Source organism: Bradyrhizobium manausense (assembly GCF_001440035.1).
GTDB classification, from domain to species: Bacteria; Pseudomonadota; Alphaproteobacteria; order Rhizobiales; family Xanthobacteraceae; genus Bradyrhizobium; species Bradyrhizobium manausense.
The window spans coordinates 38,151-78,601 of sequence record NZ_LJYG01000110.1 but is presented as its reverse complement, the minus strand read 5'-3'; the positions used below and the strand labels follow the sequence as shown (position 1 = coordinate 78,601).

The following is a 40,451-nucleotide window of genomic DNA, read 5'->3' as shown; positions in this document are numbered from 1 at the left end:
CCCGACGAGACCGGCAGTGTGGCGCACGATCTTCACTCCGCCAATTGAAACCGCTCGAACCGGTCGAGTTCTTCCTCGATCTTCCGCTTCAGCTCCTTGCGCCCTGCCGTCTTCTTGCCCTGCCCGACCCAGGTCCATTTCTGCATCAACACCTTCTTCGCCTGCCGGTCGGTCTTGAGATCGAGCGCGGCGACGATCTCGTCGCCGACCAGCACCGGCAGCGCGAAATAGCCGAGCTTGCGCTTGGCCTTCGGCACATAGGCCTCGAACAGATGGTTGTAGCCGAAGATAAGATTGGTGCGCTTGCGCTGGATGATCAGCGGATCGAACGGCGAGAGGATGTGGACGAGATCCGGCGGCACCTCGGCAGGCTCGAGCGCCGCGGGCGTCGCCCAATGCTCCTGCTTGCCGGCGCCTTCAATTGCGACAGGCACGAGTTCGCCGCGCCGAACGCGCGAAGCGACCAGGGCGCCCACCGCCTTCTTGCTCGGCGCATCGAGATGGCAGATCGAATCGAGACTGACGATGCCCTGCGAGCGCAGCGCGCGGTCGAGCAGATAGGCCGTGATCTCCTTCGGCGATGCCGGCTTCGGCAATTTGTCCCAGCCGAAATGCCGCGTCATCAGATCATAGGTCTTGAGCATGCCCTGGCGCGCGCCGATGGTCGCGACGCCGGTATAGAAGGCCAGCTGAAGCGCCCGCTTCGAAGGTTTTCGGCTCTGCCAGAGATGCTCCTTCTCGGTGAGCACATCGTCCTCGATGTCGCGGATGGTCAGGGGACCGGCGCGTAGCAGCCGCATCACCTTGCGGGTGTCGGCCGGCGTTACCGACGCGTACCATTTGTGCCCCTCGCGCTTGTGCTCGCGCATGGCCGGCAGGAAAAAGCGAAAATCATCCGACGGTACGTAGGACAGTGCATGAGTCCAGTATTCGAACACGCTCTTGTCGACGCTCTGGGCATGACGCAGATCGGCGCGGCGATAGGACGGGATACGGCTGAACAGGATGTGGTGGTGGCAGCGCTCGATCACGTTGATAGTGTCGATCTGCACATAGCCGAGATGGGCGACCGCGTCTTTGACCGCCTGCGGCCCTTCCCCGAATGGTTCACGCGTGTCGAGCCGCTGGGCCCGCAGCCAGATCTGGCGGGCCTGTGTCGTCGGGATTGGGAGGGGTCTTGGGGCGCGGGGCATTGCGCGAGGCAATGTAGCGGGATTCGCGCCAAGAAAAAGGACAAGAGAAAGAACGACGCGGCATAGAAAAGCCGCGCTGCCATCTGTTGACAGCGCGGCCGGGATGGGTGCGGCCGAGGCCTACTTCATCGACATGGCCTTCTGCGCCTTCATGTAATGCATGCAGGCGCCCTTCATCTTGCCCATGCTCATGTCCGTATTGGCCATGGCCATTTCCTTGTTCATGGCCATCTTGGCGGGCGTGTCGGCGGTGCCGGTCATCGTGGCCGCCGACTTCATCATATTGGCGCTGGTGCACGCCATCATGGCGGCGGATGCGGGCGAAACGGAAAGAGCGAACGCGACAAGGGCTGCGGCGCTGAGCAAGGTCTTCATCGAAAAGTCTCCTTAAGTAAAACGAAACCGGCGTCATGCCGGCATTCGCAATTACGTATTTTCTGGCGAGAACGTTTCGTGGAGAAGACAATTTTCTTGCTGCAATGCAAAGCGAGCCGACGTTAACGGCCGTTCTTCGGTGCCTTGGTCCGGTCGTTGGGCCGGTCACCGAGGCTGCCGGTGGCGATGTCGGGCTCGCAGGAGGCCCTGCCCCGCCCCTCCGCCCCGCAGCGAAAGACGCTGCCGGTCAGGCGATCGACCAGCCACATGTTCTCGTCGGTCGGAGCTTCGAGACCGACATAGCGGGAGGTCAAGCCCGTGATCAGCGTCGAAAGCAGGATCGACACCGCGATCATCGCCGCGCCGACGTAGATCGGCATGGCGCTCAGAGACACAGTCCGATCCGGCGGGCCGCTGCGATGGAATTGATAGTCACTGGGCCTCGGCACTGGATGGAACTCGGCTCCCTTCGGCTTGCGGTGACGGCTCGTCGAGGTCTGCTAGGCGCGTATCTGGCCAAATTCTTGTTCGCACGCAGGCCATGCCGCGACAGCTTTGCGACGATCGGTAAGCGCTGGTTCCGGAACGATGGGCGGCCCAGAGCGGGCCGCCTTTTGCTTACTCCCCTGCCCCTCAGCGGCGGCCGAACAACCCGCCCATCATACCGCCGAGTAGACCACCGGGACCTGCCGGAGCGCCACCACCGCCGCTATAATGGCNCCGCCACCGCCCGAGTAGCGGCGGTGCGCCGGCTCATCGTCTGCCTGTTCCGAGGAAGCCGCGCGGGTCGAGACAATCTCCGACAGCAGAGCCTTATGCTGGAGCTTGTTGAGATAGCCCGTAGCGGGATAACCGCGCGCAGCCTGCCACCGCCTGATCACGGAACGCGCCTCGTCGTCGAACTGGCCTGTCGCCTTGACGTCGAAACCGAGCCCGGTGAGGCGACGCTGCACGTCACGACGCTGGCTCTTGTCCAGACCAATTTGGTCTTCAGATACTTGGTTGGCCTCTTCCGTGAAGGTCGCGGGATCGATCCCAACCGACAGGTTGCGGCTGGCATTGGATGGACCATCCTGCAACGCCGCAATGCGGGCGAGTGCGATCGATTTGAACGTGCCGTTGGGATAGCTGGTGAGATAGGCGTTGAGCTCCTCGACCTTGTTGGAGTCCTTGATCGAGCGCCAGAACTCGAGCTCGACGTCGGAGCCTTGCTTGCTCGCGGCCAACACCGACGCGCTCGACGTGTCAGTCGCGCCCGCAGCCGGCCCGCCAACCGGATTGAGGTAGACGTTGCCCGTCAGGTTGGTGTGCCCCCAAGGTAATTGCCCTTTGCCGGTCTCGTCACTGACCTGGGCGCGGACCTTGGTCATCGCCTGCTGGATCTCGATCCCAGGCTGGGCAATGTTGGCGACAAGCGCGCGCGTGAACGGGCTGTTGGTCCCGGCTTCGCCGTCGAGCGCGGTTTGACCTGGGCCGGTGGCAAAGGCAATCAGCGTGCCCTCGCCCGACTTCATCTCTGCCAGACCGGCCTGGACGTTGACCGACCGGGTGGCTTTCGCCGAGCGGATCTTTGCCGCGAAAGGATTGTCACGACAGGCATCCAGGAACACGAGCTTCACCTTCGCGTCCGACATGGTTTGATCGAGCGTGAGGTCGACATTGATCGCCGCGCCCAGCTTGACGTCCATCTCGGATTTCAGGTCTGCATCTATCGGCAACAGGTAGTTGATGCCGTTCACGGCAATGCCGTGGCCGGCATAGAAGAACACCGCGACATCGGCACCCTCGCTCTTCTTGCCGAACTCCAGGAGTTTTGCAGTCATGACGTCGCGCGTGAGGTTGGCTCCCTCGACGACATCGAAGCCGACATTGCGCAGCACCCTGGCCATCGCCTTGGAATCGATCGCGGGGTTGGGAAGCTGCGGGACGTTCTTGTAGGCGGCATTGCCGACCACGAAGGCGACGCGCTTGTCAGCGAGGGCCGTATTGCCGCTGACGATGAATGCTGCGAGTGAAATTGCTGCGATCAAGAAGCGCATGATCATTCTCCCCTGATCCAAACTTCTTCGCTGCTCTCGCATCGGCTTTGGCCGATCCGATGAGAGCAATCTGATCCAACTCACAAGGACGCACTGTGATTTGGATCACTCGGGGATTTCTGCTGCCCGAACCGAGCTGGTAGTCGCCGCGACGATCGCTCTTCGGGCTGCTGACGCAGCGGGCAATCCGGCAGGTGACGAGCAATGGCAAAAGATTGTACCCGCTGGAGCTGCAAGTCCAGCAGCTATTGAAACCTCGTCCGAGAATGCGTGACGGATCAGGATTCTGCTCGATGCCGAATGAGACAGCGCGCCTTCCTGATGGTAGCGAGGTGCCAGTGGCGCGAGCATGCCATGGATGCCGACTGGCTCCGGCGCTAGGACGCAGAGGACGTTTCGGCCCTTTGGAATGTGACCCGCATCACATCGGAGCCTTTGAACCTTCCCTATGCTCGCAGCATCAAATCGCCATCAGGCGTTACAGCGAGGATACGACAATGACCCATTTCAATAAGTCTTTTGGACTGAAGGCGATCACGCTCACGGCCGCGCTGTCGCTGACGGCGGGCCTGGCTTTCGCCGGCGACAGCAACGTCTCATCCAGCCAGATCCTGGACGCGTTGAAGCCGAAGCCGATCACCCGCGGCCTCTCCGTCGGTCCGCAGGCCGATCCGACCGCGCAGGCCAAGGAAGCGACTTTCCTGAATTCCGTGCGCAACCGGCAGACCCGTTCGCTCTCGATGGGCGAACGTGACCAGATCGCCGAGCTTGCTTCGACCAAGCCGAACATCGATCTGGAGATCCAGTTCGACTACAACTCGGCCGACATCGCCAAGACCTCGGTGGCATCGGTGCAAGCCCTCGGCAAGGCGCTGTCCGACCCGTCGCTGAAAGGCTCGACCTTCGTGGTCGCCGGCCATACCGATGCGATCGGCACGGAGGAGTACAATCAGGGCCTGTCGGAGCGTCGCGCCGACACCATCAAGAAGTACCTGGTGCAGAACTACGGTCTCAACGGCAGTGACCTCGTCACCGTCGGCTATGGCAAGACCAAGCTGAAGGACGCCGCCAACGGCGCCGACCCGATCAACCGCCGCGTCCAGGTCGTGAACATGGACACCAAGACCGCGTCCAAATGATCTGAACAAGTGAGACCTGAGACGCTATTGCAACAATAGACAAACCGCCTGCCGCGAGACTGGCAGGCGGTTTTCTGTCGTCAGATCCAGCTCTGAAACAGCATCAGCCGGTTGAACGTCTGCATCGATGTGCCGATGAAGGCCGCCGAAATCGGCAGCATCACCGCGAAGCCGGCGGCAGCCATGCCGACATAGGCCCACAGCAGCCAGCGCGGCAGTCCCTCTCGGCGCAGCGCATAGACCAGCGCAAGCGACGCAACGGTTGCGGCCGGCAGATAATAGTAGATGAAGCCCAGCGTGCGCGGGAGCAAAGCCCAGGCGAGCCAGCAGCCGAAATAGAACGCCGCGATCAGAAACGCATCCCAACGACGCGCGACGATGACGTCGCGCAACACAACGGCAAGTGCGAGCAGCGCCGGCCAGGCGACCAGCGGGTTGCCGAGGAAGACGATCGCCGCGACGTTGTCGTCTGATGTCTTGTCGAACAGGAACCACACCGGCCGCGCCAGCAACGGCCAGGATGGCCACGAGCTCATATAGGTGTGGCCGGCGATCGCAGTGGTGGTGTTGTCGGCGAAGATCCGGCGCTGCGCCTCGATCAGATCCGGCAGCGACAGGCCGTAGAGCGGAACGAAGGCGGCGATATACGTCACTGCCGGCAACACCGCGAAGCAGAGCGCGGCATGATGCGCCCTGAATGTGGGCCAGAGATCGGGCCGGTACCAGTCGGTTGGCCTCGCATCGGCAAACAGAGTATGCCAGCCCTGCATCAGGCGGATCACCGCAACGATTGCGATGCAGACAGCGAGCGGAAACAAGCCGCTCCATTTGCAGGCAGCTGCGAGACCGAACAACGCACCCGCGATCGCGAACAGCGCCTGCGGCCGCTCTCGCCGAAAGCCGTGCATGAAAGCAGCGATGGCGAGCAAGCCGAGGCTAAGTGCAAAGATGTCGAGCATCGCGATGCGCGCCTGCACATAAAGCATCTGGTTGAAGGCCGCGATCAGCGCCGTCGCAATCGCGGGTGCTTGCGAGCCGAACAGCGCGAGCCCGCAGAGATAGATCGCGACGACAGCGAGCGCGCCGAACAAGGTCGCCGGATAGCGCCAGCCCAGTGCGTTGTCGCCGAATGCCGCGATCGATGCCGCGATCAGCTCTTTCGCCAGCGGCGGATGCATCGGATTGAGCATCGGCTGCGGCGCAGTGAAGCCCAGCATCTGCCGTGCTGCCGGCACGTAATGCACCTCGTCGAACACGAACTTGTCCGGCGTCATCAGCCCGATCAGCAGCGCAAAATGCGCGGCTAGGAAGATCGCGACAGCGATCACTGCGCTTCGCGACGTCATCGGCACCGCATGTGCTTCAAGCGACTGCTGTAGGGCTATTTTGCGTGGCAAATCTGCGTCACCGCGAATAAAAAATCACTCAGCCGATGCATTGAACGCATTCTGCCGCAACTGTCACTAAGCTAACGCTCGTCTCGCGCCGCCTGTGATAATTCTGCCACAACACGAGCGTGCGCGATCCAGCACGATCAGGGGCATCGATCGGTTACGACATGAATCTGCGTTTTCTGCTTTTCCAAACATTGCTGTCGGCTGCATTGTGCGCTGCGCCTTCTGTGCAGGCCCAGACGCGTGTCGGCGAAGCCGTCCTCGTCCAGAACGAAGTGGTGCGTGTCGCCGCGAGCACGACGCCGATCAATGTCGGCGACAGCATGCTGCGCGACGAGACCGTGCGCACCGGTGCCGACAGTGCGGCGCGTTTCGTCATGGCCGACAGCACCAATCTTTCGCTCGGGCCGAGTGCGACGCTGAAGCTCGATCGCACCGTCTTCAACGACGAGCACAGCTATCGCGACGTCGCCATCCGAATGGCGACCGGCGCATTCCGCTTCGTGACCGGACATTCGGAGAAGACCGCCTACAAGATCACGACGCCGCTGGCGACCATCGGCGTTCGCGGCACAATCCTCGACATCCTCTCGCAGCGCAGCCGCTCGGTCGTCGTGCTTCAGGAGGGAGCGGCGAGCGTCTGCACGTTGAGCTTCCAGTGCATCCAGCTCACCCAGCCGGGCGACACCGCGATCATCACCTCGACCGGCGGCAAAGTCACGATCACCAAGACCAACTCGCCGCCCTGGACGTTCGCAGCCAACTGCGCCGCCAATGCCGGTCTGTGCGCCGTCAACCAATATGCCGATGCCTCGCCGACCACGCCCGCCGTCCATGACGACGGCATGCTGTGTGGACGCTGACGATGGCAAAGCCCGGCTTCAAACGCCTCGCACTGGCCTGCACACTCGCTGCAGCCGCCGCGCTCACGCTGTTCGCGCTCGACGCCCGTCCAGCGACAGCCGCGACCTTTTGCGAATCCGAGTGCGGCAATCCGGCGCCCTCCCCTTCACCGACCTATTCGCCGTCACCGACACCAGGCACATCGCCCTCCCCGAGCCCATCGCCGTCGCCGGGCCCGACCCCGCTGCCGAGCCCAACGCCGACCGGCTCCGATTCCAGCGGCAATTCGGTCAATGGCCTCGCAGGCCAGCGCTTCAATCAGATGATTACCAACCGTGTGCTCGGCACGGTGCTGCTTGGCGTCAACGAGCAGATCAATTGCAGCGACTGCATCAGCGCGTTCGGGTCGGCCGGCTCGTTCTCGGCGGGCATCCACGGCCGCAAGGAGCTGACGCCCAACCTGTCGTTGCTTGCCGGTATCGCCTACACGCAATACAGCGAGGGCGGCTATCACATCACCAGCGCGCCGATCGGCGCCTTTGCGCTGCGCTATGACTTCACCGATTGGGGCTCATCGCGTCCGTTCTTCGACGTCGGCACGATCCTGACGCCGTGGGAAAAGGCGCGCTACACCCGCAGCTACACCTCCAGCCTCGGTCCGGTCAGCGTGACGAGTTTAACCGACGCTTCGAATTATGCGGTCTATGGCCGCGCCGGCTGGATCAGTCGCCTGTCACCGCGCGATGAGGTCGCAGCTTCCATCGAACTCTGGCAGCTCTGGCAGCGCGTGTCAGGCTATGCCGACAACACGGTCGCGTTCAATCCGTTCAACGCCACCATTGCAACGGGCACCGACCGCACCAGCCTCGTCAAGATCGGCGGCCAGTGGACCCATCTCTTCGCCGATAATGTCGAGACCAATATCAACGGCGGCTGGGTGCAGTCCTTCGCCAGCCACAGCGGCATCGTTGCCACCGTGACCGGCGACGGCATGGTGGTGCCGACGATGGGCAACCAGGGCTGGTTCGAGTATGGTGGCCGTCTCGGCTTCCGTATGCAGAAGGGCTGGGTCGTGGACCTCTTCGCCAACGGCACCCTGGGCCCGCAGCCTGTCGGCAACACGATCCACGGCGGCGTCGGGCTGAGGATCAATTATTAGCGCCGGGCGTGGCCTCGTAGGGTGGGTTTAGCCCTGCGATTGCGCTAAGCGCAATCGCTCGGCGTAACCCACCTCTTTCGTCTCCGCGGTCACAGAAGTGGTGGGTTACGCCTTCGGCCAACCCACCCTACAGGACCTGTGTTAGCCGCACGCCGCCGACTTGCCCTCGAACGCTCGCTGCAGCACCTCCACGTCCGGTTTCACCATCTTCATCATAGCCTGCCATGCGCGGGCGGCGGCCGCCTTATCGGGGCTGGTGAGGAACTCGAACATCACTTTCGGCACGATCTGCCAGGCCACGCCCCAGCGATCCCTAAGCCAGCCGCACTGTTCTTCCTTGCCGCCATGGGCGAGGAACGCATTCCAGACGCTGTCGACCTGGGCCTGGTCGTCGCAATGGATCATCAGCGAGATCGCATGCGTGTATTCCATCTTCATGCCGCCGTTGAGCGCCACCATGGGCTGCCCGGCCACCGTGAACTCGACGACCAGCACCGAGCCTTCCTTGCCGGACGGGCTATCCGAGACGTTGTGCTGAACGTGCGTGATCTCCGAGTTCGGAACGAGCGAGACGTAGAACTTGGCGGCTTCCACGGCATCGCCGTTGAACCACATGCAGGGCACGAGCTTGGACATTGCGAATGCTCCTTTTCAGGTTTCGATCAGGCGTTCGCCATGGCGGGCTTCGGCGGGACGGCTGTCATGTCCAGCCAGTTCACGCCCCACATATGGCCATCCGGATCCTCAAAGCTGCGGCCATACATGAAATCGTATTCGTCAACCGGGCTGGGATCGGCCACGCCGCCCGCAGCCTTGGCCCTGCCAACGATATCGTCGACCTCCTTGCGGCTGTCGGCGGACAGGCAGAACAGCGCCTGGTTCGAGGTTTTTGCGTCGGCAATCGGCTTCGGCGTGAATTGACGGAATTTGTCGTGAGTCGTCAGCATCACGTAGATGGTCTCGGAAAAGACCATGCAGCTTGCCGTGTCATCGCTGAATTGCGGGTTCCTGGTCGCGCCGACCGCCTCGTAAAAGGCGGTCGCGCGCGTGAGATCGGTGACGGGCAGATTGACGAAAATCATCCTGGGCATGGGAGCTCCTTGGGCGGGGTTCTGCCCAAGGACGGACGACTGGGGCCGCCATCCGACAGCGCATGCCGAATTATTTTTGCCGAGACGGCTGCGGGGTTTGGTCGCACCGACCCCGCGAGCCTCGCTGTTACTTCTTCTCGTTCGGATCCCGATGCACGGGGTCGATCCACAGCACGGTCTCGGGCTTCTCGACCGGCTCGATGTCGAGATTGATCGCAACCGCCTCGCCGTCACTGCGCACCAGCACGCATTCCAGCACCTCGTCGGGGCTGGCGTTGATCTCCTGGTGCGGCACGTAGGGCGGCACGAAGATGAAATCGCCGGGACCAGCCTCGGCGGTGAATTGCAGGCTCTCGCCCCAGCGCATCCGCGCCTTGCCCTTGACCACGTAAATGACGCTCTCGAGATGGCCGTGGTGATGCGCGCCGGTCTTGGCGTCGGGCTTGATGCTGACGGTGCCCGCCCACAATTTCTGCGCGCCGACGCGGGCGAAATTGATCGCGGCCGCGCGGTCCATGCCTGGCGTCGAGGGCACATTGGTATCGAGTTGATTGCCGGGAATGACGCGCACGCCGTCATGCTTCCATCGATCATCCTGGTGCTCGTGGTCATGGTGGGAATGGCTGTGGTCATGGCCGGTCATTGACTTTGCTTTCTGCTGGTTCCGTGCGCGAAACTACCCAAAGGCGACCTATCAAGCCATACCAAATCGGAACCCTCATAGCTGCCCAGCGTTGTCATCGCGAGCAATCTGGAAGGAGATAGTTTCATGGGTAGCACCAGCGACAAGATCAAAGGCAACGCCAACGAAGCCATCGGCAAGGCCAAGCAGGGCATCGGCGAAGCCACCGGTTCCGAACGCCTCTGCAGGGCGAAGGCGCCGTCCAGGAAGTGAAGGGCAAGGGCCAAAAGGCCATGGGCGATGCCAAGGACGCAGCGAAGGAAGCGATCGATCGCGCCGCTGCGGCCGCACGTCGCGCGGCAGAGTAGAGCGTGCTGGCATTGAAAGCGAAAAGACCGGCCGAAGGGCCGGTCTTTTTGTTTGTCTTGTTTGTCGATTCGCGCCGTCATTCCGGGGCGCGAAGCGAACCCGGAATCTCGAGATTCCGGGTCTGGTCCTTCGGACCATCCCGGAATGACGGCTGGCCACAGTCACTTCACGCCGAGCAATTCCACGTCGAACATAAGCGTGGCGTTCGGCGGGATCACGCCGCCGGCGCCGCGCGCGCCATAGCCGAGCTGCGGCGGGATGATCAGCGTGCGCTTGCCGCCGACCTTCATGGTGGCAACGCCCTCGTCCCAGCCGGCGATGACGCGGCCCTTGCCGATGGGAAATTCGAAAGGCTCGTTGCGATCGACGGACGAGTCGAATTTCTTGCCCTTCTGGCCGTTCTCATAGAGCCAGCCGGTATAGTGCATCACGCAAATCTGGCCGGGCTTCGGCGAGGCGCCGGTGCCGACGACGCTATCGGTGATCTGCAATCCTGAAGCTGTGGTCATGGTCTTTCCTGCGGTCTGGGCCGAGGCCGTGGTGGAAACAAACGTCGGCACACCGCCGATCGACGTGATCGCGAATGCCGACATGATGGCGAGGAGCACGCGCTGGACACGCTGCATAAGACACCTTCCCTTTGAGGCCGAAGGTGTCTAGCGCAAGGCCGACGCCGTTTCCACCCCCCTTTAGACCTCGATATTTTCCAGCCGCACGGGGAGCTTGCGGATGCGCTGGCCGGTGGCGTGATAGATCGCATTGCAGATGGCGGCGTTGGTGCCGACGTTGGCGAGTTCGCCGAGCCCCTTGGCGCCGGCCGGGTTAATGTGATCATCCTGCTCGGAGAGCAGGATCACCTCGACGCCGGGGACGTCGGCATTCACGGGAATGAGATAGTCGGCAAAATTGTCGTTGACATAGCGTGCGGTGCGCGCGTCGATCTCCGTGGCCTCCAGCAGCGCCGAGGACATGCCCCAGATCAGGCCGCCCATCAGCTGACTGCGAGCCGTGCGCGGATTCATGATGCGGCCCGCCGCAAACGCTCCAACCAGGCGCGGCGCGCGGATCTCGTGGGTGAAGCGATTGATCCGGACTTCCACGAACTCCGCGCCGAAGGCATAGGCGATCTTGTCCTTCATGGCCGCACCGCCGACGAGCCGCGGGTGGCCGCTGTGCATCGCCTTGAAGGAATCTTGCGGCGCACCTTCCGGCTTCCACTCGCCATATTCCTCGACCACGCCGACGCCGAGTGCGTCGAAAGCCTTCTCCAGATCGATCGGGCGATCGCCCTTGGCCGCCTGGGTCGACGGGGTCTGCCCCATGCCAACGGTTTCCTTGGCCTTGTCCGTGAGGCTCTCGTTCGGCATCAGCGCCTTGAACAGGCGCTGACGAACCTGATCGCACACCATCATCACAGCGGAGCAGGTGCTGGCCGTCGAATTCGATCCGCCAGCAACGGGCCCCGGCGGCAGGTCGCTGTCACCAATGAAGACTGCGACCTTCTCCAGCGGCACGCCGAGCCGCTCGGCGGCTGTCTGCGCAAGGATGGTGTAGGCACCGGTGCCGATCTCGTGGCCGGCGATCTCGACGCGGGTACGGCCGTCGCGCTGCAGGCGAACGCGCGCCGCCGACGGAGCCATCTGCGTCGGATAGCAGGTGGCCGCGCAGCCATAGCCGATGAGCCAGTCGCCGTCGGACATCGATTTCGGCGCCGCCGAGCGCTGTGCCCATCCGAAGGCTTTGGCAGCTTCGTCGAAACACGCCATCAGCGAGCGCGACGTGTAAGGCTTGCCGCCGATCGGCTCATTGGTGGTATCGTTGATGCGGCGGAGCTCGATCGGATCCATGTTGAGCTTCACAGCCAGCTCGTCCATCGCACTCTCCAGCGCAAACAAATACGGCACCTCAGGCGGCGAGCGCATGAAGCCCGGCGTGTTGCGGTCGGCGCGCACGATCGACACCAGACTGTCGACATTTGGGCAGGCATAGAGCCGCGTCGTGGTCTTGGTGCCGCCGACGCAATAGGGATCGGCGCGCGAAGAGACCTCGGCGCCTTCATGCCTCAGCGCGACCAGCTTGCCGTCGCGGCTCGCGCCGAGCTTGACCTCGTGGCGGGTTTCGGCGCGATAGGTCGCAATCGTAAAGCCCTGGTCGCGGGTCGGAACCAGCTTGATCGGCCGGTTCAGCCGCCTCGCGATGCCGGCAATGACCGCGGTTCTCGGCGTCGTCGAACCACGCGAGCCAAAGCCGCCGCCGACATAGGGATTGACCACCCTCACCTTGTCGGCGTCGATGCCGAGCTGTTCGGCAACGCCGTTCTTCAGGCCGTGGACATATTGGCTGGGCTCATAGATGACGAGAGTGTCGCCCATCCAGGCGCAGCTCGTCGAAAAAAGCTCCATCGGATTATGATGCTGCGTCGGCGTCTCGTAGGAGGCATCGACCTTCACCTCGGCCTCGTCAAACGCCTTGGCAAAGTCGCCGACCTTGGGGTCTTCCTTGAATTGCGCGTTCTGGCCTTTTGCGGCGGCTTCCGTCGTTCCCGGCGAGTCGAAGCTCGCACTCGGGGTTGCGGCTGTGTAGCTCACCTTGACGCGGTTGGCGGCTTCGCGCGCGGCCTCGTAGCTCTCGGCGATGACCACCGCGATGATCTGGCCGTCATGGGCAATGTCGGTCGATTTCAGCGGCTGGATCGTGGTGCCAGCATAACCGCCATTGCTGAACAGCTTTGACTCGTTCAGGTTGGGCGCGTTCTCGTGCGTGACAATGTCGATCACGCCTCGCACGCGTTTAGCATCGTCGAGATCGAAGCTGTTGATGCGGCCTTTGGCGATCGCACTGGTGACCAGGAACGCATAGGCGGGATTGTCCAGCGGCATGTCGGACCCGTAGGTTGCACGCCCTGTGACCTTCGCAGCCGCATCGTAACGCGGCACGGGCTTGCCCATATTCGCCTTCGGCTCGGGAGCGGCAGCGGTCATGGTCATATCTCCATCATTACGGCCTGTTGGAGCGCACGCGCCACCACGCGCTTGCCGAGCGCAATCTTGAAGCTGTTGTGCTGGCGCCCCTTGGCCTCAGCGAATGCAGCATCGGCGGCGCGCTGCGCCAGACCGTCGTCGAATTTTTGTCCCTTCAGCTGCGCCTCCGCTTCGCGAGCGCGCCAGGGCACGGTCGCGACGCCGCCAAGCGCCACGCGCGCGTCCCGGATCGTCCCATCCTGCACGTCCAGCGCAACCGCAGTCGAGGACAGCGCAAACTCATAGGATTGCCGGTCGCGCGCCTTCAGGTAAACCGAGCGTGGCCAGCGGCCGGAAATAAGAAAGGCCGAAATCAACTCGCCTGGCTGCAGCGTCGTCTCGATCTCGGGCGTGTTGCCGGGAGCCTTGTGGAGCTCCGCAAATGGCATGCTGCGGGTGCCGGACTTGCCGGTAACCTCGACCGTGGCATCCAGCGCGATCAGCGCCTGGGCGAAATCGCCGGGGTAGGTCGCGATGCACTGATCGGAGATCCCGAGCACCGCATGCATGCGGTTGATGCCGTCCATCGCGGCACAGCCGGAGCCGGGATTGCGCTTGTTGCAATTTTCATAGGAGACATCGCGAAAATAGCTGCAACGCGTCCGCTGCATTACGTTGCCGCCGAGTGTCGCCATGTTGCGGAGCTGGGCGCTGGCGGCGAGCTTCAGGGAATTGGCGATCACGGGATAATTGCGCTGGATTTCGTCATGCGCGGCGACGTCGGACATCTTTGCGAGCGCGCCGAGCCGCAGGTTCTCGCGACCGGGCGAGATCTCCGACCACCCTTGCGCGAGCGGATTAATGTCGACGATCGCGGCGGGCCGCATCACGTCGAGCTTCATCAGGTCGATCAGCGTCGTGCCGCCGGCGAGCGGCTGGGCCGAGGCCTGCGTCAACGGTTTGTTGGCCGCCGCAGCGGCACTGAGCGCCTGCACGGCCATGTCGGGGTCTGTCGCCCTCTGGTAAGAAAATGGTCGCATTCGCCTAGCCTTTCATGATCTCGGGCGCGGCCTGCTTCACCGCGGCGACGATGTTGGGATAGGCGGCGCAGCGACAGATGTTGCCGCTCATATATTCGCGGATGTCGGCATCGGTGCCGGCATGTCCCTCCTTCACGCAGGCAATCGCCGACATGATCTGGCCTGGCGTGCAATAGCCGCATTGGAACGCATCGTTGTCGATGAAGGCCTGCTGCATCGGGTGCAGGCGGTCGTCGGTGGCGAGGCCTTCGATGGTCGTGATCTCCTGCCCTTCAGCGGCCAGTGCGAGCGTCAGGCACGACACCACGCGGCGATCGCCGATCAGCACCGTGCAGGCACCGCACTGGCCGTGATCGCAACCCTTCTTGCTGCCGGTGAGCTTGAGATGCTCGCGCAGTGCGTCCAGCACCGTGGTGCGCGCATCGAGACTCAGACGCTTTTCCTGACCATTCACCCGCAGCGTGACGTCGACGGGAAGCGCCGGATCCTGCGCCACTGCCGCTCGTGCCTCGTGCACGGTCGCGCGCGCGGTCAGCGGAACAAGCGCGCTGCCGGCAGCACCTGCCATGAAGGAACGCCTATCGTATCCGGATGATTGGGAACTTGGATGATCGGACATGGACGGCCTCCGCCGCTTCGACAACAAGGCAGCGCACGCCTGCACCGCTCATCGCCCACCAACTTTGCGCCATGAGCTCCGTTCCGAACGGAAAGGGCGGCGCTGTCGATGCCGCGCCGCCCTCCGTCAACTTTTCCTGATCTTGTTGCGAGGAACCTCGCGCGACGATCAATAGCCGAGCGCGCAACCGTCCTTGCGCGGATCGGAACCGCCGGTCAGCGTGCCCTTGTCCCAATCGATCCAGATCGCCTGGGCGCCGCCGAGCGGGCCGACCACGCTGGTGGTCTTGTGGCCAAGCTTCTTCAAGCCTTCGGCGACCGCCGCCGGCACGCTGTCCTCGAGCTGGTACTGGCCCTCGTAGTGCAGGCCTCGCGGCATGTCGATTGCCTCCTGCACGTCACAGCCATAGTCGAGGACGTTGGTCAGCAGATGGGTCTGCCCGGTCGGCTGGTACTGGCCGCCCATCACCGCGAACGACATCGTGGAACGGCCGCCCTTGGTGAGCAGGCCCGGCATGATCGTGTGCAGCGGGCGCTTGCCGCCTTCGATACAGTTCGGATGGCCCGGCTGGATGCGGAAGCCGCCGGCGCGATTCTGGAACAGCACACCGGTCTTGTTGGAAACAATGGCCGAGCCGAAGGAATGCGCGACCGAATTGATGAACGAGCAGACGTTGCGATCCTTGTCCACCACCGTGATGTAGATGGTCGAGGGATTCATCGGCGGCGCGACATTGGGCAGGTCGAGCATGCCATCCATGCGGATCTTGCTGATATACTCGTCGGCAAAGCCCTTCTCGAGCATCTCGGCAACGTTGATCTTCATATGGTCGGGAGAGGCGACATGCATCTCCCGGTTCATGTAGGCGATGCGCGCAGCTTCCGCCTCGAGATGGAAGCGCTCGACGCTGACGGGTGCGTATTTGGTGAGGTCGAAGCGCGACAGGATGTTGAGCATCAGAAGTGCGGTCACGCCCGGACCGTTGGGCGGGCACTGCCAGACGTCGTAACCCTTGTACATGGTGCCGATCGGCGTCGTGACTTCGGTGGTGTGCGCGGCGAAATCGTCGAGCGTATGCAGGCCGCCGATGCCGCGCAGGGTCTCGACCATGTCCTCCGCGATCTCGCCCTTGTAGAAGGCGTCGCGGCCGTCCTTGGCGATCGCGCGCAGCGTCTTGCCGAGCTCGGCCTGGCGGATGACATCGCCGGCGACCGGCGGCTTGCCGCCCGGCAGCAGGTAACGCACGGTGTTGGTACCGTTCTTCAGCTTCTCGAACTGGTTCTTCCAGTCGAAGGCGATGCGAGGGGCGACGACATAGCCTTCCTCCGCAGCCTTGATCGCGGGCTGGAGCAGACGGTCGAAACCGAACTTGCCGTGGTCGCGCAGCACGGTCGCAAACGCATCGATCACGCCGGGGATCGAGACCGCATGGGCCGAGGTCAGCGGCACGGAATTGATCTTGCGCTCGAGATACCAGTCGGCGTTGGCGGCCTTTGGCGCCCGGCCGGAGCCATTATAGGCGATGATCTTGCCCTCGCCGCGCGGCTGGATCAGCGCAAAACAATCGCCGCCAATGCCGGTCGATTGCGGCTCGATCACGCCGAGCAGCGCTGAACCCGCCACCGCCGCGTCCACCGCCGTGCCGCCCTCGCGCAGCACCTCGATCGCAGCAAGAGAAGCCAGCGGATGCGAGGTCGCCACCATCGCATTGGTGGCGTGGACCGTGGACCTGCCGGGGAAATGGAAATTTCTCATCGAAGTTTTGCTCTCTCAGAACCGTGGGGCGCGCGCCGCGCCGTCTCGGAAAAACCGGGCCTTCATGACACATTCCAGGCGGTCCGGGCAATGCTGGCATGCCAGGGAAATGGCTGCTATTCGCTGAGAATAGAGCTGCTCCTTGCGGGTTTTCTGGGCGCCGGCCGCCTGCTAAACGGGCGCATGATTTACAAGGTCTGCGCCTTCTACCAATTCGCTGCCCTGCCCGATTTCCGCGAGCTGCGCGAGCCGCTGCGGGCGTTCTGTGCCGGCCTGTCCCTCAAGGGCAGCGTGCTGCTGGCTCAGGAGGGCATCAACGGTACTATCGCCGGGTCGGCCGACGCGATTGACGCCTTCGCCCATGAGCTCGCACATGGAGCTATGTTTGGCGGCCGGCTGAACAATCTCGAACTGAAATGTTCGACAGCCGAGGCGATGCCGTTTGGCCGGCTCAAGGTGCGGCTGAAGAAGGAGATCGTCACGCTTGGCGATGCCGCCGCCGATCCGACCCGGCAGGTCGGCATCTATGTCGACGCGCGCGAATGGAACGCGCTGATCACCTCGCCCGACACGCTGGTGCTCGACACCCGCAACGCTTTCGAGGTGGCGATGGGGACGTTCGAGGGTGCGGTCGACCCCGACATCAAGAGTTTTGGCCAGTTCAAGGACTTTGCCGCGCAAAAGCTCGATCCGGCCAAGCATCGCAAGATCGCAATGTTCTGCACCGGCGGCATCCGCTGCGAGAAGGCAAGTTCGCATCTGCTGGCGCGTGGCTTTGCCGAGGTCTACCACCTCAAGGGCGGCATCTTGAAATATCTGGAAGTGGTGCCGGAGGCGCAGAGCCGCTGGCGCGGCGAATGTTTTGTGTTCGACGAACGTGTCGCGCTTGGCCATGGTCTGCAAGAAATTGGTCTCCGCGAACGGGATAAGGGGCACGCCGGTGACGAATGACATCAAGACGCTTGCCGAACGCATCGACGCGCTGGAGATGCGCCTTGCCTATCAGGACGACACCATCGAGACGCTGAACCAGACCATCACCGCGCAGTGGAAGCAGATCGATGCGTTGACCCGGAAGGTCGCAGAGCTCGGCGAGCGGCTGCAGGACGCCGAGACCAACGCGCCGGGCCCCTCCAACGAGCGCCCGCCGCATTATTGAGTGCGATTACTGACCTGACGCTCTGGGCAACAGGTTCATGACCTCGCCGGACATCATCAGCCGGTCGCGGCCGGCATCCTTGGCGGCGTAGAGTGCGCGGTCGGCGGCCTCCACCAGCGAGCTCGTGCCCGCGGTCCGCTCCACCGCCGGCCGGCAAGTCGCGCCGCCGACCGAGACGGTGACGCAAGGCCCTGCCGGATTGGAGGCATGAACCAGGCCGGCATCGCGGATGGCGTTGCGGATCCGCTCACCGAGCCGGGCGCAACCGGCGGCATCGGTGTTCGGCAGCAGCATGGCGAATTCCTCGCCGCCATAACGGGCCGCGAGATCGCCGCCCCTCTGCACCTCGGCCGCAATGGTCTTTGCCACCACGCGCAGACAGGCATCACCCGCGGGATGGCCGTATTCGTCGTTGTAGGCCTTGAAGTGATCGACGTCGATCATCAAGAGGCCAAGGCTGGAGCGGTCGCGATACGCGCGCGCCCATTCCTCCTTCAGCCGCTCGTCGAAGCGGCGGCGGTTCGCAAGCCCGGTGAGGCTGTCCTCGATCGCCAGCGTCTCGAGCCTTGTCTCCAGATTCTTCTGCTCGGTGATATCGCGCGAGATCGCGACCACGCCGTCGACAGTGCCGTTCTCCTTGCGCGTCACGCGCATGGTCGATTCCAGCCAGACCTCGGACTTCTGCCGGTGCACGTTGCGGTAGGTGACGCGCGCTTCCTCCATGTCGCCACGCTTCATGGCATCGATGATGGTCTGGACGTGCGGGCGGTCCTCCGGATGAATGCCGGCGAGCGCTTCCGTGCCGATCAGCTGATTGGGCCGCCAGCCAACGACGCGGTTGGACGACGGCGAAACATAGCGTAGCCGCTCGTCGAGCCCGATGCGGGTGACCATGTCGCTGGAGCCTTCGGCGAGCAGGCGGAAATACGCCTCCTTCTCGATCAGGGCCGCCGCCATGCGCTGGCCGCGCTGCAACTGCCGCACCAGCACCGCGCCGATGATCGCGATCAGCATCACCAGCGCGAGCACATGCAGCATGCGCGAGATCGCCGCGGCGCGCCACGGCGCCAGGAGCTCGTCCTTGTCGACGGTCGCGAGCACAACGAGCGGGTAGCTGCTGCTGCGCTTGAAGAAACTGACTCGTTGGACGCCATCCAGCGGCGACTTGAAATGATAGGCGCCGCTCGGCCGCTGCAGGCTCGGGTCGCGAAACAGCGGCCCGTCGCCGACGCTGCGTCCGACGAACCGTTCGTTGTTCGGATTGCGCGCGATGATCAGGCCGTCGCCATGCACGAGCGCGATCGAGCTGTTGCGCCCGATCTCGAACTGCTCGTAGAAGTGCGAGAGATAGCCCGCGCTGATCGTTGCAAGCACGACGCCGCCGAAGCTGCCATCCGGCTTGTTGAACCGGCGTGACAGCGTGACGACCGATTGCCCGTCGAGCAGGCTCTTTACGGGGTGACCGACAAAGGCCTCGCGCTTCGGCGAGAGCTGATGGTGACGGAAGAACATATCGTCGCTGAACGTCGATGCGATGGCACCGGGCGAGGTCAGCCAGTTACCCCGGTCGTCGATGATGGCGAGGCTGTGGATGCGCGCGACCGCCTTCTTGCGGGCGTCAAGGACGTTGCCGAGTTTGGCGATCGTGGACGGGTCAGTGCCGTCCATCTCGAGACGGCTGACGACACCGACAACGCCCGAATCCAGCAAATCGAGGCTGTCCTCGGCATGCTGCGTCAAGGAGCGGGCGACGTTCGCCATCTCGGTCTCGGCACCCCTGAGCACCTGATCGCGCGCGGCCCATTCGCGCCAGCCGCTGACGCCGAGGATCGCGACGCAAGTGAGCACGACGAAAGCCGCCGCGCGCAACGGCAGGCGGCTCCATCCGGCTCTCAGTGAGACGACGTTCATGCGACAGAATTCTCCAATGGGGGGAAATTCTGCCGCTTCTCTTAGTGAACCCTGAAGCGCTGAAAGGGATTCACAGTCATCTACGGGCTCTTCCGTACTCCTACGGACCGGGACTTCGACAGATCACTAACAAGGTGTTAGCAAACCTGTCGGAAACTCGCGGGTTTCTAGCTGAAGATCGCCTTGAGCTTGTCCCACAGGGAAGGATGGTCGGCGTCCGCATCGGCCTTCGAGGGCGTCGGCTGCGTGACGCTGACCGGATCGGAGGCGGGAAAGCTATCCTTCAACCCGGTGTCGAGCTTGGCGTGGCGATCCGCCGCGAGGGCTTCGCGCAGGTCCTCGGCATGCTTGTCATGCGGCGCGGGATTGAATGTCTGGGCCATGGAATTCCTCCTCCATTGGCGGGGTCAACGCGGCGCATTTGCGCTGGTTCCCCTGTTCCGCTTCCGCCCGCGGCGGTGTATCAGGAACCTCAACTCTGCATCAGGACCATCAGTGCCCCAGTCTGCGACAAAGCCCTTCATCGACGTGCTCTCCGGCCAGCGGCAAGCCGTGCCGCCTTTGTGGATGATGCGGCAGGCGGGCCGCTACCTGCCCGAATATCGCGAGGTGCGCGCCAAGGCCGGCGGCTTCCTCGATCTCTGCTTCAATCCGGAGCTTGCCGCCGAAGTCACGCTGCAACCGATCCGAAGGTTTGGCTTCGACGCGGCGATCATCTTCTCGGACATCCTGGTGATCCCCCATGCGCTCGGCCGCGCGGTGCGGTTCGAGGTCGGCGAAGGTCCGCGGCTCGAGCCGCTGGATGATCCGGCCAAGGTCGGAACGCTCAAAGCGCAGGCCGACTTCGGCAAGCTCGCGCCGGTGTTCGACGCGCTCAGGATCGTGCGCGGCGCGCTCGACCCAGGAGTGGCGCTGATCGGCTTCTGCGGCGCGCCATGGACGGTTGCGACCTACATGGTCGCGGGCCACGGCACGCCCGACCAGGCGCCGGCGCGGATGATGGCCTACCGGCATCCCGAGGCGTTTGCGAAGATCATCGACGTGCTCGTGGAGAGTTCGATCCACTATCTGCTGGCGCAACTCGACGCCGGTGCCAACGCCTTGCAGATCTTCGACACCTGGGCTGGCGTATTGCCACCGGCCGAATTCGCGCGCTGGTCAACCGAGCCGACGCGGCGCATCGTCGAAGGCGTGCGCGCCAAGGTGCCTGACGCGAAGATCATCGGCTTCCCCCGCGGGGCGGGCGCGCAACTGCCTGGTTACGTGGAAGCGACCGGCGTCAACGCCGTCAGCATGGACTGGACGGCCGAGCCCGCCTTCATCCGCGAGCGCGTGCAGAGCCGCGTCGCCGTGCAGGGCAATCTCGATCCGCTGGTGCTGATCACGGGCGGCGCGGCACTCGACCGCGCGGTCGACAACGTGCTTTCGAATTTTGCGCAGGGCCGCTTCATCTTCAATCTCGGCCACGGCATCCAGCCGGAGACGCCGATCGCCCATGTCGAGCAGATGATCCGGCGCGTGCGGGGGTGACAACAAAAGCCGCGAAAACAACCCCATGCACAGTACAAATCATTGGAGAATTTCGCGCGGCATCGATTTTCTATTTTCCGAACACCGTTTGACGCGTCGGGCAAAACAGCTGTACGATGGCATCATCCCGCGTACACCGTGGGTCAGGGCCGGCCGGCTTGCCCGGACTGTGCCGCTTTCTGATAATCGCGCGGCGAAGCCCCGTAGGCAGCTTTGAAGCAGCGCCCAAAATGGGTCATGTCCGAAAAGCCCCATCCGTGTGCAATCTCGGCGATAGTCCGATGAGGCTGGTTCGGATCTTCAAGAGCAAACCGGCAACGCGAGAGCCGACGGGACAGAATGAGGCGGTTGAGCGAGGTATCCTGTTCGGCGAGCAACGCATTGGCATATCGGAAGGTTATTCCGACAATATCGGCGACCTTCTGTCCGTCGAGGTCGGGCTCGCTGAGCCTCGTTTCCACAACCGAACGAATGTGAGCCAGCAACAACGCCTTGGGATTCGAGACGCGACCGGGAGCGTTCCCAAGCGTTCTCCCAATCGACAGTCCGATCAGGTCGAGGACATGATTGGCGACGATTTCTTCGGTTATCGAAGTCGTCCTCCCGGCGAGGTCTGGCAGTTTTGCCGCAAGCGACAGCGCCAAACTATCGTCCAACCGCTCGGCGGTCACGCGGCGCGCCGTCAGTTCGCGATTTGACCCGATCCGCGCGCGAAGGTCACGCCGCGGAGCCTTGATGAGAAGCATTTTCGCGCCGGCCGAAAATCTCGCCTCATACGGCAACAGCGGCTCCAGCAGCATCAAAGTGCCGGCATCCAGGTTAACCTCGCGCCCGTTCTGAACGATGAGGACGCTCCCTGACAATTGATAGCAGACGAACGCCATGTCCGGGTCGGTGCGGTCGACATGGGCAAAGGTGTGAGAGACCTGCAGCGGGGAGTTGCTGAATTCGACAAGGTCCAGGTTGCCGACCTTTCCTGTCTTCATTTCCGCCTGAAAGGTCAGCCGGTTCTCGGGCACGGAGTCGTGGCCTATGATCTTCTTGCACGCGACGCTGTGCCAATAATCAAATCGGTCGCGGGGATGAACCGAGTCAGTCGAGAAGATCGTTTCCACCGGCTTGTCGTTCCTTCACTGTAGGTCGGTCGACATTGTTCGGTTTCGGCCATCAGAAGACGACGCGCCGACTAAAACGATTGCAACCGTTCGCTGTGGCTCCGCTTCTAACACCGATGACGAGAGGAATGCAGGAAATGTGGATCGCTCAAGGACCGTAGGACTACGGCCATCGACCAACGACGGGAGCTTGCCATGCATCATCGCCCGCAATTCGCAACAAAGGCCGCGCGTCATTCGACCGTACACGCTTTGGGTGGGCTGCCCAAAGTCGGCTGTTGGACCCAAAGCGGACAGCAGCGATCTCCTTCGCAAAAGGGCGTTGCGGGTCAGTGCCTATCTGAATTTCTTGACCATGAGATATTTGTCGTAGCTGATAGCACCTATGCGAATAACGCAGGGATCGATGCCATAAATTTGGAACCCGTTTCGCTTGTAAATATTGATCGCGTCGGTTGCGCTGATCAGCACGGCCAGATGCACCTGATCAACACGGGGCTCAGCCAAGGAAAGGAGTTCTTTGATCAACCTATCCCCCACGCCCTTACCGCGATTGGCTTCGCGTACGTACACCGAGAAAATGTGCCCCCTGTGCTGCGATCTTTTCTCCGGCGAGACATAGAAACCTGCGATCCCGACCAAGGCCTTACGTTCAAACGCACCCAGCATGCTGCCGCTCAACCAATGACGATAGGCTGCCACAGCGGCCTCGCCGCCTTCCTCCTCTTCAGGTGAGCCAAACGTCTCAGGGTGCTTCTGCAAAGCCTCCACGCGGACTGCGCGAAACAAATCGAGGTCATCAATGGACAATCGTCGAATTTCCACGTTCGCGTGGCCGAGGGTAGTCATGTGGACACTTTCCCACTCTTATGAGTTGAATGTCAGGGTTTCCCCGACTTTATCTTCCGCGCGAATATCACGCCCTGCGACAAAGAATACCGGCCATCGAAACCGCCCCGAGAGTATCGCCATGCTCCGGAGGCTTCTGGCAGAGGATGGGGCCAAGCTGAGCGCCTTGCAAAGCAGAACCCGAAGCCTAAGGCAGCATAGTAAAGCACTAAGGACCCTATTGACTGTTTACTTTCAGACATTCACATCACGCCAGAGGAGCGACATGTCATCGAACTCGCTTTCAACAACGCTCTCAGTAGGCTGAGCCACATGACACGAGCCACCGATGAGCACCGATCCCGACGGGGTGTGTGGCCGATCGGAGTCGAGCTAGGGCGCGGACTCATTAGCGCGTAACCAAATTCGGATTGAGGCAAGCTTGACGAACGCCAGATAGTTAGCTGCAAGTTTGTCATATCGGGTCGCGACCCGCCGACATTGCTTGATCTTGTTGAAGAACCGTTCGATCAAGTTGCGCGCGCGGTATAGATACGGGCTAAAGCAGATCGGGTCTTTGCGATTTCGTTTCGGCGGAATATTGGCCCATGCTCCTTGCTGGCGCGCAAGCTCCCTGATCCAATCCGCGTCATATCCGCGATCTGCGAGCAGCATCGTTTGCGGAAGAAGGGCGCTGAGGAGAACCGAACACAGCCGATTGTCATGCGTTTCACCGGGCGTGAGAGCGAGATGGACCGGCAGGCCGTTGGTGTCCACCACCGCGTGAATCTTGCTGGTCAGGCCACCTCGTGAGCGACCCATGTCTTGCTGGTTGTTGTTCGCGATGCAGGCTCCGTGCTGGTGCACGCGCACGACGGAGGTATCGATCATTTGCACCGCCGCGTTATGATCGGCGGCCAGTGCATTCATGATCTGGTCCCAGACGCCAGCTCGCCGCCACCGAACGAAGCGATTATAACAAGTGGTGCGGGGACCGTAAGTCTCTGGCAGGTCGCGCCATGGCGCACCTGAACGCAGAACCCAAAAGATGCCATTGAGCACGCGACGGTCATTTACACGCCGAACGCCACGCGGTTTGTTCGGCAGCATAGGTTTGATGGTGGTCCATTCATAATCGCTGAGTTCGTAGCGCATGATTCGAGGCTCCGGTTTGGGAGCTTGAATCACGGCCGCGCCGCCATGACTATTGCACTGCCACTAATGCCTTGAATTAACTTCCGCTTCCGGCGGATAGCCGACTTGCCCGGACTTGCCACCGGCTCAGGCCGTCGACTCAAATCGGACATATGCCGCCTTGTGAAAGGCTGATATGCTCGTCGGCAGCAAAGCGAAAATTAGGACGCAAAACAGTGACCACCTCTATCGTGGATCCGGTCGCGAACGCAGCCAGCGTCACCCTTGGTTTGCGTCACGAGGAACAGGCCTTCGAAGTGCCCGGGCGGCTGTTCGAACAATTGCCGTTTGCCGTTTATCTTTGTGACCGGGACGGTCTCGTTCTTCGATACAATCGTCGCGCCGCCGAACTTTGGGGCCGGTCGCCTAAAATCGGAGATCCTAATGAACGGTTTTGCGGATCGTATCGATTGTTCCGCCCGGACGGCAGTCCTCTCCCGCACGATGAATGCCCCATGGCAGATGTGCTGCGCACAGGTCTTTCCGTGCGCGAACAGGAAGTACACATTGAGCGACCGGACGGTGCGCGTGGCATTGCGCTCGTCAATATCGACGTAATCAAGGATAGCGATGGAAACATTGTCGGCGCGGTCAACTGCTTCCAGGATATTACGGAGCGGAAAAGTGGTGAGGAGGCCGCGATACGGCTCGCCGCTATCATCGAATCAAGCGACGACGCAATCGTCAGCAAAGATCTCGATGGCACGATCAGGAGTTGGAACGGCGGCGCGCAGTGCATTTTTGGCTATCTGGCCGAGGAAGTCATCGGCAAGCCAATTACGATTCTGATCCCCCCGGATCTCCACAACGAAGAAGCCGCAATTCTTGAGCGCCTCCGCAGAGGCGAACGCATTGGTTCTTACGAAACCGTTCGCCGACGTAAAGACGGAAGTCCAGTAGATATTTCACTCACAGTGTCGCCCTTGAAGAATGCGGAGGGCAGGGTCATCGGCGCGTCAAAAATCGCGCGAAACATCACCGAGCGATTGTATGCACAACGGGCGCTGCGCGAAAGCGAGGCGAGGCTGCAGGCGGCCGTCGATCTCGGGAGGCTCGGCTGCTATGCCTGGAATCCACAATCCAACGAGTTGCAATGGGATGATATGGTCAGGGCCATGTGGGGTCTGCCGGCGGGCGCGGTCGTCGACTACGAGGTGTGGCGGTCCTGCGTTCATCCAGACGATCTTGCGCGTGTCGAGGCCGCTATCCAGCGGTGCGCCGACCCGCGGAGCGATGGGATCTACAATATCGAGTACCGGGTCATCGGAAATACGGACGGCGTGGAACGCTGGATCGCGACCCGCGGTCAGACCAACTTCGAGAATGGCGTGCCGGCTTCGTTTTTCGGAGTCGCCCAAGAGATCACGGATCGCAAACGTATCGAAGGAAGACTCGAGCGCCGCGTTGAAGAGCGGACGCGCGAACTGCAGGAGAGCAACCAGCAACTACGTGCTCAAGTAGAGCAACGGGAACTCGCCGAGGCCGAGGCCCAGCAACTGCAACGCCTCGACGCGATAGGGCAGATGACGTCAGGCCTCGCGCACGACTTCAACAATCTTTTGAGCGTCGTGCTTACTAACGCGCGTATGTTGTCGCGCAATCTGCGGGATGATCCCGGTGATCGAGAAGGTATCGAACTGATTCTCGGAGCGGCGGAACGGGGTGCGAATCTCACTTCGCAACTGCTCGCGTTTTCGCGCCAACAGGGGCTTGAGCCTCAAGTGATTGATCTCAACAGCACCATCGTGAAGATGAGTTCCCTACTCAATGCCTCGCTTCGTGGAGCGATCCAACTCCGAACGAACCTCGCCGCGGACCTTTGCCCAGCCTTTGTGGATCTAACTCAAATTCAGTCGGTGATCCTCAATCTGGTTCTCAACGCGAGAGACGCCATGCGGTCAGGGGGGACTCTGACCCTGGAGACTTTCAATGCCATCACCGATAAAGAGCTCTCCGGCCCGGCAGCGCCGGCTCCGGGAAAGTATGTGGGACTGACCGTCCGAGATACAGGTATGGGTATCCCCGACGATGTGCTCCCCCGCGTCTTCGAGCCTTTCTTCACTACGAAAGGACCAGGAAAAGGATCGGGTCTCGGACTCGCCCAAGTTTTTGGTTTCGCCAAGCAGTCAGGTGGAGGCATCGAGCTTAAGACGCACGTCGGCGAAGGAACCTCAGTGACGGTGTTCTTACCTTGTGCCGAAGTGGTCCCACGAGTGCGCGAAAGAGAATCTGATGCCGAGCAAATTTCAACAGTGGAGCTAAAGCCCTGTATCCTAGTCATTGATGATGATCGGGCAGTTCTCAGGTCAACCCTTAGAGTACTTGAGGCCCTCGGATACGCGGCGGTGCCCACTGCCAGCGGACAAGAAGCCCTGAAGCTGATCGAAAACGGTCTGAAGATAGAGCTTGTTCTTGCGGATTTCGCCATGCCGGAAATGACGGGAGTCGAGTTCGCGAATGCGATTTGCGCGAGCCATCCCAACTTGCCCGTGATCCTCGTCACCGGTTATGGAGATCGCGAGACTTTAGAGGAGTTTCGAGAAGCGCAAATACTTCGGAAGCCTTATGATGAAAACGGACTGAGGAAGGCGATTCTCACGGCCCTAACCTAGGGTGATCTGCGTAGTTCGACTCCTGCCTGTGGACCTAGCTAATCTGCCCGGGCCGGTCTGACGAGGTCTGCTCGGCAGCTTTATGGGTTCACGGCTTAGTTGTCCGCAGCGACTGAGCAAGTAACTCCTTTGCCCGAACGCGAGATAGGTCGGGGCGGAGCTTGTTCAGATACGACGCCTGGCGCCGGCGTAAAAGCGGAGCAAGGGCCCCAGCCAATGCGATTGCGACCGGCAGCCTTCGCTGCATACAGGCCTCGGTCCGCTTCCTCCAGGAGCGCCATAGGCCCGCACGACGGCACATCCGCCGACCACGCCAATCCGACGCTCACGCTGACGTTGCTTTCCAGGAAGGCGGGGTGAGGGATTTGCAGCCGAGCGACCGCTTCACACAACTCTTGGGCGAGTTTTTCCAGATCCCGCGGCGAAATGGATGGTACGAAGGCAGCGAACTCTTCGCCTCCATAACGTGCCAGGCTGGACCGCCTGTTGTGCAACGATCCGGAGAGCGCTCGAGCGACGCTTCTCAGGCAGACGTCTCCGGCCACATGACCGGCGGAATCGTTGAACTTCTTGAAATCATCGATGTCCAGGATGATCGCCCCCACACTTCGGGCGTCCCGCTCGGCGCAAAGGCGATCGGCCTCGGCCTCGAAGTACCGCCTGTTCGGCAATCCGGTCAGCGCGTCAGTGTTGGACAAGCGCAGAAGCTCGCGATTGCTGACGCTAAGCTCGGTCGCGGCAAGTTCGTAGCGCAACTCTTCCAGGAAGCGCCTGCGCCTGTCGACCTCGTTCTTCCTGATGATCGTCAGGACAACGAACGCTGCTCCTGCCGCAACGAAGAGGTCGCTTGCGAACACCTTTGTGTCGGCTCCAAATAGTATCGGCAAGGTCGGATAGATGATTGTGCCGAGGACGCAGATCGGAATCGCCGACACGAAAGGAACAGGAGTTCCTGCAAGCGCTGCGGAGAAGAGAAGAATAGATGCCAAAGCATATCGATCCTGGGCCCACGGCGGACCGGAAGCGCCAGCATAGGCTATGACGGCCATCATGAGCAGTAGGCCCAACCCGTAGGCCAGACCCGCACGTTCCGGAACGCAGCGCCGCATTCCGAGCATCGAAGTGGCGATCAGGATACAAACCCCGCCGACCACAAGTCGCCAAACCCAGGCCGCTCGAAAGATGTCGGCGCTGATGCTGCGATCGAGGCCGATCGCAATGACTGTCAACGCGCCAACAAGAGCGCAAGCGCGGCTCATTGACCGGACCGTCGAAGGGGTTGTGCGCTGGCGGAATCGGGTTTCTAGCGCCGCTCCAAACGACCAGACAGATGCTCGCCGGATTTCTCGCTCGAGATCATCTCGCGTCAATTCGCCATGCATGGTGTTTTTCCCGCTCCGACCGGGATCTTTCAGGGAAGTCGTAAGCAAACGTGGCGTTCGTGTCGGTGGCGACGATCGCACCCAGGCAACTCCATCCGCCGGGATAGGGCCCCTTAGCGACCACTTTTAGCCTGTGTCAGCTTCTGGCGCCGTTCCCGCCAACCGGGTTGCCGAAGTTTTGGTCGGCTGCTCGGGTAGGGCCGGAAGCCGCCATTTGAGCCCCGCAGGGCAGAGTTCGATCCATAGCAGCCTTCCCGATCATCGGGCAGCTGACGCGCTATCAGCAGGCCCCGATGGACGTGGTTAAGCGAGGTGGCGGCTCGGGCTCACGTACGATGTCATCCCAAGTTTGCATATCGCGATCTTGATGTTCTGCCAGAAGTACTGGCAATCCAGCTATGAAGATCTCGATCGCCCTATCGTAGGATTCGTTGTAGGACGCAGGATCGAAGAACGAGTCCATGACTTCGTGCATGACGAATCCGCGAACAAGGCTCCGAAGTATTCGGAGAGCTTCATCCGCCGCCTTCTCGCTCAATCCGCATTCGGACAGGATTCCGGTCATGAACACCCGCAAGCTGTCCACCGCCGCTCGCCATTCGGCGGTATCTGTAATCGGCGTGCGAAATGTTGCGGCGGACATTGCGGGACGTTCAAGCGCATACAGCCTCATGCTGTGCGCCGCCGCCCGAAGCGCCTCGAACGACTTCTTGTTCTGGCACGCAAGCTGCAATCGGCAGAGCAAATCGCGATAGCCCTTCACGGCCAGGAAGCGACGCATTTCTTCAACGCAGAACCGCCTCTCGCCCGAACAGTGTTCAAGTTCGGAGAGAATGTCGCTCACAAGTTTCTGCTCCCATGGAGCCGAGAAGATATTCTCGAGGTAGATGCTCTTGCTCTGCAGGTGGATGCTCTTGTCCATCACCGGTCATACTCCAGGGAATAGCAGGGACGCTGCCGCTCATATTCGACCCAAACGTCCTCGCCACGGCACCGGACGCGCTTGCAAAACCGCAAAACGACGGTTGGAGACCAGGCAAACTGCAGGACAAATCGAAAAGGCGGCGGACAATCCAATCGCAGTTGTGCACCCCCTTCCCAAACTGCCGTGACTTCGCACTCGGCGATCTCGCTTCCGTCGGGATTGACAAGCCGAGCACATCGCGGCGGGTCGAAATGGACCTTCTTGGTTTCGTGCTCCCGCTGAGCCGGAAAGCCGATGGTGACGGACCTTGAACGGTTGGTTTTTGCACTTGAACGTTTGTCTTCGAGCCCAGCACCCGAACCGGTGCGCTGCGGCTGAGCTGTTTGGCCGTGCATTCGAGACCCCTTCAGTTTCTATATTCGCCCTTCCGTAGTTTCACGGATTCGAGCAAAGGCTCTTTCCTTTCATTCCGAGCCTGCAACACGAGATGCCGTCGCGCCTCGGGCGATTGCATCGATTGCGAGATACCCGCATGCGCCGGGCGATACTCGGCCAATTCGGAACATTGGCTCGGCTCCCTCGTCGTTAAGGAAGAGTAATTGAAAACCATCTTCACAACGAGGGAGGTGCATCCTCTCCATCGCAGCGCTGATCACAACCGGTATCATCCTCCGCGCCGTCGCAGGCACGCTGGAGGCCGCCTGAGTTGCGGCCTCTTTCCGTTCGTCACGTCGCATTGGCCCTCGGCGTCGAACCTCCATACGCGCCTTGGCGCACCGGCAGTACGGAGGTCACCGCGGCTCGGTGCTTCGGCGTCGGAGTTTCCCGGTTTACCCCCAAAGTTCACTTTTGAACGAACCGGGCTACCTCTCGTTGACTCATGAACGGAGGAAGGCCCCAATGCCTCGTTACTTCTTTCATCAGCATGTGCGCGGTCAGAGGATTGAAGACCAGCGTGGAAAGCTATTTCCGACCGATGCGACAGCATGTCACCGAGCCGTGCAGCGGATGCCGGCCAATCTGACAAGAGCTGCGGTGCGTTTCCGCAACACTTATGTCACGACCGAGGTAACTAACGGCGACCGGACTCTGTTTGTCGTGAGGGGAACGGTCATTGTCGAACGGCGGTAAGACCTCTCGGCGGCGGCGAACACCCGGCGTCACCGCGCCGCACTTATTGCGGTGCACGAATCGGAAAAGGCCCATCGCTGCCGCATCCTGCGACCGAGGATAAGTCAGCTTTCAGGGTTAGACCGGATCTAACTCCCGATTGACCCAAAAGTAGTCACTATCGCGTTCTAGCAGGCAAGCCGCTGTGGTGCCGAAGGGAGACAGTTCGTGCGAATGACATCGCTGGCCCCAATCCTCACGACGGAGGACATGGACCGGTCAGTCCGCTTCTATGTCGACGTGCTCGGGTTTACCTGTGGCATGCAGACCCCCGGCTATTCGAACCTATATCGCGATGCAGTGCGCATTATGCTGGCTGCGCCAAACGCTCATGGGGACTGGAAGGCTCCGAAGTTTACCGGACAGCTCTATATCGAGCTGGAAACGGCCGACGAGGTGGACGCGCTCTGGGCGGCTGTCAAAGACCGAGCCGAGGTGATCTATGCGGTGGACGATTTCGACTACGGCGCACACGAATTCGGCATCTGCGACGACAACGGATATTCTCTGGCGTTCGGTGCCCCGTCGAAGCCAACCGTAGGTCGACCGGTCTAGTTTCGGCGCTCGCCTTCACGTCGCGGTCGGCCCGGTGCGCCGGGGCATCACAGTGCGCACACACCATCATGCCGGGAAGATGCTGGCCTGGATGTGGCCCATCGGTGAAGTTGCACCTCGGCGATCGGTATTCCGCTCGTTGAGCCAGAGCAGATTTGCTCAACCTGAGTTCTTCGCGATTGACCCAAACCGGAAGCCACGCCCGGCAAATCGATCCTTCTACACGTTAAAGGCCGCTGTTCCTTCTGCAACGTTATGCGGCTAGGGGCATCCGGTTTGAGGCTGTTTACGCGAACAGCTTGTCGATGTCGTCCTGGGAAATCGCCGCGCTCGGCCGCTGTGGGCCCTGCAGAAAGTCTGGGGCGCTTTGGACGGCAAGCTCGGCGGCTAGCCGTGCCAGCTCCTCTTTTCCCCACATGCGGACCAGCCTGTTGATGTGGTCCTCCATAAACTGCAGCGACTTGATCACTCGAGTGATCCGCTGCCCTGTAAGGTCCTGAAATGCGCAAGCCTCGAACACCTTGTTCGTGCTATTGGCGATCTCGTCGCATATCGACGCGGCGGTCGAATCGTTGACGCCCTGCAACTTCGCGACGCTGGTGCCGATGGCCTCCATGCTTTCGAGGATCGCATTTCCAGCTGCCTCCGTGTTCTCGACGATCGCGTCGAGAGTGTCTGTCATCGTCGCGAAACTGCCCTTGCTGTCGCCTTGAAGAGCGGCAAATTCCCGCCGCATGCTGCTGATGTGGCCGAACATCTCGACCAAGAGCGTTTTCAGCATCCTCTCTTCTTCTGGCGCAATCATCAGAGATCTCCGAATTCCGGGGAAAAACGTCGCGATCAGGGCTGCCGCTACGCGGCGAGGTTGCCCTTAGAGCGACGCGCGAGGTCAGCCCAAGCCAAAGCAACCCGAAGCCACTTCTGGCGTTCGGCCGGGCAACTCGCGGCAATGGCTTTCCTCATTGCGGCAAGGGCTTCTGCTTGTTGGTCACACTCCTGCATCATGAACGTGATCATTCTCAGAAATTGTTAAAGCTGATGAAATTTGACACCCCGGGAAAATACCGAACGAAGAGAAGGTTCTCGGCGCCAGCGAAGCTACGCTCGCTTCCGTACCGAACTATCGGGGATGGGCCCGCACCCGGACCTTGAGGCCGGGATCGAGCCGTTCGTAGGACGTTTCGCCTTCGAGCTGTTGGGCCAGCAGCTGAACGATACGCGACCCCAATCCGCCCGGCTCTTCCCCCTCCCGTAGGCCTACGCCGTTGTCGGAGACCGAGAGTTCGATGCCGCTGCCACTCGAGAACGCGACCGCGATGTGGCCGGGTCTGTCGCCGGGAAAAGCATACTTGATCGCGTTCGTCACAAGCTCGTTCGTGATCATGCCGATCGCGAGCGCGTGGTTGCTGGCGAGGTCGACGTCCTCGCAGACCACCTGGAAAGCGATCGGTCCGGAAGGAGCCAAGGACTGGAAGACCTTCTCGACGACGTCGTTCAGGAAATAGCGCATGTTCACCGAGCGAGAATCTCGTGTGGGCGAAAGGTGGTCGTAGACCTCCGCCATCACCTGCAACCGACGGGCAGTGGCTTCCAGAGCGGCCTCGATTTCGGGACCGCCGTGCCTTGCCTGCAACCTGATCATCCCGCCGAGGATCGCCAGGTTGTTCTTGGTCCGGTGGGCCATCTCCTGCAGAAGCAAGGTCTTGGTCTTGTCCGCCAGCATGACCCGCCGCAGTTCGGCGCGCTGGAATTCGGCGACAGCGGCCGTCCCGGCTGCAGTGATCGCGAAGAGCGCATTGGGCGCGAAATAGTCGATGCCGTTGCTGCCGGCATAGCTGAGATAGGCGCCGACGGCGAGGGCGATGATCGCGGCGAATATTCCGGACCCGCGATCGAAGATCAGGCCCGACAGAAACACGCCGGGGAGCAGCAGGAAATACCCCGGCGAGCCGGTCTGCATCTGCAAGACCATCTGCAGTACGGCGCAGCCCAGCATCATTGTCGCCGAGACGCCGTACCGGACGGGAGTCGGAAGCCGGTGCTCAAGAACGAGCGGATAGAGCCTGTTCATGAATTGAAAAAACGCCTGTCCCCGATAGCCGTTCCTCGCCTTGGCGCACCAGGCCCAAGCGTCGGCCCGGCTCTCCTGCAAACCTTCCTCGGATGGGGAACGACCGACATGTTGCGCCGTTCGATTGCTTGATAACGCAAGCGATTTTAAGAGCCAGCAGTGAGCGTACTTCTTGTTGAGGACGACCCTCTGATCCGCGAATTCGTCGTCGAGGCGCTGCGCGAGGCAGGCTATCACGTGATCCACGCGAGCAACGGCGAGGAGGCACTGGCCTGGTGCAAGCGCCGCGTCGCGGATGTGCTGGTCACGGACGTCACGCTGCCGGGACAGATCGACGGGTGGCAGATCGCGGAGCGATACCGAGAGCAGGATCCGGAGCTGCCGGTCATCTACGCCACCGGCTTCTCGCCAGCGACACCACGCCCCGTCCCGGGCAGCCGCATCGTGAAGAAGCCTTTCACTCCCGAGGAACTCGTCCGGACCATCAGGGAGATCGCAGAGTAAAAGGGCGCGGCGTCTATTTAGTGCTCTAAGCAGGACGCGCGCTTTCGTGTGATCGGGAGGCAGCCCACTTGGAAAGGGCCGCCGGTTCATCCCTGTGATGAGATTCCAGCGTTCCGCCGCGCTGGGAAAAGTGGAACTTCGGCCGAGCCTCCTCATTAGCAGTGACTACTTAGCCCTGTTTGAGGAGGACACCATGAAGAAGCTGATCGTATGCGGCGCACTCGCCGCTTTTGCCCTCGTGACCCAAGCGGCCACCGCCGCCGAGTTCTACATCGTTCGCGACGCGACCACCAAGAAGTGCACTGTCGTCGACACCAAGCCAACGACCACCACCACGACGGTCGTGGGCGACGGCGTCTACACGACCAAGACGGAAGCCGAGTCCGCCGTGAAGACCACAAAGGTCTGCACCGAGCAATAACCACTCGGCGTGCTGCTCTGACAAGCAATTGGAGGAGAAATGCCGGTCTTGATTTTGTGGGCCGTGCCCGCCGTACTCGTCGGCGGCGGCGTCGGCTGTTTCCTGGTTCAGCACTAAGCGAAGACGTGATTGCAGAACGGTTCGTCCGGTGCGCCGGACGGGCCGACGACATGCGGGGAGCGGGGAATGCCTTACCAAGTGAAGTTCGGCGCTGATAGTCATCGCAGCAACGGCGAACGATGCGCTCAACCTATTTTAGTTTGCTCTGGCTGGTGTCGTAGTAAGGCTCATCTGGCGGTAGTGCTCGCGGCCAGCCCATTAACTTGTGTGAATGTCAAAGCATAACGTTTGTTGTATAGACCGCTGGTTCACCGGCAGCGATCGAGATCAGGTGACTGAGGGGTTTTCCAAGCCCATGGCCGACAAGGAAGCGCCAGCGAAGCCAGTCGTGCGCCACACTCCTTTGACCATCGATGAATTGCGACAGATGGTCCGCGAGGACATCGAGGAACAGCGGAAAATCGCAGATAGCTTCCGCCGCAAGATGCACTAAAGCCCGTTGCGGGGAACAAGACAGTCGGACCCAGTTTTGTCTGTTCGGAAACCACGCCTCGACAACGTAAGACCGAAGCAAAAGGCCTCAGCTCGGCGCCAGCCCCGGAGCTGAGGCCTTTTTATCGCTTGTGTACATTTTTGCACCAAGCCCCGGAACGGAATCAGGTGTTCCAGAATCTTCCCTGCACTTGATATTTGTTAGGGAATGCCGTGGTTACGAAGAACACCCGAGAAGTAGCGGCGACGCTGCTTAAGCTGGCCAAAACGAGCTCCGACCCAGCCGTGGCGGTTGGCTTCATCGAGAGGGCCGCCGACCTCAAGGAGCGGATAGACGACGAAGGGCTGCCCAAGGCCGACGGGGGTCCGCCTCCCAACATTATCCAGCGTCAGTAAAGCTGCCTCAGTTCACCTCTTTCACTCGCGAACCCGTCGTTCTGGCACTTCATCCTGGTTGACTGCCACAAGTTAACGGCGCACGCTGGAACCATCACCGTCCGGTCCGAGGCTTCTATCGGTGACTGAGAGACCTGTCGCGCTCCCGCCGAACACCGGGAGGCGGTCATGCCGATCAATCGCCTGCTTGAAGCGAGCGAGCTTACGCCAGAGCAACGGCACGTCTACGAACTGGCCTTCAACGCAACCCTGCGCAAACTCGATCTGGTCGATCGCCGTGATCCCCTTTGCGATCTTGTTGCCCGCAAGATCATCGAGATCGGTTCAAGCGGCGTGACCAATGCGTTGGTGCTTGCCGAGATCGCCTGCAAGCAGCTCGACCCAAGGTAAGCCCGCGACCTGCGGGTACATGGCCTAGCGCGGCCGACTGCGCTCGATGATCTCGGCGGCGCCCTTCGCCAGGAGATCGAGACCCACCGCACGACCAAGCTCGCGCGGCCGGTTGGCCGGCCCCGTGCGCGAGGCTTCGATGATGGTGTTGCCGGAGAGATCGAGGACCGACGCCGTCAGCGACATCTGGTCGCCCGAGATGGTCGAGAAGCCCGCCACCGGCGAATTGCAGTGGCCGTTGAGCACCCACAGCACTTCGCGTTCGGCATCGGCAGAGGCGTGGGCTGAGGGATCGTCGATTGACGAGAGAATCTGTCGCGTCTGCCAGTCCTGCGCCGCGCATTCGACCGCGACGATGCCCTGCCCTGCGGCCGGCAGCATCTCCGCCGCGGTGAACTCGTAGGCGATCCGGCTGGAAAGACCGACGCGATCGAGTCCCGACCGCGCCATGATCAGCGCATCCGCGGGTCCCACCGCGCCGCCGTCCGGCAGCTTCTGCTTCTCACGATGATCGAGCTTTCGCACACGCGTATCGGCGGCGCCGCGGAAGTGGATCACCTCGACGTCGGGAAACAGCCGCCGCGCATAGGCGGCACGACGTACCGCATTGGTGCCGATTTTGAAGCCTTTGCCGCGCGACTGGCGCAGCGCTTGCAGCGTCACGTCCGCGCGCAGCACCAGGGCATCGCCCGGCGGATCGCGCGACAGCGTGGCGCCGACGACGAGGCCCGGCGTGTCCTCATTGCCGGGCATGTCCTTCAGCGAATGCATCGCGGCCTGCAATTCGCCTGCAAGCACGGCGGCGCGGATCTGGGCGACGAAGGCGCCGCCCTTGCCGCCATGGGGCAGCAGCTTGCTGGTCTGGTCGAGATCTCCCGTGGTGTCGAACTTGACGATCTCGACGTCGAGACCTGATACGGCCGATGTCAGGCGACGCGCAATCTCTTCCGTCTGCGCCAGCGCCATCGCGCTCTTGCGGGTGCCGATCCGTAGTCGCATAGCCAAGCCGTTCTCCATCCAGCACGTGTCTCGCGTGCGCGTCATTGCCCATACGACAGGTTCAGGCCGGATGATAGACGGCTGCCGCGCTCAGCGCAGACCTTAGCACAATCAATCCAGCAGACGCAGCGCCTCGACCAGCGACTTGAAGGCACGGGCATATTCAGCGCCCGCCCTTGCGATATCCGTGCGTCCGGCGCAGGCGACTGCGGCCTCCGTCACCGCGCCGAGCAGCAGCCGCGCCAGCGGCTCNCTCGACCGGCTGTTTGGCGATCAGGCCGGCCTCCATCGCGGCAGCAATCGCGCGCGGCATCTTGCCGCCAAAGTGTTTTGCATCGATCTCGCGCCAGCGCTCCCAGCCGAGCACGGCGGGACCGTCGCGCAAAATGATCTGGCCGGTCGCACCCTTGGCGGTCGCGCCAAAATAATGCTGGGTGCCGGCGACCATGGCGGAGAGCACGTCCTTCTCGGTCCGCGCGGCGCCGTCGATCTCGGCGACGAGGTCGCGGGAGACGAGATCGAACACCGCTGCGAATACGGCTTCCTTGGTCTTGAAGTGATGATAGACCGCGCCCTTGGCGACGTCGGCTGCCTCGGCGATGTCGTCCATGGTGGTGGCGGCAAAGCCTTGCGTCCCGAACAGCCGCCGCGCCGCTGTCAGGATCGCCTCAGATGTCGCCGCCCGCCGCTCCGCCTGTTTGGCCATGGATTTGGTCTAATCGAATTCACTTTCCGCGGCCAGTTGACTTTTCGACCGACGGTCGGTATTTACCGACTAACAGTCGGTTTTATCAAGAGGTGCCGCCATGCCGAGCCGTGACGTCGTTGTAGCCTTTGCAAGGCGGCTGGAGAACGGGGAGTTCGTCGAAGCGATCGAGCAGTACTACACGGCCGATGCCGCGACCTATGAGAACAACGCCGCCCCGACGGTCGGTCGCGACAACCTCGTCGCCAAGGAGCGCGGCGTGCTGGCGGCTTCCAAAGAGGTCAAGGCCGTGCGCGTCGGGCCGAGCCTGATCGAGGGCGACAACGTTGCGAGCCGCTGGATCTTCAGCTTCACCAACGCCGAAGGCGTCACGCGCACGCTTGAGGAGATCGCCTGGCAGACCTGGCAGGGCGACAAGCTGATCGAGGAGCGGTTCTTCTACGACCCGAAGCAGCTCGGGCGATAGCCGGCCTGAATCCCGCTTTTCGGCTGGTCAAACCGCATCGGCCCGCAGCAGCGTATCCACCGTGATCGTGCCACGCGCCCGCGAGACGCAGGTGCAGATCTTCGCGTTGCTGTGCTTCTGGTGCTCGCTGAAGAAGACGTCGCGGTGGTCGATCTCGCCCTCGACGGCGACGACGTCGATGGCGCAGAGGCCGCACTCGCCGCGCTTGCAGTCGGAGATCACCTCAAAGCCGCTGGCGTTGAGGACGTCGAGCATCGAGCGCTCGCGCGGGATTTCGAGCTCGACATCGGAATCCTTCAGGCGCACGCGAAACGCTTCCGTCGGCAGCGTGCCGCTGGAGCCGAAGGTTTCGTAGCGCAGATCGGACAGCGGATGGCCGGCACCGATCCAGGCATGGCGCGCGGCATCTAGCATGCGCATCGGGCCGCAGAACAGCGTCAACGTGCCCTTGGGCAGCGAGGCGAACAGCGCGTCGAGATCGAGCCGCCCGCCTTCATCGCTGGCATGGACGACCAGGCGGTCGCCGAGCATGTCAGCGAGCTCGTCGAGATAGGCGGCATCCGCGCGGCTGCGCACGGCGTAATGCAGGGTGACGTTGGCGCCGCGGCGCGCGAGCGCCTGCGCCGCGCCGACGATCGGGGTGATGCCGATGCCGCCGGCGATCAGGCAATAGTTGTCGCGCTCCCAGTCGACGGCAACGAGCGAAGCCGGCCGGGTGATGTCGAGCCGCGCGCCGGCTGCGAGCTGCCACATGTAGCGCGAGCCGCCGCGCGAATCCTCGGCGCGGCGCACCGCGATCTTGAAGCCTTGCGAAGACGCTTCGCCGACCAGCGAATAGGACCGCGTCTCCGGCTGGCCGGCAATTGCGACGCTGACATTGATGTGGCTGCCGACCGGATAGGCTGTGCCGTCGAACTGGTCGGGCAGAATCAGAAATTCGCGGATCCCGGGCGACAGATCGCGGGTCGCGACCAGCGTTGCGGGAATCCAGGTTTCGACGAAGCGCATGGTGCCCTCAATCGGTTGCGGTCTTGATCAGCGCAAGCGCCGGCAAGAGGTCGAGATGGGTTCGGTTGCGTAGCGCGAGCCTGAGGTTTCGCACCGCGAGCCGCGCATGCTCGCGCATGATGGCTTCGGCGCGCGCGCCTTCGCGGTTCTCGATCGCGTCGATCACGACGCGGTGGTGATCCTGGCCGATGATCAGGATCTGCTGCGCCTCCGGCAATGCCGACTGCGCCATCACGAAGCCGCTGGGCGAGGCAAACGGCAGCGCCGAGGCGCGGTCGATCTGCCGGATCAAAGGCGGGCTGCGCGACAGTTCGGTCAGCAGCGCGTGGAAGCGCGCGTTCAGCGTGACATAGGAGGAGAAGGCCTCGATCGAGATCGGCACCTGGCCGAGCAGCTCGTCGATCGCGGCCAGACACTCCTTCAGCGGCTCGAGCTCGCGCGCGGAGACGCCGCGCTCGGCGGCAAAGCGCGCGGCGAGACCTTCCAGCGTGCCGCGCAGCTCGATCGAATCGGAGATGTCGCGCTCCGAAAACGCCTTTACCATGAAGCCGCCGGAGGGGATCGCCTCCAGCAGGCCCTCCTCCTCCAGCCGCACCAGCGCCATGCGCACCGGCGTGCGCGAGGCGCCGGTGGTTTCCACCGCCTGAAGCTCGGAGATGCGCTCGCCTGGACGCAACGATCCGGACAGGATCTGGTCGCGCAGCGCGAGCTGCGCCTTCACGGTCTGCGAGAGGGAGCGGTCGACCTCGGCCATGCCCCCTACTCCGCGGCCTGCAGATGCTGCGGTCCGTTTTCCTTCGCGATCATCCTGTCGATCAGCTTGCGCATCCACATCGCGCCGGCATCGATGTTGAGATTGTAGAAGATGCGGTCCGGGTTCTCGTCCATGGCGCGCTGCTGCGCCTCCAGGATCAGTTCGTCCTCGCGGAAGATGCCAGAGACGCCTTCGCGGATCTCGGTGGTGATGCGCTGCTCGCCGATCTGGTAGTTGCGCACGAAGGCCCAGAAATAGTGGCAGGTCTTCTCGGTCTCGGGCGTGACGGTGTTGAGCACGAAACCGTTGACGCCTTTCGAGCGGTCACCCTCAGGTGCGCCGGTGCCGGCAGGCGCGACGCCAACGTCGATGGCGATGGTGCACGGCGCCTCGAAGCGGATGATCTGCCAGCGATCGACCAGGCCGGGCTTGCCGAGTTGCTTGGCCCAGAACGGCGGCGCCTCGATGCCGCGCATCCAGCGCGTCACGGTGACCGTCTTCTCGCCATGGGTGACGTCGAACGGCGCTTCGGCAACGGCATCATTGCCGATGGAGGAGCCGTGCACGAAGGTCTCGTGGGTGAGGTCCATGAGATTGTCGAGCACGAGGCGGTAGTCGCAGGCAACGCGGATGGTCTTGCCGTCACCGGCCCAGGCGGGATCGTGATTCCAGTGCATGTCGGGCACCAGCGCGGGATCGGCGAGTGCGGGATCGCCCATCCAGAGCCAGACATAGCGGTGACGCTCGACCACGGGATAGGCGCGCACGCAGGCGGACGGATTGATGGTCTCCTGCGAGGGCATGAAGGTGCAGCGCCCTTGCGCATTGTATTTCAGGCCGTGATAGCCGCAGACCACGGTGTCGCCTTCGAGCCGGCCCTTGGACAGCGGCACCAGGCGATGCCAGCAGGCATCCTCGAGCGCGGCCACCGAGCCATCGGCCTTGCGGTACATCACGACGTGCTTGCCGCAGATCGTCCGCGGCAACAGCGCCGGCTTCACCTCCGCGTCCCAGGCGGCGGCGTACCAGGCGTTCATGGGAAAGGGTTTTGTCATGGGCGATCTCCCGGGGCTATTGTATGCGTTGTGTATACAATAACAGAGCGATCGGCCCATTCAAGGGAGAATGTTACGTACTATAATACCTACATACTTGAATATGTATACATTATGAGCTAGAACTCTGGAGGCACCCTCATGGCCGGG

Annotated in this window: 41 protein-coding genes and 2 pseudogenes; 15 read left to right on the top strand and 28 right to left on the bottom strand. The window is 62.1% G+C overall.

All coding sequences use genetic code 11. The features are described 5' to 3' along the window. Positions 1–32: 32 nt before the first annotated feature. From AOQ71_RS34765 to AOQ71_RS34750, 4 genes are all read right to left on the bottom strand, one after another. On the bottom strand, positions 33–1,193 hold the full coding sequence (locus AOQ71_RS34765) for a winged helix-turn-helix domain-containing protein (protein WP_057756965.1): 1,161 nt from the start codon (positions 1,191–1,193) through the stop codon (positions 33–35). Positions 1,194–1,313: 120 nt separating this feature from the next. After that, positions 1,314–1,568 (bottom strand): hypothetical protein, encoded by a 255-nt coding sequence (locus tag AOQ71_RS34760; RefSeq protein WP_057756963.1) that lies wholly within the window; start codon positions 1,566–1,568, stop codon positions 1,314–1,316. A 122-nt stretch (positions 1,569–1,690) separates the two neighbouring features. Then, positions 1,691–1,948 carry a hypothetical protein gene (locus AOQ71_RS34755; protein ID WP_057756961.1) on the bottom strand — a complete coding sequence of 86 codons (258 nt, stop codon included), beginning with the start codon at positions 1,946–1,948 and terminating at the stop codon, positions 1,691–1,693. A gap of 340 nt (positions 1,949–2,288) precedes the next feature. Beyond that, a partial coding sequence (locus AOQ71_RS34750) for a caspase family protein (protein WP_245317330.1) occupies positions 2,289–3,607 on the bottom strand: 1,319 nt, incomplete at its 3' end. 497 nt (positions 3,608–4,104) lie between these two features. On the opposite strand from AOQ71_RS34750, the gene AOQ71_RS34745 reads away from it, so the two are divergent. Further along, positions 4,105–4,746 carry an OmpA family protein gene (locus AOQ71_RS34745; RefSeq protein WP_057756959.1) on the top strand — a complete coding sequence of 214 codons (642 nt, stop codon included), beginning with the start codon at positions 4,105–4,107 and terminating at the stop codon, positions 4,744–4,746. An 80-nt stretch (positions 4,747–4,826) separates the two neighbouring features. Here the strand turns inward: AOQ71_RS34745 and AOQ71_RS34740 are convergent, their stop codons facing one another. Next, positions 4,827–6,092, bottom strand: coding sequence for a phospholipid carrier-dependent glycosyltransferase (locus tag AOQ71_RS34740; RefSeq protein ID WP_057756957.1), 1,266 nt, complete (start codon positions 6,090–6,092; stop codon positions 4,827–4,829). A gap of 212 nt (positions 6,093–6,304) precedes the next feature. On the opposite strand from AOQ71_RS34740, the gene AOQ71_RS34735 reads away from it, so the two are divergent. Together AOQ71_RS34735 and AOQ71_RS34730 are read left to right on the top strand one after the other, a co-directional pair. Next, positions 6,305–7,003 (top strand): FecR family protein, encoded by a 699-nt coding sequence (locus AOQ71_RS34735; protein WP_057756954.1) that lies wholly within the window; start codon positions 6,305–6,307, stop codon positions 7,001–7,003. Positions 7,004–7,005: 2 nt separating this feature from the next. Beyond that, entirely contained in the window at positions 7,006–8,142 is a 1,137-nt protein-coding gene (locus AOQ71_RS34730; RefSeq protein WP_057756952.1) for a hypothetical protein, read from the top strand. Positions 8,143–8,283: 141 nt separating this feature from the next. On the opposite strand, the gene AOQ71_RS34725 is transcribed toward AOQ71_RS34730, so the two are convergent. The 3 genes from AOQ71_RS34725 to AOQ71_RS34715 form a co-directional block, all read right to left on the bottom strand. Next, a complete protein-coding gene (locus AOQ71_RS34725; RefSeq protein ID WP_057756950.1) occupies positions 8,284–8,778 on the bottom strand; it encodes a VOC family protein in 495 nt (164 codons plus the stop codon). A gap of 26 nt (positions 8,779–8,804) precedes the next feature. Continuing rightward, entirely contained in the window at positions 8,805–9,233 is a 429-nt protein-coding gene (locus AOQ71_RS34720; RefSeq protein ID WP_057756948.1) for a VOC family protein, read from the bottom strand. 127 nt (positions 9,234–9,360) lie between these two features. Continuing rightward, entirely contained in the window at positions 9,361–9,876 is a 516-nt protein-coding gene (locus AOQ71_RS34715) for a cupin domain-containing protein (RefSeq protein WP_057756946.1), read from the bottom strand. A 126-nt stretch (positions 9,877–10,002) separates the two neighbouring features. Between AOQ71_RS34715 and AOQ71_RS34710 the strand changes: the two are divergent. After that, a pseudogene (locus tag AOQ71_RS34710) lies at positions 10,003–10,223 on the top strand (CsbD family protein). Positions 10,224–10,385: 162 nt separating this feature from the next. On the opposite strand, the gene AOQ71_RS34705 reads toward AOQ71_RS34710, so the two are convergent. From AOQ71_RS34705 to ggt, 5 genes are all read right to left on the bottom strand, one after another. After that, entirely contained in the window at positions 10,386–10,850 is a 465-nt protein-coding gene (locus tag AOQ71_RS34705) for an FKBP-type peptidyl-prolyl cis-trans isomerase (RefSeq protein WP_057756944.1), read from the bottom strand. Between the two features lie 63 nt (positions 10,851–10,913). Beyond that, positions 10,914–13,205: a xanthine dehydrogenase family protein molybdopterin-binding subunit gene (locus AOQ71_RS34700; RefSeq protein WP_057757241.1), complete on the bottom strand. Its 2,292-nt coding sequence runs from the start codon at positions 13,203–13,205 to the stop codon at positions 10,914–10,916. Between the two features lie 2 nt (positions 13,206–13,207). Further along, a complete protein-coding gene (locus AOQ71_RS34695) occupies positions 13,208–14,224 on the bottom strand; it encodes an FAD binding domain-containing protein (protein WP_057756942.1) in 1,017 nt (338 codons plus the stop codon). A gap of 4 nt (positions 14,225–14,228) precedes the next feature. Beyond that, complete coding sequence (locus AOQ71_RS34690; protein WP_157083768.1) at positions 14,229–14,792, bottom strand: (2Fe-2S)-binding protein; 564 nt, start codon at positions 14,790–14,792, stop codon at positions 14,229–14,231. Between the two features lie 219 nt (positions 14,793–15,011). Then, a complete protein-coding gene (gene ggt / locus AOQ71_RS34685; protein ID WP_057756938.1) occupies positions 15,012–16,598 on the bottom strand; it encodes a gamma-glutamyltransferase in 1,587 nt (528 codons plus the stop codon). 183 nt (positions 16,599–16,781) lie between these two features. Here ggt and trhO point away from each other — a divergent pair, with 183 nt between their 5' ends. Next, positions 16,782–17,549, top strand: a complete 768-nt coding sequence (trhO, locus tag AOQ71_RS34680) for an oxygen-dependent tRNA uridine(34) hydroxylase TrhO (protein WP_083514738.1) — start codon at positions 16,782–16,784, stop codon at positions 17,547–17,549. Further along, the gene (locus AOQ71_RS34675; protein WP_057756936.1) at positions 17,539–17,757 is read left to right on the top strand and encodes a SlyX family protein; all 219 of its coding nucleotides are present in this window, start codon (positions 17,539–17,541) and stop codon (positions 17,755–17,757) included. Before trhO ends, AOQ71_RS34675 begins: the two co-directional genes overlap by 11 nt. 6 nt (positions 17,758–17,763) lie before the next feature. Here AOQ71_RS34675 and AOQ71_RS34670 read toward each other — a convergent pair whose 3' ends face one another. Beyond that, complete coding sequence (locus AOQ71_RS34670; RefSeq protein ID WP_057756934.1) at positions 17,764–19,668, bottom strand: diguanylate cyclase; 1,905 nt, start codon at positions 19,666–19,668, stop codon at positions 17,764–17,766. A 167-nt stretch (positions 19,669–19,835) separates the two neighbouring features. Further along, positions 19,836–20,051, bottom strand: coding sequence for a hypothetical protein (locus AOQ71_RS34665; protein ID WP_057756932.1), 216 nt, complete (start codon positions 20,049–20,051; stop codon positions 19,836–19,838). Positions 20,052–20,163: 112 nt separating this feature from the next. On the opposite strand from AOQ71_RS34665, the gene hemE reads away from it, so the two are divergent. Then, entirely contained in the window at positions 20,164–21,198 is a 1,035-nt protein-coding gene (gene hemE, locus AOQ71_RS34660; protein WP_057756930.1) for a uroporphyrinogen decarboxylase, read from the top strand. 143 nt (positions 21,199–21,341) lie between these two features. Here hemE and AOQ71_RS34655 read toward each other — a convergent pair whose 3' ends face one another. The 3 genes from AOQ71_RS34655 to AOQ71_RS42125 all read right to left on the bottom strand — a co-directional run bounded on the left by AOQ71_RS34655 (position 21,342) and on the right by AOQ71_RS42125 (position 24,296). Then, a complete protein-coding gene (locus AOQ71_RS34655; RefSeq protein ID WP_057756928.1) occupies positions 21,342–22,313 on the bottom strand; it encodes an AraC-like ligand-binding domain-containing protein in 972 nt (323 codons plus the stop codon). A gap of 336 nt (positions 22,314–22,649) precedes the next feature. Continuing rightward, the gene (locus tag AOQ71_RS34650) at positions 22,650–23,162 is read right to left on the bottom strand and encodes a GNAT family N-acetyltransferase (protein ID WP_057756926.1); all 513 of its coding nucleotides are present in this window, start codon (positions 23,160–23,162) and stop codon (positions 22,650–22,652) included. Between the two features lie 372 nt (positions 23,163–23,534). Next, positions 23,535–24,296, bottom strand: a complete 762-nt coding sequence (locus AOQ71_RS42125) for an IS5 family transposase (protein ID WP_083514719.1) — start codon at positions 24,294–24,296, stop codon at positions 23,535–23,537. A gap of 215 nt (positions 24,297–24,511) precedes the next feature. Between AOQ71_RS42125 and AOQ71_RS34630 the strand changes: the two genes are divergently transcribed. After that, positions 24,512–26,947 (top strand): PAS domain-containing hybrid sensor histidine kinase/response regulator, encoded by a 2,436-nt coding sequence (locus AOQ71_RS34630; RefSeq protein ID WP_162268446.1) that lies wholly within the window; start codon positions 24,512–24,514, stop codon positions 26,945–26,947. 95 nt (positions 26,948–27,042) lie between these two features. Here the strand turns inward: AOQ71_RS34630 and AOQ71_RS34625 are convergent, their stop codons facing one another. Together AOQ71_RS34625 and AOQ71_RS34620 are read right to left on the bottom strand one after the other, a co-directional pair. Then, positions 27,043–28,329, bottom strand: coding sequence for a GGDEF domain-containing protein (locus AOQ71_RS34625; RefSeq protein WP_083514717.1), 1,287 nt, complete (start codon positions 28,327–28,329; stop codon positions 27,043–27,045). 280 nt (positions 28,330–28,609) lie between these two features. Beyond that, positions 28,610–29,251, bottom strand: coding sequence for a TetR-like C-terminal domain-containing protein (locus AOQ71_RS34620; RefSeq protein ID WP_157083767.1), 642 nt, complete (start codon positions 29,249–29,251; stop codon positions 28,610–28,612). Between the two features lie 903 nt (positions 29,252–30,154). Here AOQ71_RS34620 and AOQ71_RS50470 point away from each other — a divergent pair. Then, positions 30,155–30,385 carry a DUF6894 family protein gene (locus tag AOQ71_RS50470; RefSeq protein ID WP_162268445.1) on the top strand — a complete coding sequence of 77 codons (231 nt, stop codon included), beginning with the start codon at positions 30,155–30,157 and terminating at the stop codon, positions 30,383–30,385. A 213-nt stretch (positions 30,386–30,598) separates the two neighbouring features. After that, positions 30,599–30,979, top strand: coding sequence for a VOC family protein (locus AOQ71_RS34615; protein ID WP_063958331.1), 381 nt, complete (start codon positions 30,599–30,601; stop codon positions 30,977–30,979). Between the two features lie 286 nt (positions 30,980–31,265). Here the strand turns inward: AOQ71_RS34615 and AOQ71_RS34610 are convergent, their stop codons facing one another. Further along, the gene (locus AOQ71_RS34610) at positions 31,266–31,784 is read right to left on the bottom strand and encodes a protein phosphatase CheZ (RefSeq protein ID WP_057756915.1); all 519 of its coding nucleotides are present in this window, start codon (positions 31,782–31,784) and stop codon (positions 31,266–31,268) included. 315 nt (positions 31,785–32,099) lie between these two features. Further along, positions 32,100–33,050: a sensor histidine kinase gene (locus AOQ71_RS49085; RefSeq protein ID WP_245317327.1), complete on the bottom strand. Its 951-nt coding sequence runs from the start codon at positions 33,048–33,050 to the stop codon at positions 32,100–32,102. Positions 33,051–33,209: 159 nt separating this feature from the next. Between AOQ71_RS49085 and AOQ71_RS34600 the strand changes: the two genes are divergently transcribed. The 4 genes from AOQ71_RS34600 (at position 33,210) to AOQ71_RS34585 (ending at position 35,313) form a co-directional block, all read left to right on the top strand. Continuing rightward, positions 33,210–33,554, top strand: coding sequence for a response regulator (locus AOQ71_RS34600; protein ID WP_057756913.1), 345 nt, complete (start codon positions 33,210–33,212; stop codon positions 33,552–33,554). A gap of 193 nt (positions 33,555–33,747) precedes the next feature. Continuing rightward, positions 33,748–33,975 (top strand): hypothetical protein, encoded by a 228-nt coding sequence (locus tag AOQ71_RS34595; protein ID WP_057756911.1) that lies wholly within the window; start codon positions 33,748–33,750, stop codon positions 33,973–33,975. Between the two features lie 415 nt (positions 33,976–34,390). Next, positions 34,391–34,528, top strand: a complete 138-nt coding sequence (locus AOQ71_RS45645) for a hypothetical protein (protein ID WP_157083766.1) — start codon at positions 34,391–34,393, stop codon at positions 34,526–34,528. Between the two features lie 563 nt (positions 34,529–35,091). Further along, positions 35,092–35,313: a hypothetical protein gene (locus AOQ71_RS34585; RefSeq protein WP_057756906.1), complete on the top strand. Its 222-nt coding sequence runs from the start codon at positions 35,092–35,094 to the stop codon at positions 35,311–35,313. A gap of 24 nt (positions 35,314–35,337) precedes the next feature. Here the strand turns inward: AOQ71_RS34585 and hemC are convergent, their stop codons facing one another. The 3 genes and pseudogenes from hemC to AOQ71_RS34575 all read right to left on the bottom strand — a co-directional run. Then, complete coding sequence (hemC, locus tag AOQ71_RS34580) at positions 35,338–36,318, bottom strand: hydroxymethylbilane synthase (protein WP_162268444.1); 981 nt, start codon at positions 36,316–36,318, stop codon at positions 35,338–35,340. A 105-nt stretch (positions 36,319–36,423) separates the two neighbouring features. Beyond that, a pseudogene (locus AOQ71_RS50055) lies at positions 36,424–36,564 on the bottom strand (TetR/AcrR family transcriptional regulator); the annotation flags it as partial. A gap of 1 nt (position 36,565) precedes the next feature. Then, positions 36,566–37,018, bottom strand: a 453-nt coding sequence (locus tag AOQ71_RS34575; RefSeq protein ID WP_245317326.1) for a TetR/AcrR family transcriptional regulator, incomplete at its 3' end; no start/stop codon positions are given. Positions 37,019–37,118: 100 nt separating this feature from the next. Here AOQ71_RS34575 and AOQ71_RS34570 point away from each other — a divergent pair. After that, positions 37,119–37,484 carry a nuclear transport factor 2 family protein gene (locus AOQ71_RS34570; RefSeq protein WP_057756901.1) on the top strand — a complete coding sequence of 122 codons (366 nt, stop codon included), beginning with the start codon at positions 37,119–37,121 and terminating at the stop codon, positions 37,482–37,484. A gap of 27 nt (positions 37,485–37,511) precedes the next feature. Here AOQ71_RS34570 and AOQ71_RS34565 read toward each other — a convergent pair whose 3' ends face one another. The 3 genes from AOQ71_RS34565 to AOQ71_RS34555 are packed head-to-tail and all read right to left on the bottom strand — an operon-like array spanning position 37,512 to position 40,301. Next, on the bottom strand, positions 37,512–38,492 hold the full coding sequence (locus tag AOQ71_RS34565; protein ID WP_057756899.1) for a PDR/VanB family oxidoreductase: 981 nt from the start codon (positions 38,490–38,492) through the stop codon (positions 37,512–37,514). Positions 38,493–38,499: 7 nt separating this feature from the next. Continuing rightward, positions 38,500–39,246, bottom strand: a complete 747-nt coding sequence (locus AOQ71_RS34560) for a GntR family transcriptional regulator (RefSeq protein WP_057756897.1) — start codon at positions 39,244–39,246, stop codon at positions 38,500–38,502. Positions 39,247–39,251: 5 nt separating this feature from the next. Beyond that, on the bottom strand, positions 39,252–40,301 hold the full coding sequence (locus tag AOQ71_RS34555; RefSeq protein WP_057756895.1) for an aromatic ring-hydroxylating dioxygenase subunit alpha: 1,050 nt from the start codon (positions 40,299–40,301) through the stop codon (positions 39,252–39,254). Positions 40,302–40,451: the final 150 nt, after the last annotated feature.

Bases quoted from the DNA above. Each gene is read 5' to 3' on its own strand.
- AOQ71_RS50470 (WP_162268445.1), top strand. From the start codon at position 30,155: ATGCCTCGTTACTTCTTTCATCAGCATGTGCGCGGTCAGAGGATTGAA.
- AOQ71_RS34670 (WP_057756934.1), bottom strand. From the start codon at position 19,668: ATGAACGTCGTCTCACTGAGAGCCGGATGGAGCCGCCTGCCGTTGCGC.
- AOQ71_RS42125 (WP_083514719.1), bottom strand. From the start codon at position 24,296: ATGCGCTACGAACTCAGCGATTATGAATGGACCACCATCAAACCTATG.
- AOQ71_RS34585 (WP_057756906.1), top strand. From the start codon at position 35,092: ATGCCGATCAATCGCCTGCTTGAAGCGAGCGAGCTTACGCCAGAGCAA.
- AOQ71_RS34705 (WP_057756944.1), bottom strand. From the start codon at position 10,850: ATGCAGCGTGTCCAGCGCGTGCTCCTCGCCATCATGTCGGCATTCGCG.
- AOQ71_RS34565 (WP_057756899.1), bottom strand. From the start codon at position 38,492: ATGCGCTTCGTCGAAACCTGGATTCCCGCAACGCTGGTCGCGACCCGC.
- AOQ71_RS34700 (WP_057757241.1), bottom strand. From the start codon at position 13,205: ATGACCGCTGCCGCTCCCGAGCCGAAGGCGAATATGGGCAAGCCCGTG.
- AOQ71_RS34570 (WP_057756901.1), top strand. From the start codon at position 37,119: ATGCCGAGCCGTGACGTCGTTGTAGCCTTTGCAAGGCGGCTGGAGAAC.
- AOQ71_RS34555 (WP_057756895.1), bottom strand. From the start codon at position 40,301: ATGACAAAACCCTTTCCCATGAACGCCTGGTACGCCGCCGCCTGGGAC.
- AOQ71_RS49085 (WP_245317327.1), bottom strand. From the start codon at position 33,050: ATGAACAGGCTCTATCCGCTCGTTCTTGAGCACCGGCTTCCGACTCCC.
- AOQ71_RS34720 (WP_057756948.1), bottom strand. From the start codon at position 9,233: ATGCCCAGGATGATTTTCGTCAATCTGCCCGTCACCGATCTCACGCGC.
- AOQ71_RS34620 (WP_157083767.1), bottom strand. From the start codon at position 29,251: ATGGACAAGAGCATCCACCTGCAGAGCAAGAGCATCTACCTCGAGAAT.
- AOQ71_RS34610 (WP_057756915.1), bottom strand. From the start codon at position 31,784: ATGATTGCGCCAGAAGAAGAGAGGATGCTGAAAACGCTCTTGGTCGAG.
- AOQ71_RS34615 (WP_063958331.1), top strand. From the start codon at position 30,599: ATGACATCGCTGGCCCCAATCCTCACGACGGAGGACATGGACCGGTCA.
- AOQ71_RS34625 (WP_083514717.1), bottom strand. From the start codon at position 28,329: ATGCATGGCGAATTGACGCGAGATGATCTCGAGCGAGAAATCCGGCGA.
- AOQ71_RS34745 (WP_057756959.1), top strand. From the start codon at position 4,105: ATGACCCATTTCAATAAGTCTTTTGGACTGAAGGCGATCACGCTCACG.
- AOQ71_RS34760 (WP_057756963.1), bottom strand. From the start codon at position 1,568: ATGAAGACCTTGCTCAGCGCCGCAGCCCTTGTCGCGTTCGCTCTTTCC.
- AOQ71_RS34690 (WP_157083768.1), bottom strand. From the start codon at position 14,792: ATGGCAGGTGCTGCCGGCAGCGCGCTTGTTCCGCTGACCGCGCGCGCG.
- AOQ71_RS34595 (WP_057756911.1), top strand. From the start codon at position 33,748: ATGAAGAAGCTGATCGTATGCGGCGCACTCGCCGCTTTTGCCCTCGTG.
- AOQ71_RS34650 (WP_057756926.1), bottom strand. From the start codon at position 23,162: ATGACTACCCTCGGCCACGCGAACGTGGAAATTCGACGATTGTCCATT.
- AOQ71_RS34725 (WP_057756950.1), bottom strand. From the start codon at position 8,778: ATGTCCAAGCTCGTGCCCTGCATGTGGTTCAACGGCGATGCCGTGGAA.
- AOQ71_RS34755 (WP_057756961.1), bottom strand. From the start codon at position 1,948: ATGCCGATCTACGTCGGCGCGGCGATGATCGCGGTGTCGATCCTGCTT.
- AOQ71_RS34665 (WP_057756932.1), bottom strand. From the start codon at position 20,051: ATGGCCCAGACATTCAATCCCGCGCCGCATGACAAGCATGCCGAGGAC.
- AOQ71_RS34715 (WP_057756946.1), bottom strand. From the start codon at position 9,876: ATGACCGGCCATGACCACAGCCATTCCCACCATGACCACGAGCACCAG.
- AOQ71_RS34730 (WP_057756952.1), top strand. From the start codon at position 7,006: ATGGCAAAGCCCGGCTTCAAACGCCTCGCACTGGCCTGCACACTCGCT.
- trhO (WP_083514738.1), top strand. From the start codon at position 16,782: ATGATTTACAAGGTCTGCGCCTTCTACCAATTCGCTGCCCTGCCCGAT.
- AOQ71_RS34740 (WP_057756957.1), bottom strand. From the start codon at position 6,092: ATGACGTCGCGAAGCGCAGTGATCGCTGTCGCGATCTTCCTAGCCGCG.
- AOQ71_RS45645 (WP_157083766.1), top strand. From the start codon at position 34,391: ATGGCCGACAAGGAAGCGCCAGCGAAGCCAGTCGTGCGCCACACTCCT.
- AOQ71_RS34735 (WP_057756954.1), top strand. From the start codon at position 6,305: ATGAATCTGCGTTTTCTGCTTTTCCAAACATTGCTGTCGGCTGCATTG.
- AOQ71_RS34695 (WP_057756942.1), bottom strand. From the start codon at position 14,224: ATGCGACCATTTTCTTACCAGAGGGCGACAGACCCCGACATGGCCGTG.
- ggt (WP_057756938.1), bottom strand. From the start codon at position 16,598: ATGAGAAATTTCCATTTCCCCGGCAGGTCCACGGTCCACGCCACCAAT.
- AOQ71_RS34560 (WP_057756897.1), bottom strand. From the start codon at position 39,246: ATGGCCGAGGTCGACCGCTCCCTCTCGCAGACCGTGAAGGCGCAGCTC.
- AOQ71_RS34765 (WP_057756965.1), bottom strand. From the start codon at position 1,193: ATGCCCCGCGCCCCAAGACCCCTCCCAATCCCGACGACACAGGCCCGC.